Annotated in this window: 37 protein-coding genes and 3 pseudogenes; 16 read left to right on the top strand and 24 right to left on the bottom strand. The window is 69.9% G+C overall.

All coding sequences use genetic code 11. From position 1 onward, the window contains the following. Positions 1 to 210: DsrE/DsrF/DrsH-like family protein (locus ACWC09_RS43495; protein ID WP_450856716.1), on the top strand; the 210-nt coding region annotated here is incomplete at its 5' end. 210 nt (positions 211 to 420) lie between these two features. Here the strand turns inward: ACWC09_RS43495 and ACWC09_RS43500 are convergent. The 5 genes from ACWC09_RS43500 to ACWC09_RS43520 all read right to left on the bottom strand — a co-directional run bounded on the left by ACWC09_RS43500 (position 421) and on the right by ACWC09_RS43520 (position 4,398). Next, on the bottom strand, positions 421 to 1,026 hold the full coding sequence (locus ACWC09_RS43500) for a class I SAM-dependent methyltransferase (protein WP_450856776.1): 606 nt from the start codon (positions 1,024 to 1,026) through the stop codon (positions 421 to 423). Positions 1,027 to 1,036: 10 nt separating this feature from the next. Beyond that, complete coding sequence (locus ACWC09_RS43505) at positions 1,037 to 1,162, bottom strand: hypothetical protein (protein WP_450856717.1); 126 nt, start codon at positions 1,160 to 1,162, stop codon at positions 1,037 to 1,039. Positions 1,163 to 1,244: 82 nt separating this feature from the next. Next, complete coding sequence (locus tag ACWC09_RS43510) at positions 1,245 to 2,630, bottom strand: MBL fold metallo-hydrolase (RefSeq protein ID WP_450856719.1); 1,386 nt, start codon at positions 2,628 to 2,630, stop codon at positions 1,245 to 1,247. 122 nt (positions 2,631 to 2,752) lie between these two features. Further along, positions 2,753 to 3,982, bottom strand: a complete 1,230-nt coding sequence (locus ACWC09_RS43515) for an FAD-dependent oxidoreductase (RefSeq protein WP_450856721.1) — start codon at positions 3,980 to 3,982, stop codon at positions 2,753 to 2,755. Positions 3,983 to 4,071: 89 nt separating this feature from the next. Beyond that, on the bottom strand, positions 4,072 to 4,398 hold the full coding sequence (locus ACWC09_RS43520) for a rhodanese-like domain-containing protein (protein ID WP_450856723.1): 327 nt from the start codon (positions 4,396 to 4,398) through the stop codon (positions 4,072 to 4,074). Positions 4,399 to 5,064: 666 nt separating this feature from the next. Here ACWC09_RS43520 and ACWC09_RS43525 point away from each other — a divergent pair. Then, entirely contained in the window at positions 5,065 to 5,328 is a 264-nt protein-coding gene (locus ACWC09_RS43525) for a hypothetical protein (RefSeq protein ID WP_450856778.1), read from the top strand. Between the two features lie 236 nt (positions 5,329 to 5,564). Here ACWC09_RS43525 and ACWC09_RS43530 read toward each other — a convergent pair whose 3' ends face one another. Beyond that, on the bottom strand, positions 5,565 to 5,885 hold the full coding sequence (locus ACWC09_RS43530; protein WP_450856725.1) for a DUF6191 domain-containing protein: 321 nt from the start codon (positions 5,883 to 5,885) through the stop codon (positions 5,565 to 5,567). Between the two features lie 55 nt (positions 5,886 to 5,940). On the opposite strand from ACWC09_RS43530, the pseudogene ACWC09_RS43535 reads away from it, so the two are divergent. Beyond that, positions 5,941 to 6,114 (top strand): annotated as a pseudogene (locus ACWC09_RS43535) (dihydroxyacetone kinase subunit DhaK); the annotation flags it as partial. A 66-nt stretch (positions 6,115 to 6,180) separates the two neighbouring features. On the opposite strand, the gene ACWC09_RS43540 reads toward ACWC09_RS43535, so the two are convergent. Genes ACWC09_RS43540 through ACWC09_RS43560 form a run of 5 tightly spaced genes read right to left on the bottom strand, consistent with a single transcriptional unit; the run spans position 6,181 to position 11,998 of the window. Beyond that, positions 6,181 to 7,059, bottom strand: a complete 879-nt coding sequence (locus ACWC09_RS43540; RefSeq protein ID WP_450856727.1) for a dioxygenase family protein — start codon at positions 7,057 to 7,059, stop codon at positions 6,181 to 6,183. Continuing rightward, on the bottom strand, positions 7,056 to 8,159 hold the full coding sequence (locus ACWC09_RS43545) for a maleylacetate reductase (protein WP_450856728.1): 1,104 nt from the start codon (positions 8,157 to 8,159) through the stop codon (positions 7,056 to 7,058). Before ACWC09_RS43545 ends, ACWC09_RS43540 begins: the two co-directional genes overlap by 4 nt. Beyond that, entirely contained in the window at positions 8,156 to 9,448 is a 1,293-nt protein-coding gene (locus ACWC09_RS43550) for an MFS transporter (protein WP_450856730.1), read from the bottom strand. The genes ACWC09_RS43545 and ACWC09_RS43550 overlap by 4 nt, the downstream gene beginning before the upstream one ends. Continuing rightward, a complete protein-coding gene (locus tag ACWC09_RS43555; protein WP_450856732.1) occupies positions 9,445 to 10,995 on the bottom strand; it encodes a bifunctional 3-(3-hydroxy-phenyl)propionate/3-hydroxycinnamic acid hydroxylase in 1,551 nt (516 codons plus the stop codon). Before ACWC09_RS43555 ends, ACWC09_RS43550 begins: the two co-directional genes overlap by 4 nt. A 16-nt stretch (positions 10,996 to 11,011) precedes the next feature. Continuing rightward, positions 11,012 to 11,998 carry an amidohydrolase family protein gene (locus ACWC09_RS43560; protein WP_450856734.1) on the bottom strand — a complete coding sequence of 329 codons (987 nt, stop codon included), beginning with the start codon at positions 11,996 to 11,998 and terminating at the stop codon, positions 11,012 to 11,014. A gap of 327 nt (positions 11,999 to 12,325) precedes the next feature. On the opposite strand from ACWC09_RS43560, the gene ACWC09_RS43565 reads away from it, so the two are divergent. Continuing rightward, the gene (locus ACWC09_RS43565; RefSeq protein WP_450856736.1) at positions 12,326 to 13,108 is read left to right on the top strand and encodes an IclR family transcriptional regulator; all 783 of its coding nucleotides are present in this window, start codon (positions 12,326 to 12,328) and stop codon (positions 13,106 to 13,108) included. A 79-nt stretch (positions 13,109 to 13,187) separates the two neighbouring features. Here the strand turns inward: ACWC09_RS43565 and ACWC09_RS43570 are convergent. The 4 genes and pseudogenes from ACWC09_RS43570 to ACWC09_RS43585 form a co-directional block, all read right to left on the bottom strand. After that, a pseudogene (locus tag ACWC09_RS43570) lies at positions 13,188 to 13,484 on the bottom strand (transposase); the annotation flags it as partial. Between the two features lie 257 nt (positions 13,485 to 13,741). Next, positions 13,742 to 14,380 carry an NADPH-dependent F420 reductase gene (locus ACWC09_RS43575; protein WP_450856737.1) on the bottom strand — a complete coding sequence of 213 codons (639 nt, stop codon included), beginning with the start codon at positions 14,378 to 14,380 and terminating at the stop codon, positions 13,742 to 13,744. Positions 14,381 to 14,895: 515 nt separating this feature from the next. Next, entirely contained in the window at positions 14,896 to 15,612 is a 717-nt protein-coding gene (locus tag ACWC09_RS43580; protein ID WP_450856738.1) for an alpha/beta fold hydrolase, read from the bottom strand. A gap of 24 nt (positions 15,613 to 15,636) precedes the next feature. Beyond that, the gene (locus ACWC09_RS43585) at positions 15,637 to 16,599 is read right to left on the bottom strand and encodes an alpha/beta hydrolase (protein WP_450856739.1); all 963 of its coding nucleotides are present in this window, start codon (positions 16,597 to 16,599) and stop codon (positions 15,637 to 15,639) included. A 455-nt stretch (positions 16,600 to 17,054) separates the two neighbouring features. On the opposite strand from ACWC09_RS43585, the gene ACWC09_RS43590 reads away from it, so the two are divergent. The 5 genes from ACWC09_RS43590 (at position 17,055) to ACWC09_RS43610 (ending at position 22,883) form a co-directional block, all read left to right on the top strand. Beyond that, positions 17,055 to 18,944, top strand: a complete 1,890-nt coding sequence (locus ACWC09_RS43590; RefSeq protein ID WP_450856741.1) for an amidohydrolase — start codon at positions 17,055 to 17,057, stop codon at positions 18,942 to 18,944. Positions 18,945 to 19,072: 128 nt separating this feature from the next. Further along, complete coding sequence (locus tag ACWC09_RS43595) at positions 19,073 to 19,735, top strand: hydrolase (RefSeq protein ID WP_450856743.1); 663 nt, start codon at positions 19,073 to 19,075, stop codon at positions 19,733 to 19,735. A 53-nt stretch (positions 19,736 to 19,788) separates the two neighbouring features. Further along, positions 19,789 to 20,313 carry a DoxX family protein gene (locus ACWC09_RS43600; protein ID WP_450856744.1) on the top strand — a complete coding sequence of 175 codons (525 nt, stop codon included), beginning with the start codon at positions 19,789 to 19,791 and terminating at the stop codon, positions 20,311 to 20,313. Further along, positions 20,294 to 21,028 (top strand): YoaK family protein, encoded by a 735-nt coding sequence (locus ACWC09_RS43605; RefSeq protein ID WP_450856746.1) that lies wholly within the window; start codon positions 20,294 to 20,296, stop codon positions 21,026 to 21,028. Before ACWC09_RS43600 ends, ACWC09_RS43605 begins: the two co-directional genes overlap by 20 nt. Positions 21,029 to 21,209: 181 nt before the next feature. Next, on the top strand, positions 21,210 to 22,883 hold the full coding sequence (locus ACWC09_RS43610) for an MFS transporter (protein ID WP_450856748.1): 1,674 nt from the start codon (positions 21,210 to 21,212) through the stop codon (positions 22,881 to 22,883). A 295-nt stretch (positions 22,884 to 23,178) separates the two neighbouring features. On the opposite strand, the gene ACWC09_RS43615 is transcribed toward ACWC09_RS43610, so the two are convergent. Further along, a complete protein-coding gene (locus ACWC09_RS43615; protein WP_450856750.1) occupies positions 23,179 to 23,457 on the bottom strand; it encodes a hypothetical protein in 279 nt (92 codons plus the stop codon). Between the two features lie 107 nt (positions 23,458 to 23,564). On the opposite strand from ACWC09_RS43615, the gene ACWC09_RS43620 reads away from it, so the two are divergent. Further along, entirely contained in the window at positions 23,565 to 23,789 is a 225-nt protein-coding gene (locus ACWC09_RS43620) for a hypothetical protein (protein ID WP_450856752.1), read from the top strand. A gap of 74 nt (positions 23,790 to 23,863) precedes the next feature. After that, positions 23,864 to 24,385 carry a MaoC family dehydratase gene (locus ACWC09_RS43625; RefSeq protein WP_450856754.1) on the top strand — a complete coding sequence of 174 codons (522 nt, stop codon included), beginning with the start codon at positions 23,864 to 23,866 and terminating at the stop codon, positions 24,383 to 24,385. Between the two features lie 288 nt (positions 24,386 to 24,673). Here the strand turns inward: ACWC09_RS43625 and ACWC09_RS43630 are convergent, their stop codons facing one another. The 6 genes from ACWC09_RS43630 to ACWC09_RS43655 all read right to left on the bottom strand — a co-directional run bounded on the left by ACWC09_RS43630 (position 24,674) and on the right by ACWC09_RS43655 (position 32,204). Next, complete coding sequence (locus tag ACWC09_RS43630) at positions 24,674 to 25,123, bottom strand: DUF5709 domain-containing protein (protein WP_450856780.1); 450 nt, start codon at positions 25,121 to 25,123, stop codon at positions 24,674 to 24,676. Between the two features lie 330 nt (positions 25,124 to 25,453). Further along, positions 25,454 to 25,894 carry an SsgA family sporulation/cell division regulator gene (locus ACWC09_RS43635; RefSeq protein ID WP_450856756.1) on the bottom strand — a complete coding sequence of 147 codons (441 nt, stop codon included), beginning with the start codon at positions 25,892 to 25,894 and terminating at the stop codon, positions 25,454 to 25,456. Between the two features lie 132 nt (positions 25,895 to 26,026). Then, positions 26,027 to 27,016, bottom strand: coding sequence for a helix-turn-helix domain-containing protein (locus ACWC09_RS43640; RefSeq protein WP_450856758.1), 990 nt, complete (start codon positions 27,014 to 27,016; stop codon positions 26,027 to 26,029). A gap of 110 nt (positions 27,017 to 27,126) precedes the next feature. Next, positions 27,127 to 29,964, bottom strand: a complete 2,838-nt coding sequence (locus ACWC09_RS43645) for an ATP-binding protein (protein WP_450856760.1) — start codon at positions 29,962 to 29,964, stop codon at positions 27,127 to 27,129. 543 nt (positions 29,965 to 30,507) lie between these two features. Continuing rightward, positions 30,508 to 31,122, bottom strand: coding sequence for an FMN reductase (locus ACWC09_RS43650; RefSeq protein WP_450856761.1), 615 nt, complete (start codon positions 31,120 to 31,122; stop codon positions 30,508 to 30,510). After that, on the bottom strand, positions 31,119 to 32,204 hold the full coding sequence (locus ACWC09_RS43655; RefSeq protein WP_450856763.1) for an LLM class flavin-dependent oxidoreductase: 1,086 nt from the start codon (positions 32,202 to 32,204) through the stop codon (positions 31,119 to 31,121). The genes ACWC09_RS43650 and ACWC09_RS43655 overlap by 4 nt, the downstream gene beginning before the upstream one ends. A 986-nt stretch (positions 32,205 to 33,190) precedes the next feature. On the opposite strand from ACWC09_RS43655, the gene ACWC09_RS43660 reads away from it, so the two are divergent. Beyond that, positions 33,191 to 33,916: an alpha/beta fold hydrolase gene (locus tag ACWC09_RS43660; RefSeq protein ID WP_450856765.1), complete on the top strand. Its 726-nt coding sequence runs from the start codon at positions 33,191 to 33,193 to the stop codon at positions 33,914 to 33,916. Between the two features lie 140 nt (positions 33,917 to 34,056). Continuing rightward, positions 34,057 to 34,893: an alpha/beta fold hydrolase gene (locus ACWC09_RS43665; RefSeq protein ID WP_450856767.1), complete on the top strand. Its 837-nt coding sequence runs from the start codon at positions 34,057 to 34,059 to the stop codon at positions 34,891 to 34,893. Positions 34,894 to 35,209: 316 nt separating this feature from the next. Here ACWC09_RS43665 and ACWC09_RS43670 read toward each other — a convergent pair whose 3' ends face one another. Beyond that, positions 35,210 to 35,776, bottom strand: coding sequence for a TetR/AcrR family transcriptional regulator (locus ACWC09_RS43670; RefSeq protein ID WP_450856768.1), 567 nt, complete (start codon positions 35,774 to 35,776; stop codon positions 35,210 to 35,212). Positions 35,777 to 35,902: 126 nt separating this feature from the next. Between ACWC09_RS43670 and ACWC09_RS43675 the strand changes: the two genes are divergently transcribed. The 3 genes and pseudogenes from ACWC09_RS43675 to ACWC09_RS43685 all read left to right on the top strand — a co-directional run bounded on the left by ACWC09_RS43675 (position 35,903) and on the right by ACWC09_RS43685 (position 39,316). Continuing rightward, a complete protein-coding gene (locus ACWC09_RS43675; protein WP_450856770.1) occupies positions 35,903 to 37,018 on the top strand; it encodes a hypothetical protein in 1,116 nt (371 codons plus the stop codon). A gap of 358 nt (positions 37,019 to 37,376) precedes the next feature. Continuing rightward, a pseudogene (locus ACWC09_RS43680) lies at positions 37,377 to 38,157 on the top strand (HARBI1 family protein); the annotation flags it as partial. A gap of 490 nt (positions 38,158 to 38,647) precedes the next feature. Continuing rightward, positions 38,648 to 39,316, top strand: coding sequence for a hypothetical protein (locus ACWC09_RS43685; protein WP_450856772.1), 669 nt, complete (start codon positions 38,648 to 38,650; stop codon positions 39,314 to 39,316). A gap of 864 nt (positions 39,317 to 40,180) precedes the next feature. Here the strand turns inward: ACWC09_RS43685 and ACWC09_RS43690 are convergent. After that, positions 40,181 to 40,939 (bottom strand): hypothetical protein, encoded by a 759-nt coding sequence (locus ACWC09_RS43690; RefSeq protein ID WP_450856774.1) that lies wholly within the window; start codon positions 40,937 to 40,939, stop codon positions 40,181 to 40,183. Positions 40,940 to 41,431 lie beyond the last annotated feature (492 nt).

The raw sequence follows: 41,431 nt of genomic DNA on the forward strand, positions 1-41,431 counted from the left end.
ATGGAACGCAAGATGGACAAGCTCGACATCCCGCCGATCCCCGAGTTCATCGAGATGATCGCCGACACCGGCGCGGGCATCTACGCCTGCAAGGCCTCGGTCGACCTGTTCGAACTCGACAAGGACGACCTCGTCGAGCAGGTCCAGGGCATCATCACGGTCGGCGAGTTCTACGAGCATGCCGCCGGCGGCCAGATCATCTACACCTGAGACGACCCGCACCGTGGCCGGCCTGCCGGAGGGTGTGCGGCGGGTGTTGGCGGTGGTCGCCCATCCCGACGACGAGTCGTTCGGGATGGGCGACCACCTCCGAACTGGACGCCCGGCTGGCCGACGAGCGCGTCAAGCTCACCCACTGGTACCTGGCGACCAAGCCCGGCACCCCGGCCTGACTGCGGCGCGTGGCCTCGCCGGACGGTGTCATCGCCGTACGGCGCGCACGAGCGCGTCGAGGGCCGTACGGCAGAAGCCATCGCCGTCGGTCACCGGCCGGGTGACGGTCTCGGCCCGCAGAATGTCGGCGTACGGCCGCCACAGACCGGCGACCTGCTCGGCGGTGTACAGCACGCGCGGATCCTGCGGGCCGCCGTGACCGTGCTCGGGATTGGCCGCGTCGTGGCCGACGAGCAGCAGGGTGCCGCCCGAGCGGACGGCAGTGGCGGCCCGGGTCAGCACCTGCGCCATGTCTGGCCACGGCAGGTGCAGATACGCGATCAGGGCCACGTCGTACGTCGCCTCGCGGGGAGTCCAGGCCGTGAGATCGGCGTGGACGGTGTGCAGCCGCACACCCCGGGCGACGGCCAGCCGCTCGGCCTTCTCCAGCGCCACAGCGGAGAAGTCGACGGCGTCCACGTCCCAGCCCCGTTCCGCGAGCCAGACCGCGTTGCGTCCCTCGCCGGCGGCGAGATCCACCGCCCGCCCGGACGGATTCAGACCGGCCAGCACCTCCTGCACAAACCGGTTGGGCTCGGCCTTCCACACCAGCTCGCTGCCCCGATACCGCTCGTCCCAGCCCGCCGCGTCCATCGTGTGCACCTCATTCCTCCGGGTGAGTGGAATCCTCGCCTGTAGCGATGCCATCGTCCGGGTCCTCCGCGCCGTCCCACGTCAGGTCGCGCAGGGCGGCAGGATCGAGCCGGGGTTTGTCGGTACTGATGGTCATCGGGGATTCCTCGCTGTCACTGGAGCGGCTGGCGGGGCCGACGGCGGCCGACGGATTCGGCCGCCGCCGGGCGTGGGGTGGATCAGATGTTGGCCGATGCGGGCAGGGCGAGCCAGGCGCCGTAGCCGCCGAGCAGGTCGGAGACGTCGGTGCGGCCCTGATGACGCAGCAGGCTGGCGGCGATGGAGGAGCGGTGACCGCCCGCGCAGTGCACGACCAGGGGCCGGCCGGTGGGGATCTCGTCGGCGCGGCGGGCGAGTTCGGCCAGCGGGATGTGCAGCGAGCCCTCGATGAAGCCCTCTTCGCGTTCGGCGGTGTTGCGCACGTCCAGCACCAGCGGCGGTTCGTCGCCGTCGAGTAGGCGGCGCAGTTCGTCGGCGGTCAGGCGGCTCGCCTGTTCCATCTCGTCGGCCAGGGCGGGGAAGGCGCCTTCGGGTTCGCGCAGGTACCCGCCGACCTTGTCGAAGCCGATCCGGGCGAGCCGGGTGACGACCTCTTCCTCGCGATCCTGCGGCGCGATGACGACGACGTCCTGCTCGGGGGTGACGACCATGCCGGCCTGTTCGGCGAAACGGCCGTCCGCGGGCACGTTGACCGAGCCGCGCAGATACCCCGGGGCGAAGTCCTGCGGCGAGCGGGCGTCGACCACGACCGCTCCGCCCGCGCGCCGTTGCATGAAGTCTTCGACCGCCAGCGGCCGGGGCGCGGCGGCCGCGTCGAACAGGCCGTGCTCCTTGCGGTTGAGGATGGCGTCGTAGACGAAGTAGGCGGGCGCGGAGGGCTGGCCTTCGGTCACCAGCTCCACGAACCTCTCCTCGCTCATCGGGCGGCAGGCGTAGTTGGTGGCGCGCTGTTCGCCGATGGTGGACTGGCGCTGGGTGGAGAGGTTCTTGCCGCAGGCGGAGCCGGCGCCGTGGGCGGGGAAGACCCGGACCGCGTCCGGGAGGTCCATCAACTTGTGCTGGATGGTGTGGTAGAGCATGCGTCCGAGTTCGTCGGCGGTCACGCCGATCGAGGCGAGCAGGTCGGGCCGGCCGACGTCGCCGATGAACAGGGCGTCGCCGGTGAGGACGCCGTAGGGGACGGTGTCCTGGGCGTTTTCGTACACCAGGACGCTGATCGACTCCGGGGTGTGGCCCGGGGTTTCGAGGATCCGGAGCTGGACGTCGCCGAGGGTGATGCGCTCGCCGTCCACCAGTTTGTGGATGGGGTACTCGGCCTCGGCGCGCTGTCCGTAGCCGATCCAGGCGCCGGTGCGGTCGGCGAGTTCCAGGTGGCCGGCGAGGAAGTCGGCGTGGAAGTGGGTGTTGATGACCGCCTCGATGGTGAAACCGTGCTCGGCGGCGTCGGTGAGGTATTCGGAGACGTCGCGGCGCGGGTCGACGACGACGGCCTTGCCGGTGGTCTCGTCGGCGATCATGTAGGACGCCTGGGAGAGGCAGTCGAGGTAGTACTGGGCGAAGAACATGTCGGTCGACCTCCATAAGGGAAGGGTTTTATTACCCCGGGGGGTATATGGAAGGGTCTGGTCCGCCGGTGTCGAAGGGCGGTGGTGGTCGGCCCGGGTCGGGGGATGCCCGGGCCGACCGGTCAGAGGCGGCCGGTGAGCATGCCGTGCCAGTACACCGGCGGCAGGCCGTACCGCTTGAACAGCCACATCGTGCGCCGCTCCTTGAAGGGGTCGAGCAGCGGGAAGGTGGGCGTGGGCTTGAGGTCGTAGTCGAACTCGGCCAGCAGCATCCGGTCGCGGGCGGTCACCAGCGGGCAGGACGTGTAGCCGTCGTAGCGGTGCGAGGGGGAGCGGCCGTTCATCACCTCCAGCAGGTTCGCCGCGACCACCGGGGCCTGCTTGCGTACGGCCGCGCCGGTCTTCGAGGTGGGCAGGTTCGCCACGTCGCCGAGGGCGAAGACGTTCTCGTGGTACGGGTGTTGGAGGGTGTGCTTGTCGGCGGCGACGAACCCCTGCGGGCTCGCCGGGTCGGCGAGCGGGCTCGCCTTGACCCACTCGGGGGCGCTCTGCGGCGGGACGGCGTGCAGGAGGTCGTAGCCGATGGTCTCCTTGGTGCCGTTCGCGTGGTCGGTGACGACGAGTTCGCGGCGGTCGCCGTCGACGGCGGTCATCTCCGAGCGCAGCCGCACCTCGATGCCGTACCGGGCGGCCACCTTCTCCAGCACCCGTGACCAGGCGGGCACCTTGAACATCGCCGGGTCGGGGATCACCAGGATGATGCGGATGTCGTCCAGGACCTTCTGTTTGCGCCAGTGATCGGCGGCCAGGTAGGCGATCTTCTGCGGGGCGCCGCCGCACTTCAGCGGGGTGGCCGGGTGGGTGAAGACGGCCGTGCCGGACCGCATCTGCTTGATCAGGTCCCAGGTGCGCGGGGCGTACTCGGGTGCGTAGTTGCTGCTCACCCGGTCGTGGCCGACGGCCTCGGCCAGGCCCGGCACACCGTTCCAGTCGAGTTGGAGACCGGGTGCCATGACCAGGTACTCGTAGGTGAGTTCGTCGCCGCCGGACAGGGTCACCGTGCGGGCCTCGGGGGCGACGGCCAGCGCGCGCCGGCGGACCCAGCGCACCCCCTCGGGTATCACGGATCCTTCGGGGCGGCGGGTCGTGCGCAGGGGTGCCTGGCCCCCGCCGACCAGGGTCCACAGCGGCTGGTACCAGTGCGTGTCGGACGGTTCGATCAGGGTGATGTCGCTGATGCCGGCGCGGCGCAGGCGGGCGGCGACGCTGATGCCGGCGCTGCCGCCGCCGATGACGGCGACGCGGTGGCGGCCGGCGATCGGTGCGTCGGAGGGTGAGGGGGTGGTGGCCAAGGCGGTGCTCCTTCCCAACTGGCCGATGGGCGGATCGCGGGTGGTCTTCGGTGGTCGGTGGCCGCAGCGGAGGGGGACGGCCCAGTCGCTCAGACCGCGTGCTCGTGGTGTCCGGCTGCGATCGGGTGCCCGGCGCGGGCCCATGCGCCGGTGCCGCCGGTCACGGAGTAGGCGTCCATGCCGCGGGAGTTCATCCAGTCGGCTGCCTGCCTGCTGCGGTTCCCGCCGGCGCAGATCACGAACACCGGCCGGTCGGTGGGGAGTTCACCGCACCGGGCCGGCACGGAAGGCAGTGGCATCAGTTGCGCGCCCGGCACGTGCCCGGCCGCGTACTCGTCCGCCTCCCGTACGTCGATCACGAGCCCGCCGTCGGCCCAGGCCGCGGCGAACGCCTCCTGCGTTGTCTCACGAGCCACTTCGTTGCCTCCTCAAATACCCCTGGGGGTGTCTTGTCGGCGAGAGTACGGCGGCTCGAAGGGGGGCGTCAAATACCCCAGGGGGTATTTGCCTGTCAGGCAACTCGCGGCTCCGCGCCCGGCTCGGGAATGAGCCGTGATCCTTGTGACTCGGCCCTGGGCAGCCGGAGGGTCATCCGCGTCCGGCCGCCCCGTCCGGAGTCGGCGAAGACCGTTCCGCCGTGGGCGGTGATCAGCTTTTGACGACGGTGGGGCGGTCACGCATGCGTGACCGGCATCGGGTTCGCCGCCTGATCCCCGTGGGGGTGCGGGGTCTCGCCTTCGGCTGCGTGGCTGAGGCGGGGCGGGGCGGGGCGGGATGGTGTGGTCGGGGTCGAGGGGCTGGGCGCGGGCCTGGGTGGTCTCGTGGTGGGTGTGCACGGCCTGCGCCCGGCGGTCCGCCTGGCCGGGCGCAGGCTGGGGGTGGTGGCGGAATCCATGGTCTGTGATGTTCCGTGGCGGGGAATCGGTCGGGGGTGCCGGCGCGGGTTCAGTGGCGGTCGTTGGAAAGTCGTCGGATTCTTGCCTGCGGCCCCTTTTCGCTGTTGTGGCGTCTGATCTCTTTGACGGATGGCTCGCGAATGACCGGGAGGGCTTGTGGCGGGGCAGGAGGACCGCGGGAAGTGGATGGCGCGTTTCCAGGTCCGGCTGGCCGTGCAGCCGGGCGTGGATCGGGCGGTCGTGCTGCAGGCGGTCGAGGAGGTCACGGCGCGCTGCGCGGAGGGCGGAGAGCATCCGCGGACGGTCTTCGGTGATCCGGACGCCTGTGCCGTGCGGGCTGCCGCGCGGCTGGTGCCGACGGACCGGGCGGCGCGCGCCAGGCGGCAGGACGCCGTGGTGGAGGTGCTCGACTCGCTGGGTAGGAACGCTGGGGACATCGCTGGTCTGTGACCGGTCGCTCAAGATCGCCGGGCGTCCCGACCCGCTGTTCACGAAGACGCCCTCACGCTGATCCACACCACCTCGCGCGGCTACCCGAGGGCGGTCAACAACCTGTCCCTGCAGGCTGTTCGCCGCGTTCGCCACTGGCAAGAACCTCGTCGACGAGGCCGCCGCCCGCGCCTCCGTGAGCGAGGTCGTCGGCGACTGACCTTGTTCTCCAGGGTCTGGCTGTGACGGGTCGTCTCCTATCGACCGGCCCCCGGCATACGGACGACCGCGACCCCTCCCTCCAGATCTACCGTTGTCCGGTTCGGCGGTGCCCCGTCTTCCTCGTCGTCCCGCATCACCAGTGCCGACTGCCGCTCCTTGAGTTCGTTCTGCTTCCCAGGCGAAAAGCTCGCATGGAGCTGCTCAAACCCCGTCGCCGATATCTGGCCCTGCCGGACGCTGTTCCGCCATGGCAGCAGTCCGGCCCGCCCGGCACGGAGCAGCAGCTGATCCACGAAGGCCACGGCGGTCAGCAGGATGACCAGCCCGGGCAAGGTCATGAAGACGGCGAATTCCATGCCCCCAGTATCCGGACCGGAGGGCCACGCCTACAGGGCAGACGGCAGAGCCAATGTGACGGCGGGCTCTGCTTGGTGTACGGACGGTCCACGAACAGTTGACCGGGGGAGAGGCATCGAGGTCGGGCGTAGCTGCGTGGGCGGGTACTGCGCCTCGCTCGACATGGTCGGTGTCTCCGTCACACTGGTCCGGCTGGACGACGAGATCTCCGATGTGCTCGCCGACCCGGCCGAGATCCCGATCCGCGTGTTCCGGGCGCCCGACGACACAACCGGGCGTCTGAGAGGCGTTTGCTCACTCCTTGCTGAGGACGATGTCGAAGGTCGTCGAGGTCCACGGGCCCGCCGGTTGTCGGCTGTCAGGCGTCGGTGTTCCGGGCTCGTGACGGGCGAAGGGGCGGATGAGCGACTCCTTCACGCCGAAGACCGAGTCGGCGTCCAGACAGGCGTCGCCCGCCACGAAGATGTGAGTGATGAGACGCCGGAAGCCGGGTGCCGTCACCATGAAGTGCAGATGCGGTGCGCGCATCGGTGAGCGGCCGGCGTGATCGAGGAGCCGGCCGACGGGGCCGTCGTCCGGGATGGGGTACGGCGTGGGGGTGAGTCCCCAGAACCGGTAGCGACCCTCGGCGTCGGTGAACAGGTGCGCGCGCCCCGCGAGGGGTGCGTCGTCGTACTGGACGTCGTACATGCCGCCGTCGTCGGCCTCCCACACCTCGACGCGGGCGCCGGGGACGGGGTTGCCGTCGGTGTCCGTGACCTGGCCGTCGATCCACGCCGGCTCACCGGTCGCGCCGCCCGCGATGTCCCCGCCGAGCTCGATCTCGGGCGAGTCCTGCACGAAGAACGGGCCGAGGACCGTGGACTCCGTCGATGCGGCGAGGCCCGGTTCGTTCACCGCGACGGTGAGCATGGAGATGCCGAGGACGTCCGAGAGGAGGACGAACTCCTGGCGGGTGTCGGTCGAGATGTGACCGGCCGCGGTGAGGAACTCGACGGCCGCGCCCCACTCGTCCCCGGTGAGGCGGGTCTCGCGCACGAACGCGTGGGCGTGCCGTACCAGGGCCTGCATGACCTCGCGGAACCGCTCGTCCTTCGCGGTGTCGAAGCTCGCGACGACCTTGTCGGTGAGTTCCTGTTCAGTTGTCTCAGTTGTCTCGGTGGTGTCGGTCAACGGGGTTGCTCTTCCGTGCGAAGGGCGGTGAGAGGGACCGGCACCGGGGTGGCCCCGCGGCACGCGCGCCCCAGCAGCTCGCGCATCTCGTTGCGCGTCACACGCCGCGGGTTGGTGTCCGGTACCTGTGCCATGACCAGGTCACAGGCCCGGTCGAGTTCCTCCTCTGCGAGGCCCAACTCGCCCAGCGAGCGCGGAGGTTCGAGCTGGGCGTAGAGGGTGAGCAGCGCGCCGAACGGGTCGGTGCCGGCGTCGAGCGCGGCTCCGAGGTGCAGCGCCGCCTCGGGTGACGCGGCCAGGTTGAGGCCGACCACGTGCGGCAGGACCACCGAGTGCAGGGCGGCGTGTTCGAGGTCGTACGCGCCGCCGAGGACGTGGCACACCTTGTGGTGCAGTCCGGAGCCCGCCCCCGCGAAGGCGACCGCCCCGAGGTAGGTGCCGAAGAGGATCTCCCGGCGGGCCGCGACGTCCTGGCCGTCGGCGACGATGCGCGGCAGCGCGGATGCCAGCGAGCGGACGCCCTCGACGGCCAGGGCGGAGCTGATCGGGTTGTGCCGGGGGGCCCACCACGCGTCGACGCAGTGGGCGAGTGCGTTGAGCCCCGACGTCACCGACAGGCGGGCCGGCAGCGACAGCATGAGTGTCGCGTCGTAGACGACGACCCGGGGGAGCACCTTCGGGTCGACGCCGGTGCGCTTGTGGCCGTCCTCGGTGAGGCCCCAGACGGGGGTCGCCTCGGAGCCGGCGTATGTCGTCGGGACGGCGAGGACCGGCAGGCCGGTGGTGAGCGCGGCTGCCTTGGCGGTGCCCGTCGTGGAGCCGCCGCCGACGCTCAGCAGCAGGTCGGCCGCGTGTTCGCGGGCCGCTGCCCGCACGGCCCCCGCCACCTCGGCCGGCACATGCGGCCTGACGGCGCCGAACGTCGCCACGACGGGAACGTCCGTGCAGAGGGCCTCGGCCAGGGCGCGCTCCCCCTCGGCCGCGATCACCAGGACCCGGCTCGCGCCGAGTCCCGCCACCTCGGCCGTCACGTCGTCCCGTGCGGTGCCCGAGCCGAAGACGACCCGCTGGCCCCAGGACTCGTAGACGACTCGCGTCATGCCGTCACCGCTCGCACCCGGGGTACCGCGCCCGCCGCGAACGCCCCGATCAGCGCCGGTACGGCGAAGGCGTAGAAGGCCCACTCGACACCGGCGCCCGAGCTGAGGACGAACGCGCCCAGGGACGGGCCGGCGATCGCGCCGAAGCGGCCGATCGACAAGGCCCACGCGAGGCCGTTGCCGCGCAGGGCGTCCGGGTAGCGCGTCACGATGAACGCGTTGCCGAGGATCTGCGAGCCGATGAACCCGAACCCGCTGATGAACATGAGCACGAACATGACCGGCGTCGGCGGGCGGGTGCTCATCGCGACCAGGCTCAGGGTGCCGACCAGGAACGCCACGACCACCACACGCTTGGCGCCCAGCGCGTCCGCGACACGGCCGCCGACGACGGCCCCGACGCCGACGCCCAGCCACATGGCGGCCGTCTGCAGCAGCGCCGAGCCGAGGGAGAAGCCCGCGGCCTGCATGATGCTGGGCAGCCAGGTGCTGATGCCGAAGACCAGAAGCAGTCCGCAGAAGGACATCGCCCAGAACAGCACGGTCGAGACCGCGAGCCCGCCGGTCAGCAGCGAGCCGATACCGAGCCAGCGGCCCGGGTCCGACGTCGGGGAGGCGTCCGAGGGGGCGAGACCGAGCTGCTCCTCCACCATCCTCGCCTCGGCGGTACGGCCCGTACGGCTGAGGTGGAACGGGCTCTCCGGGAGCCGGAGCACCAGCGGTACGGCCAGGAACACCGGGATCACGCCGATCACGTACAGCCAGCGGTAGGAGACGTCGGGCAGCAGGGCGGTGCCGAGCAGCGGGGAGAGCAGGGCGCCGGCCGCGTAGCCACTCATGATCAGGGCGACGTTGCGGCTGCGGCGGCCCGGTTCGCTGAGGTCGGCGACGTATGCGTTGATCGTCGGCAGTACGACGCCGAGGCCGAGGCCGACGACCAGGCGTCCGGCCCCGAAGGACGGGACGCCGCCGGCGAACGTGCAGAGCGCCATGCCGAGCGAGAACACGGTGGTGCCCAGCAGCAGGAGCCGGCGTGGGCCGGTGCGGTGGACGAGGGCCCCGGCGAGGGCCGCGCCGATCAGCATCCCGATGCCGACGAACGAGCCGACGGTGCCGGCTTCGGCCTTGTCGATGCCGAGCGAGGGGTCGCCCAGGATCGCGGGCACGCTGACGCCGTACACGGCGAGGTCGTAGCCCTCGAGGGACGCGACGACCCAGGCCGCGACCAGGATGAACGTGGTCGCGGGCACTCTTTGGACGGCTGGGCGTATGACGGACGGTGCGGTCATGGCCGGATCCCTTCTCCGACGGTGGCAGGAGCCTGTACCGGCTGGACTGCCGCGGCAAGTGTCTTCAGGAGCGCCGGGACGTCGGACAGCGAGTCCACGGTGCCGAGGATGTAGAAGTCGGGCCGCCACAGAACGGCGGCGGAGCGGGTTTCGTCGAACCAGCGCCCGTAGACGCCGCCGACATCGGTGATCCCTTCAGTGGTGAGGCGGCGGTCGGTGAGGTGGTGGACTGCCACGCCCAGCCCGGCGGCCGGCTCGATGGCCGAGGCGTCGAGCGAGGCGCCCTCGCGGCCGTCGACGAGGAGGACGAATCCGCGGCCGAGGACCTCGTCGAAGAGTCCGACGGTGCCGTGCGATTCCACCCGGCCGTGCGGCATCAGGTGGCCTGCCTGCGGGGACGCGTCGTGCAGGCCCGGGCCGAGGCCCGGGAAGCGCATCTTCTCGGGGCGGCCGTTCGCCTCGCGCTGGGCGATCAGGCGGGCGTCGCGCTCGGCGGCGGCCACCGGGTCGCGCATGGTCTGGACGCGGCCGAGCTCGATGCCCTTGGCGATGATGGCCCGCACATGCGGCTCGCGTTCGCTCTGGTAGGTGTCGAGGAGGGCGTCGTCGGCGCCGCGCATTACGGCGTCGAGCTTGAAGGCGAGGTTTTGGGCGTCGCGGATGCCCGAGCACATGCCCTGCCCGAGGAAGGGCGGCATCTGGTGGGCCGCGTCCCCGGCGAGCAGGATCCGGCCGTCGCGCCAGCGTTCCGCGACGAGCGAGCGGAACGTGTACGTGGCGACGCGGACGAGGTCGGCCCGCGAGCGGTCGAGGTGGGCGGCGACCCGGGCCCACACCCGGTCGGGCTCCCGCTCGACGGGGAAGGAGTCCGCCGAGTCGAGCATGAAGCTGAACCGGTGGTGCTCGGGGCCCAGCGAGATGATCGATGTCGGCTGCTCGGGGTCGCAGACCTGGCGGGCCTTGGGGACGTCCGAGGGACCGGTCAGACGGAAGTCACAGACCATCCACGGCTCGGAGAACCCGTAGTCGTCCTGCTCGACACCGAGCCGGCCGCGGGTGAAGCTGTTGCCGCCGTCGCAGGCCACGACGTACCGGGCCGAGACGGCCGGGCCGCTTCCCTCGACCTCGATGTCCACGCCGTGGTGCGTGCTCTGCAGGCCGGTGACCCGGGAGGCCATCCGGATCTCGACGTTCCCGAGACCGCGGACCAGGCCGTCGAGGGCGTCCTCGAGGTAGGGCTGGTACATCATGTACCACTCCGCCCAGCCCTGGGCGCCGACGGCGGCGAAGTCGTGCTCGATGAGCAGCTCGCCGGCGCCGTTGCGCCACTCGTAGTTCCGTTGGACGTGGAGCGTGGGCAGCAGATCGCGGGCGATGCCGAGGCGGTCGAAGGTCCGCATCGTCTCGTCGTCGAAGATCGCGGCGCGCGGAAGGTTGTAGAGGGTCGGGTAGCGCTCCAGCACCACCACGTCGTGGCCTGCCTGCCCGAGGAGCGCCGCGGTGACCATGCCCACGGGCCCGTACCCGATGACGGCGACGTCGTACACGTGCGTTCCCTTCCGCTCAGACACCCGCGAACGCGGGTGCGGTGGTGAGGCCGAGCAGCTTCTCGGCGTTCTGGTGGCCGATCTTGAGCCGGTCGGCGTCGCTGATCGGGGCGTCCCGCAGGAACTTCGTGGCCGTCCCCATGTCCTCGAAGGGGTAGTCGGTGCCGAAGAGGATGTGGTCGGCGCCCATCGAGAGCAGTGCGGTGAGCAGCGGGGCGGAGGAGCAGACGCCGCTGGTCGTGATGTAGAGGTTGTTGCGGATGTACGCCGAGGGACGGCCCCGCTTGAGCTCGATTCCGTGGTGCGCGTGGAAGTCCCAGCGGGAGTCCATGCGCCACAGCACGAAGGGCAGTCCCTCTCCCATGTGGCCGAGCAGCAGCTTGGCGTTCGGGAAGTCGTCGAACACGCCGCCGAAGATGAGCCGCAGGACGTGGGTGGCGGTGTCGATGCCCCAGCTCCACATCGGTCCGACGAGTTCGGGGTGCCCGGACAGCACGTGCGCGGTGTCGACGCCGTTGGCCGGGTGCAGGTAGAGCGGTACGTCGAGGTGTTCGGCGCGCTCCCAGACGACGCGCAGGGCGGGGTCGTCCAGGTACCTGCCGTGTGTGTGCGCGTTGACGAGGGCGCCGCGCAGTCCGAGCTGCGTGACCGCGCGCTCCAGCTCGTCGGCCGCGGCCTCCGGATCCTGCAGGGGCAGGGCGCCGAAGCCCGAGAAGCGGTCGGGGTGCTCGGCGATGACACCGGCGAGGAAGTCGTTGACCGTGGTCGCCTGGCGTACGGCGGCGGCCGGGTCCTTCTCCGCCTGGAGGCCGGGGGAGTTGAGCGACAGAACCTGCATGTCCAGGCCGGCCGCGTCCATGTCGTCGAGGCGTTCCTCGGTGAGGTCGAGGAGGCGGCGGGAGGCTTCGGCCCACGCGCCGGGCTGGGCGATGGACGCGGTCGACGCGCCATGGCCCACCAGGTCGGGGGTCACGAAGTGCTCTTCGAGGCCGATCAACTTCATTACGGAGTTCTCCTCGGAGGATTTGTGCGTGTTCGCAGTGGTTGTCTCGTGTGTGGGGGTGCGGCGATGCCCGGCTCGGTGTGAGTGGCCGGGAGACAGGAGATGCGCGGGTGTGTGCGCCGAAGGGTGAGCGGCTCCGGGCGGCTGCGAAACGAGCCGGCGGTGCGACCGGGGTAGTCGGGGAGGGAGTGCCACCGCTCCCGCAGTTCACCAGAACGTAATGCGTTCCGCAATAGTGAATGTCAGATCTGTTCGTGATCGACGGCCGGCGCTCCTCGCGTCGATAGGCTGAGCACCGTCATTCACCTGCGGGAAGAGAGCTGCGCTGTGACCGAGACCGACCCCAGGGAGAACGCGGAGCGTCAGGGCATCCAGTCCGTCGAGACCGCGATGCGGGTCCTGCTCGCGCTGGAGAACGGCGGCGGAGCGCTGAGCCTGTCCGCGATCGCGCAGGCCAGCGGTATGCAGCCCAGCAAGGTGCACCGCTATCTCGTCAGCCTCGGCCGCATCGGCCTGACCTCACAGGACTCCGCCTCGGGCCTCTACGACTTCGGCGCCGCGATGCGCCGCATGGGCGCCGAATCACTGCGCCGCACCAACGAGGTGGCGGTGGCGAGCGGCCACGCGATCCGGCTTCGCGACCGCACGGGCCACTCCGTGAACCTCGCGGTGTGGGGAGATCGCGGCCCGATCGTGGTGAGCTGGGCGTACGGCACGCGGCCGCTGCCCCTGACAGTGCGCGTCGGCGCCACGCTTCCCCTGCTCACGTCGTCCGTGGGCCAGATCTTCCTGGCCCACCTGCCGGAGAGCCTCACAAACGAGGTGCTGGACGGAGAGCTACGCGGCAGAGAGGCGGAGTGGACGGACGAACGCCTGGCGGCCCTGCGGGCCCAGATCCGCGAGCAGGGGCATGTCGTGACGCACAGTGGCGTCATCCCGGGCATCATCTCCGTCGCCGCGCCCGTCTTCGCGGCCGGCGACCCGCTGCCGCTCGCCGTCTCCGTCGTCCTGCCCGAGACCCTCGGCACACCGGACCACCTGGCCGAGGTGACCCGCGACCTGCGCGACACAGTGGTGGCGGCGTCGCACGAACTGGGGCACCTGTCCTAGACAGCTGCCAGTGCCGGGCAGGCAACGTCTGCCCGTCAAGAAGCGGCCGGCGCGGCGAGTGGGGGCACCTCCCACCCCTTCAACTGATCATTTCAGAATGAGATCTTGATCTGACCTCTCGGCTGAGACGGCGCTCAGTGGCGCGACGGAACCCGGTTGCTCTGCTTGCGCGTTGGCTTGACAGGGCCGCGCCGCGTCGGGCGATCACGGGCTTGATGCCGCGCTTCCACATCAGGCGGCGGTACTTGTCGAAGTCGTAGCCCCGGTCGGCATACAGGTGCCGCGGCTTGCGGCGAGGCCGTCCCCGCCGCCCCCGGATCGGCGGGATCGCGTCGATGAGCGGGAGCAGCTGGGTGACATCGTGACGGTTGCCACCGGCGGTTCGCCCTCCTGCAGGGGCCGGACGAGATTCTGCTGCGGTTCCTGGCTGAGATGCTCCAGCGGCCGTTCGCACGGACGCCGACGATTCCAGGTGATCCAGGCTGCTTCCGGTTTCTTGGCGGGAGGCGCGCGGGGACTTTCGGCGCCCCGGCCATGCGGGGAGGCCGACCAAACGCGGCTCTTCCCGACCTGAGAAGGATGGCCAGCCGATGGGGAAGAGGTCGTGACCCGAGCTCACATGCCTGGGATCGGTCAAGGAAGGATCTTGATCGAGCTGTGCCAGTTCAGCTGGAGTGGCTCCTGGATGGCGATGTGCAGGAACCCCATCGCTTCCAGCTCCCGAGCTCGGCGCAGCGGTCCTACGTCCAATGGGCGCATCGCGCCGGAACGTACAAGCTCCGCGATCTTCTCCTTGGCCGCGGAGTCGTCTCCGGCGATCAGGACATCGAGCGGGAGGCCATGGCCCTCGCCCGGTGTCAGCAGGCCGGCGAAGGTGGTGTTGAACGCTTTGACGACCTTCACGTCGGTGCCGACGATCCGCTGGATCTCCTCGGCCGCCGAGCTGTCGGGGGGTGTCACCCTCGAGTCCATGGTGGAGACGTCGATGGGGTTGCAGATGTCCACGAGGACCTGCCCGGTGAGGGCGGCACCGGCGGATCTCGCGGCCTGCAGTGCCGCGTCGTACCACAGTGCGAGCACGGTGACATCAGCTGCCCCCGCCGCAGCGGCCCAGTCGCACTCGCCAGCCGGGAACCGCTGCTTGAGCTCCTCTGCAAGAGCTCGGGCAGAGTCGGTGTTGGGGTGGACCACGCACACGCCATGGCCGCCGGCCAGGGCACGGGTGGCGATGGCGCGGCCCATGTTGCCGGGGCCTACAATGTTGATCTTCACTGCTGCTGCCTTCCGGTCTGACGGAGCGTACGACGCCGTCGGGTCCGGCCGCCTGACAGCGGGCAGGACGGGCCTGGAGCGTAGGCCCGCGTCAGAGTCCGGGACGCTCAAGGGCGCCGATGTATCCCTTTCCCAGGCGCGACGAGCTGTGCGCGGAGGAAGGCCACGGTCACCCGCATGCCGGACATTGGGCGGACGACTGCTCAGGCGCAGGGGACTGTGGTCGTTGCCTGGCTGCCTCATGCCGCGCGAGCCGACAACCACGATTTCCGCAGCACGCGAACGGCTCTCTGCTCGCCTACCCGCACCCGGTCCCCGGCATCCCGTTCCCGCTGTCGCGGTCGCTGTCCCGGCGGCCGCTCATTCCCGGGCGCCGGCCCTGATCGCCGGGCTCCTGGCGGCGGCCCTGGTCGTCGTGGTCACGGTGGCGGACCGGACCGAGCGTGCGCGGCATTGAGGTGGAAACACAGCTGCGCGGACGAAGCCAGTTCGTCCGCGCAGCTGACAGCCCGTCGTCAGCTCGTGGCGCGTACCGCGTCGCGGATCAGGTCGGCGACGTCCTTCGGCCGTGAGACGGCGACCGCGTGCGATGCGCCCTCGATCTCGACGACGGTCGCCGCCGCGCGCTCAGCGCCGAACCGCTCGACCTCGGGGTTGATCGCCTCGTCCGCACAGGCCACCAGGGCCCAGGACGGCTTGGTCTTCCACGCGGCCGCGGAGGCCGCCTCCTCGAAAGCCCCGACGGCCAGCGGCCGTTGGGCAACTGCCAGGACCTTCGTGACGTCGGCAGGCACATCGGCGGCGAACACCGACGGGAAGGCGTCGGCGGCGATGGTGACCTCGACCGCGGGATCACCGCCCTCGACGGGGTACGTCCACTCCTTGAGGTTGCTGACGAGCGGAGAGAGCGGGAATCGTCCCTGCAACTCGCCGAGGCTCTCGCCCTCTTCGAGGACATAGGCGGCGACATAGACCAGGCCGACCACGTTCTCCGTGGTGCCGGCCACGGTGATGAGCGCGCCGCCGTAGGAGTGTCCGACCAGGATGACGGGGCCGTTGATCTGGGCCGCCACGGAGGCGATGTACGCGGCGTCGGACGCGAGACCGCGCAGCGGGTTGGGGGGCGCGAGCACGGGGATGCCGTGGTTCTGTAGTTCCGCGATGACCCCGGACCAGCTGCCGGCGTCGGCGAAGGCGCCGTGCACGAGAAGGGCGGTGGGGGTGGTGGTCATTGTCGAGGTCTCCTTCGTGGTGTCTCAGTGGCCGTGCAGCGCGGTGCGCAGGGTGCCGACGGCGAGCGTGATCGCGGCCTCGGCGGCGTGGGTCTCCCGCAGGGCGTTGAGCATCACGAAGTCGTGGATGATGCCCTGGAAGCGGATGGCGGTCACTGGAACCCCGGCCTCGCGAAGCTTGCCCGCGTACGCCTCGCCCTCGTCGCGCAGCACGTCGGCCTCGCCGGTGATGACCAGCGCCGGCGGCAGGCCCGCCAACTGCTCGGTGGTGGCGCGCAGCGGGGACGCGGTGATCTGGGCGCGTTCGGCCTCGTCGGTCGTGTACTGGTCCCAGAACCATTGCATGCCGTCGCGGCGCAGGAAGTAGCCTGCTGCGAACTGGTGATACGAACCGGTGTCGAAGCTCGCGTCGGTGACCGGGTAGAACAGCACCTGCTGCACCAGGGGGACATCACCGCGCTGCTTGGCCATCAGGGTCAGCGCGGCGGTCATGTTGCCCCCCACCGAGTCGCCCGCCACGGCCAGCCGGGAGCCGTCCAGGTCCTTGGACGCGCCCTGCTCGACGACCCACTGGGCGACCGCGTAGTTCTGCTCGATGGCGACCGGGTAGCGAGCCTCGGGGGAGAGGTCGTACTCGGGGAAGACCACGGCGGCGTTCGCGCCGACGGCGAGTTCGCGTACCAGGCGGTCGTGGGTGTGGGCGTTGCCGAACACCCAGCCGGCGCCGTGGATGTAGAAGATCACCGGCAGGGTTCCCTCGGTGCCGGCGGGCCTGACGATGCGGGCCCGGACGCTGCCCGTCGGACCGCCCGAGACGGTGACCCACTCCTCATCGACGTTCGGCTTGTCGATCTCGGCGGACTGCACCTCGTCGACAGCCTTGCGGCCCTCTGCGGGGGTGAGTTCGAACAGGTACGGCGGGTTGGCGGTCGCCTCGGCGAAGGCGGCTGCAGCAGGTTCCAGTACCGGCTGGACGACATCGGACATGCGAATCTCCTGGAATGTTCAAGGGGATGCCGGTCCTTCCGGCCATTCGGCCCGGATCCGCGAACAGCGTCCCCGAGCCGCTGTTCGCCACGCTAAAGCCGCCGGCCGCCTGGAATTGTCCATGGGTGCACCGCTGCTGTCCTCGCAGTGCACAGCTTCCTTCCGGCCTCTCGAATGACGCGCAGAACATGGATGAGCGAGTGCGCTGTGAGGCAAAGTCCTGTGCACTGGCTGGACATGATGGGCACATCGATCGTGTCTATGGTGATGGCCATGCGACCGCGGCCGTTCACCCATAGGGCCTGTCCTTGTTCTCAGGGCACGACGAGTGTCGGTGGAATTCACTTGCTTCGATTCGAGCAAACAGGCATTCGGGCAGGACGGAATCGGCCAAAGTCCGCCGCTACCGGCCATGAGATGAATCGAAGTCGTTTTCCCGGAGGGGGTTTCAAGAGATGTCAACCATGCCCGTCGGCGGACTGGTTCCGCATGCCATCGACAATGCCGCGGACCTCATCGTCCGCAACGCGAAGATCCACACCGGCGACGCGGGCCGCCCGCATGCGGAGGCGCTCGCCATCCACGACGGCGTCATCACGGTCATCGGTGACGACAAGAACGTAGCTCCCCACGTCGGCACGCGCACGAAGGTGGTCGACGCCCTCGGGCGACGGATGATCCCGGGCCTCAACGACGCGCACCTGCACGTGATCCGCGGGGGTCTGAACTACGTACTGGAACTGCGCTGGGACGGTGTCCGCAGCCTGCGTCAGGGGCTGGCGATGCTGCGTGAGCAGGCCGCTCGTACCCCGAAGGGCCAGTGGGTGCGGGTGGTGGGCGGCTGGTCGGCCGAGCAGTTCGCCGAACGTCGGCTGCCGACCGTGGCCGAACTGAACGCCGCCGCCCCGGACATCCCGGTGTTCGTCCTGCACCTGTACCAGTCGGCGGTGCTGAACCGGGCGGCCCTCAAGGCCGCCGGATACACCCGGGACACACCCGACCCCAAGGGCGGCCAGATCGTCCGGGGCCGGGACGGGGAACCGACCGGCATGCTGCTGGCCGCTCCCAGCGCCCTCATCCTCTATTCGACCCTGGCCAAGGCGCCGGTGCTGGAGGGCGAGGACAGGAAGACCTCGACCCGTCATTTCCTGCGCGAGTTGAACAGATTCGGGCTGACGTCGGCGATCGACGCCGCCGGTGGCTTCCAGAACTTCCCCGACAACTACAGCACCGTCATCGAACTGGCCAAGGCCGGACAGTTGTCGCTGCGCATCGCCTATCACCTCTTCCCGCAGACCGCGGGTCAGGAGATCGACGATCTCGCCCGCTGGATCGAAATGGCCCGCCCCGAGGACGGGGACGAATGGCTGCGCCTCAACGGCGCGGGCGAGAACCTCACCTGGGCGGCGGCGGATTTCGAGAACTTCGCCCAGCCGCGCCCGGAACACACGCCTGACTACGAGGCGGAGTTCGAGAAGGCCGTGCGCCTGCTCATGGAGAACGGGTGGGGATTCCGGCTGCACGCCACGTATGACGAGACCATCCGGCGCGATCTCACCGTATTCGAGAAGCTCGCCGCGGAAGGGCTCTTCCCGGCCGGTAACCGATGGCTGTTCGATCACGCGGAGACCGCCTCCCCGGACAGCCTCGACCGCGTCGCCGCCCTCGGTGGCGCGATGTCCGTGCAGAACCGCCTGTCCTTCCAGGGCGATGCGTTCGTGCGCCGTTACGGCCCCGGCGCCGCCGCGGACGCCCCGCCCATCCGGGCCATGCTGGACCGCGGCCTGACCGTGGGCGCAGGCACCGACGCCACCCGGGTCTCCACGTACAACCCTTGGATCGCCCTGCACTGGCTCGTCAGCGGCCGAACGGTCGGCGATCTGACGCTCCGCCCGCCGACGAACCGCGTCGACCGGCAGACGGCGCTGGCGATGTTCACCCGCGCCGGCGCCGCGCTGACCGGCGAGGACGAGGTCAAGGGCGTGCTCCGGCCGGGGTGTTACGCGGACCTGGCAGTGCTGTCCGAGGACTACTTCGCCGTACCCGAGCCGGACATCGCGCACATCGAGTCCCTGCTGACGGTGACCGGCGGCCGGATCGTCTACGCCGCCGCCGAGTACGAGGGGCTCGACGAGGACCTTCCCCCCGTCAGCCCGGCCTGGAGCCCTGTGGCGCACTTCGGCGGCTACCAGGTGTCCCGCCGGGCGTACCTTCCCGGCGCCCGCCAGGCGGAGTCGCTCGGCCAGGCCATCGCCGAGTCGGAGCAGCACCGCCAGTGGCGCATCGCGCGCGGCCTCGTCCCGGACGCCGCGAGCACGCCTTTCGATCCCTGCTTCGCCCTCTGAACCTCCGGAAGGGGCCTGGTCTTTGTGCCGCCCCTTCCGGGACACCCACCTGATCCGTCCACCGGACGGCCCTTCCCACGGCACGGACAGCAGTCCGTGCCACCGCTCACCGAGAAAGGCTCACGCTCATGGTCGACATCGCCGAGGTCACCGCAGCCCCCAGCCCCGCCCTGCTGACCCCCGACAACTGCGCGGTGCTCTTCGTGGACCACCAGCCACAGATGTTCTTCGGCACCGGCAGCGGCGACCGCACCGCCATCATCAACTCCACCGTGGGCCTGGCCAAGACCGCCAAGGCGTTCGACGTCCCCGTCGTCCTGAGCACCGTGGCCGCCGAGTCCTTCTCCGGCCCGATCATGCCGCAGCTGGCAGCGGTCTTCCCCGACCAGAAGATCATCGACCGCAGCACGATGAACGCCTGGGAGGACCTCGCCTTCGTCGAGGCGGTCAAGGCCACCGGGCGCCAGAAGCTCGTCATCGCCGGTCTGTGGACCGAGGTCTGCGTCGTCCTGCCCGCGCTCTCCGCCATCGCCCAGGGCTACGAGGTCTACGTGGTCACCGACGCGTCCGGCGGTGTCAGCCCGCAGGCCCACGAGCACGCGATCCAGCGCATGGTGCAGGGCGGCGCGATCCCGGTCACCTGGGTGCAGGTACTCCTGGAGCTCCAGCGCGACTGGGCCCGCACCGAGACGTACGCCGCCGTGGGCGACGTGGTCAAGGAGCACGGCGGCACCTACGGCCTCGGGATGGTCTACGCGCAGGCCGTCATCGGCGCCCACGCCGCCGGCTGATCCGCGCGCCGGAACAAGAACGCCAGGAACAGGCAGGAACAGGCAGGAACACTATGGACGCTGGACTGTTGATCCTCCGGCTGGTGGTGGGGTTGCTCATCGCCGGGCACGGGGTGCAGAAGGTGAGCTTCCGGCTCGGAGGCAACGGGTTGGCGGGCGGAACCGAGGAGTTCCGCCGTGACGGGTTCCGCGGCGGCCGGCTGACCGCCCTCGCCGCGGGAGCCGGTCAGATCGGTTCCGGCCTGTTCCTGACGGCCGGACTGCTCACGCCTCTGGCGGCGATGGTCGCGATGGGCGTGATGACGGTCGCGGGCACCGTGAAGTGGACCAAGGGTCTGTGGGTGCAGAACGACGGCTACGAATACCCCCTCGTCCTTGTCGTCGTCTCCGCCGTCCTGGCCCTGACCGGGCCGGGACGGCGGTCCATTGACCACGCGCTGGGCGTCACCGCCTGGCCGACGTGGGTCGCCGTCGCCGCGATCGTGATCGGGCCGACGAGCGCGCTGCTCACCCGCGCGGTGCTGCACCGGCCGGCCACCACAAAAGGAGAGACGCGGTATGCGCACACTGCTGAGTGACGTGGTCCGCACGCTGATACCGCGCGGAGAGGAACGTCACGGTCCGCTGCCTCCCCTGCTGCTGACCCTGACGGTGGCCACCGGCCTGGTCGACGCCGTGAGCTATCTGGCCCTCGGGCACGTCTTCGTCGCCAACATGACCGGCAACGTGGTCTTCCTCGGGTTCGCCCTGGCCGGCGCCGAGAGCCTGTCCGCTCTCGCGTCCGTCGTCTCGATGGCCGCCTTCCTCCTCGGCGCGCTCGCAGGGGGCAGGCTCGGCACACGGTTCGCCACACACCGGGGGCACCTGCTGAGGTCGGCGACGGCTGTGCAGACGGTCCTGGTCGCGGTCACCGTCACGGTCGCCGCCGCATCGGACGGACGAGTCACCACCAGCGTCCAGTACACGCTGATCGTGTTCCTGGGGCTCGGCATGGGCCTGCAGAACGCGGTCGCCCGGCGCCTCGCCGTCCCGGACCTCACCACCACCGTGCTGACCCTGACCCTGACAGGACTGGCCGCGGACTCCACCCCGGCCGGCGGCCCAGCCCCGCGGCCCGGCCGCCGGATCCTTTCCGTACTGGCCATGTTCCTCGGAGCCCTCGTCGGCGCCGAACTCCTCCTGCACGGTCATCTCGTCCTCACCCTGGGCCTCGCGCTGCTGCTCCTCGCGGCCACCTCCGCGATCACCCACCGCCTGTCGACCGCCGACGCCGCGTGGGCGCGGCCGGCCTAGGAGCGAGGGGGGAGAAAACCATCCCGGGCCACTGCGCTACCGGACCACAACCGATGCGCTCTCAGTCAACGACCTTTGCCCAGCGGTTCTTACGCTCAAAGGCCGACCGCAAGCGCCGGGCCCACTCGACCTCGCCCGAGCGCTTGATCCGCATCCGCATCCTGTACAGGCATGGATCAGCATGAGCGTCGCACCCGCACCATCAAAGCCCTCAAAGCCGGATTCGCCCTGGGCACCGCTCGCGGCGCGCGTCTTCCGCGCGCTGTGGATAGCCCAGCTGGTCTCCAACATCGGCAGCTGGATGCAGACCGTGGGAGCCCAGTGGCTGCTGATCGGGGACAACGCGGCTCTGGTGACACTCGTTCAGACCGCCTCCAGTCTTCCCATCGTGCTGCTGGCCCTGCCCTCCGGAGTGATCGCCGACCGCTTCGACCGTCGTACGGTGCTGCTGGCCGCGCAGTTCGCCATGCTCGCGGTCTCCTGTGCGCTGACGGCGCTGGCCTTCATGGACGCCCTCACTCCTGTTCCGCTGCTCGCGCTCACCTTCCTTCTGGGCTGCGGCACCGCGCTGATGGGCCCGGCCTGGCAGGCGATCCAGCCGGAGCTGGTGGAACGCCGCCGACTCCCTGAGGCGGCCGCGCTCGGCGCCGTGAACATGAACCTGGCCCGCGCTCTCGGGCCCGCGCTCGGTGGGGTGGTGGTCGCGGCGGCGGGCGCGGGCTGGGTCTTCGCCTTCAACGCCGCCTCCTACTTGGGCATCGCGGCCGTCCTCCTGCTGTGGCGGCGACCCGCGACGGCGTCTCCGGCGGCCGGGGACGAGAAGCTGCTGGCCGCCCTGTACGCCGGTCGCCGGTATGTGTGGCACGCGCCGGGCGTCCGCAGAGTCCTCCTGCGCACGGTCCTGTTCATCCCCGGCGGTGCCGCTCTGTGGTCACTTCTCCCACTGATCGCGAGCCGCTCGCTGGGCCTCGGCTCGGACGGATACGGGCTGCTGCTGGGCGCGGTCGGTGTGGGCGCCGTGGCGGGCGCCGTCGTGTTGCCGCGGCTGCGTCGCGTCCTCGGTGCCAACGGCATGCTCGGCGCCGGCGCCCTGGTCTTCGCCTGCGTCCTGGCAGTCCTTGCCACGGTCCGGATTCCATGGCTGGTGGCGGTGGTGCTGCTGCCCGCCGGTCTTGCCTGGATCGGCGTCCTGTCCACCCTCAACGCGGCCGTGCAGACACGGCTTCCGGGCTGGGTCAGAGCCCGCGGACTCGGCGTCTATCTCCTGGTCTTCCAGGGCGGCCAGGCCCTGACGGCACCACTGTGGGGTGCCCTGGCCGACTGGCTGGGGCTTGCCGCCTCCCTGCTGGTCGGCAGCGTCCTGATGCTGGCCAGCGCGGCCAGCGTGCGCCGGTGGCCGCTGCACGACGCCGCCCACATCGACCCGTCGCCGTCCGACCACTGGCCCGTTCCCCCTCTGGTGTTCGAGCCCGGACCGGCCGACGGCCCGGTGCTGGTCTCCGTCACCTACCGGGTCGCTCCCGAGAACCACGCCGCTTTCACCCAGCGCATGGACCAGGTCGCCGGTTCACGACGGCGCACCGGTGCCTTGACCTGGGGCCTCTATCAGGACGGCAACGATCCGGAACGGTTCATCGAGAACTACCTGGTCGCGTCCTGGTCGGAGCATCTCGCCCAGCACCACAGCCGGCTCACCACCACCGACCGCCGCTACGAGGAGCAGGCTCGCCGACTCCTCGTCCCGGGCACCGTGCCGGAGGTGACCCATGCCTTCGACGCCGCTTCGGGCCCCGTCGTACAGGATTCGGGCGACGCGGTCTCGGCTCGAGCGTTCGCCCGCTTGCCGGACGAATAGCCGGCAACAGCCGTGCGCTACCGGACAGCGCCGCCTGCGCTCCTGGGCAACGGCCTGGCCAGGACCACGCCTAGCGTCGTTTGTGCGCCGCCGCACACCACGGACGCGGAACACCGGCGTAGCGCCCCGCGCCTGCGGCAGTTGGATATGGCCACATCCGGCCGGCGGCTGAACAGGGCCTTGGCCGACACCAGACCGGCACTCCGTGGCCCACGCCTGACAGCCGCCGACGCCGGGGGCCGCCGGGTCACGGAACCCCAAGACCGGCCCTGTCACGCGCGGCATCGACGAACACTCAGCGGAACAGCGCACAGGCGCCGAAAGGTTGGGAAAACGAAATGCCCCGGACAACGCCCGAAGCCCCACTGGAAGTCCTGACGGACCTCGTCCTGTCCAACTCGTCGTACAGCCACACCATCCAGGCACCCATCGACAAGATCGACATCGCGAGTTGGCTCTTCTCCCTTCCCGAAGCCGAATACCAGCGGTGCGCCCCACCGGACCACATCGCGGCCGGCTCCACGACCACCGACGACGGACGGCGGATGTCGATCAACGTGGAGATGATCGGCACCGCTCTCATGATTCAGCACTACGTGGGTGAGATCATCGAGCGGCACCACTGCCGCATGGTGTCCGTCTCGGACGTCTTCACCCCCCACCGGACGCACCAAAGTCCAGGTGACCTGGGATCTCAGCGTGCGCCCCGTCGACAGCGAACACTGCGAGTACACGAACTCGGTCACAGCGCACCCCACGAACCAGTTCCTCACCTTCATCGAGGAACAGGGCACGTCCTTCGAGCAGGCGGCGAAGGCTCGCCAGGCCGCATCCGGTGACCACAACAGGCGCGAGACACCGCTGTTCGCGGCGAGCATCGAACACGCCGCGCTGGCCGACCAATGACCCGGCCGGCTCGTTCGCACCACCTCCGAGCCGTCGGCACCCCGGCCGCCGGAGCGTCACGAAGGGAACACACGATGGCGAAGAACGACAAGAACGGCGCAGCGGCCCTGACCGGCTCCGGCGATTTCGACCCCGAATCGTTCCTGATGGTCCCGGCCAAGACCTTCGACGACCTCAAAGTCGGAGAGGTGTTCCGCGCCCCCAGCCGTACGTTGACCGAAGCGCATGCGGCAGCTTTCCAGACGGTCTCGGCGGACAACCACCCGGTGCACTACGACGCCGTCTGGGCGGGCAGGCACGGCCATACGGCTCCGGTGGTGCACGGGCTGCAGGTGCTGGCCTTCACCGCGCCGGGTGCCACACTGTTCCCGCACTTCATCGGCGAGGTCTTCATCAGCTTCCTGGAGCTGTCGGCCAGCTTCCTCGGTGAGGTCCACACCGGCGACACGCTGTACCCGGCGCTGACCATCACGGACCTCATTCCACAGGACGGCAGCGGCGTGGTGGTCACGGCGGCCACCATCCACAACCAGCGCGGAGAGCTCGTCCTTTCCGGACAGCACAAGTATCTGCTGCGCCACACAAGTTCAACCTGAACACCCGGCGACTCCCAGGTCATGACCAAGTCGTCTCCCTGGCGATCGGTTCGCTCGGCTTGACCACGACGTCAGGCCGCCCGTCCGCATCGGCCCGCCGCTCGACACCATCACCGGACCTCCTGCACCCGGTCCGACGGGTGCCTGAACCAAGGGGCACACCCGGAACATGCGGGTGTGCCCCTTCCCCGGTGCGGTCATGTCTGCCGGGAGGAACGCCCCTACGACGTCAACGGAGAACTCCTCGGCCTTCCTGGCGGGCTGGAACGGCTGACCCGACAGGTCCCCTCAGTAGGACTCGGCGTCGGAGATCACATGCATCGCGGCCTCTTCGGCCGAGGCCCCGGCGCCGTCCAGGCCGACGTCGTATGCGACCAGGTCGTATTCGGTGTTCTCATGGCTGCCCTCGTCCGGCGAGATCAGCCGTCCGGCGCGCTCGTCTCCGACCTCGTCGTCGATGAGCTCACCGTCCGTGTCCCAGGTGTCCCCGATACCGTCGCCCTCCGCGACACCGACGTCCGGCAATTCCTCGGAAAGACGTTCGTCCAGGCTCTCGCCCCGCCGCTGCTCCGACGCCGTGACGCCGGTGTGCTCCACGGCCCAGGGCTTCTCCGGGGGCGAGTAGCCCTCGTCCAGGGCCTGGTCGCCGCTTCGGTAGTCCAGGGTGTCCGATGCGTCGAGCAGTCCGACGTCGTCCTGCACCTCGGAACCGTCCGGCTGGTAGACATCGTCACCCATCGCTTCGTCGACCACTTGCGCTCCCTCGTTGTTCGGGGGCCGGAGGGCTGCAGTAGCCACCCTCACGAGGCCCGTCCACCGCGCCGTCCCGGCGAAGACGGTGAGGGCCACAAGTGTCCCGCCCTCGCTCCCCCGTCACCTCCCCGAAGGGGGAAGCGTGCGCTCCTGAGCAAGAAGTGGGCGCGCGGAGAACGGCGCGCCGAGGATTCCGACCTGTGCTTGAGCCGGAGCAACGCCGGAGATCGCCATCCGCTGCCGACGCGCCGGCGGCGCGTCGGCATCCGTCAGGTTGGCGACAGCGCGGGGCGGCGTGCTTTCCGAGCCGATCTGTCACTCGCTTCCCGCCATGAGGTCGGCCACGACGCGGTCCAGGTCGATGTGGCATCCCTCCGTACCCGGTGGCACGACCCTCTCGGTCTCCTTCAAGAACGCGATGACCGCCGTCGTCGCGATGTCCAGCGCGGCTGCCCCGACCCTGGACCTGACGACTATGCGCACCGAGAGGGGATGGCAGCGGTGCCTGGGTATCACCAGGACGTCTCCGACACCCGCCGGTCGGCTCAATCCCTCCGACAGGAGGTCGCGCGCGAACACCCAGTCGACGGTGCCGGTGGACGTCGCTCCGAGAGAGAGGCACACGGCATAGGGATCTGCCCTGTCATAGCGCAGTTCGGCGGGCAGTGATACCGGCGGTTCGTCCGCGACGACGACGTGCGTCACCACCTCATGGGCGACCGAGGTCCCGTCGGCGCTGGAAAACGGCTGTGTCATGTCTTACCCCGATCAGCAGCTTCTTTGGGGGGCAGCGTCTACGCAAATGACCCTAAAACCGCCAGTGGAAGCAGCTTGCCGAGGAATGTACGAAGTGTTGTCCGTGAGAGCACCGAGCCCGGAGGGGCACGACTACGGCCGGTGGGCGTTCCGCCACTCGCTGGGGGACATGCCATAGGCGGCCCGGAACACCCGGCTGAAGTGGGCGGCGCTGGTGAAGCCCCACCGGTGTGCCACCGCGACGATGGTGCGATGCGCAGCCTGGGGACGCAGCAGATCCCGTCGGCACGCTTCCAGGCGGCGGCCTTGGATCCAGCGGCTGACCGTGGTGTCCTCGCCCTCGAAGATCTTGTGCAGGTAGCGCACGGAGATGTGGTGGGCCTTGGCGATGACCTCCGGGGTCAGGTCGGGATCGGCCAGGTGCCGGCCGATGAACGTCCGGATCCGTAGCAGCAGCACCGCATCGCCGCTCGGTGTCCCCTCGGAGTCCCTGCCGAGTTGTTCGTCGGCCAGGACGGTCAGCAGGTCCACGACATTGCGGGCGAGCAACTCGCCTGTGCGCGGTGGAAACGTTTCGGCAGTGTCCGTGAGCCGGGACAGCATGATCGACAGCATCCCGCCGAGGGCCATGCCGGAGCGAACGGGAGATGCCGTTATCTGCCGCAGTTCCGACTCGCTCAGGCCCAGGACATGCCGTGGCAGGACGAGGGACTTCGTCTGGTACGGATTGGGGAACTCCATGTGTATCGGACGTGCCATGTCGCAGAAGGCGAACTGGCCGGGACGCAGGTAGACCTCACGGGCCTCCTGCTCGATTCTGGCGACGCCCCTTCCCAAGAGGTTGATGACCACGTACTCGGTTTCGTTCCGTGCGATCAGCTGCGGAGTCCGCCACGCCCGCATGGGACTGCCATCCGCTGTCGTGAGCTGCAGATGACTCAGAGGGGACGTTCGGATGGTTCCCGAACAGACCTCGTCGGGGACCGCTACGTCCGCTGCGGCGAATGTCTGGGACAGAGCTTCGCGCCAGTATGCCCGCCTTTGATGGGTGGGCACCGAAGCCGTGGTGAGGAGGCTGCCAACGGGGCGATCCATGTCAGGACGAGATGCGACTGGCGTCATAACGCCGCCTTTCAACGTTCAAGCACCTATCACCATCGTGGCCGCCCGCCCACATCTCCACATCACGCGGTTCGTCAAGTCAAGGAAAACCATCGTGTGATACGACGCGGTTACTCTCCGCTGTCGCGGGCGGCCACCAGCTGGGTCAGCTCCACGCGCGAGGTGATGTCGAGCTTGGTGAAGGCGCGTCGCAGGTGCGAGTTCACCGTGTGCGGTGAGAGGGAGAGGCGCTCCGCGACCTGCCGGTTCGTCAGTCCCTGCGCAACGAGTCGCACCACACCGACTTCCGAGACGGTCAGCTCCGGCCACCCCTTCACGGATCCCGCGGACGTGGTACGCCGGACGCCCACGGCCCGCAGGCGGCGGCGGACCCGTGCGGTGTCCCACTCGGCGCCCGCCTCCGTGTAGAGGGCGTGGGCCGAATCGAGGTAGGGCACGCCTTCGGGCGCACGGGTGGCGGCCAGCTTGCGTCCGGCGTCCTCCAGCGCTGACGCCCGGGCCAGGAGCCGGGGACAGTCGTCGTACAGGCGGACCGCGTCCAGGAGGTGAGCGAGGTCGTTGTCGAGCAGCCCCCGGGCGTGCGCGGCCGCGGCCGCCAGGATCGGGAATCCGGGGTTGAGCGCGGCCCGTCGCTCCGCCACGGAGACCGCCAGCTCGGCACGCTCGCGGGCTCCGGCGCGCAACGCCATACGGACGAAGACGGGCGCGTCAGCGGGATCGTCCGGGCTGGCAAGAGAGGGCCTCTGCTCGGCAAGCGCCCCCGCCGCCTCGTCGAGCACCGCCATGGCCCGGTCGGGGCGGCCCTCGAAGTCCGCCAGCAGTGCGGCCATCCACGAGCCCACGTTCCGGACGAGCGGCGCCTCGTCGCTCAGCATCCGCCTCCCCTGCTCGACATAGGTGCGGGCCGCGTCCAGGTCGTTCGTGTGGAGGGCGACGCGCACCAGCGTGTACAGCAGCGTGGCGTCGGCGAAGTTACCCATGCCCAGCTCGTCGACCATGGCCGACGCGCCTTCCGCCTCGGCTCGGGCATCGGCCAGCCTCCCCGCGTCCAGGAGTGTGCGCGAGCGGTTCATGAGCCACAGGAGCATGGCGGCGGCCTGGCCCTGCTGGCGGGTCTCGCGGACGCCGGCCGCGGACGCCGCGAGCGCTTCGGCGGATCGCCCCGCCGCGTTGAGCAGGAATGTCGTCCAGAGTGCCTCCGGCACCCACAGGGAGTGCGCGATCCCGAGATCGGCGGCCAGGGCGGCGGCCCGGTCCGCCAGCCGGAACGACTCGCTCCAGTCCATCCGGTAGAAGAGCACGACCGAGTCGACGGCGAGCGCGGTGGCCTCGGCCCCCTGGTCCCCCGCCTGCGCGGCGGCCTCCCGCGCCTCGGTCACGGCGAGGGCGGTCGCCTCCATGTCGCCCACCATGGACAGGTTGAGGCACAGCAGCGCCAGCAGCTGGGCCCGCAGCGTTGCCGGGATGCCGGGCAGCGCCGCGCCGGCACGGGCCTGCCGGACGGCTTCCGTGAAGTCGTACTGGCTGGACATGCGGGCCAGATTGAGCCGCACCTGTGCTTCGTCCTCCGGCCGCATGCTGCCGGGCAGCGTCGCGGCACCCAGCGCCCGGGCTCGTGCGGCCTGCCCCGTCTGCCAGAGAAGGAGGATGGTCTCGGCGACGATCGCCGACCGTTCCGGGGCCCGGTCGGCGGTGAGGGCCAGGGCCCGGCCGCTGAGTTCCGCCGCCGACGAGGGCGCGGTGGCCGCGAGTTCCGCCGCGGCGCCTCGGAGCAGTTCGACGGCCGAGCGGTCGCCGGCGTCCGCGCTGTCGGCCAGCAGCGTGGCGGTTTCGAGCACCGGGGCACCGCGCGCCAGCAACACGTCGGCGGCATGGCGCCGTAGCGCCCGGCGTACGGAAGCGGGGAGGCTGCCGTCGACGGCCTCGCGGATCAGGTCGTGGCGGAACCGCAGGTGACCGTCCTGCTCGACGAGCAGGTCGGAGTCGAGGGACTCCCGCACGGGCGCGATCAGGGTGGCCGCCGGTCTGCCCACCAGCTCGGCCAGCAGATCGATGGGGACGATGCGGCCCACCGCCGAGGCGGCCTGCACGACCTCGCGGGCCGGTTCGGAGAGGTGGTCGAGACGCCGCTGGACGGAGGAGCGCAGGCGATCGGGGATCATGCCACGCGACAACCGTGCCACCTGGTTCTCGATGATCACCGAATCCTCGTCACGGAGCCCACCGAGCAGTTCCACCAGAAGCAACGGCATGCCCTCCGCCCGGCGGGCGGCACTCAGGACCCCCGGATCAGGCGCTGCGCCCAGGACGTCCTCGGCGATCTGCGCGACCGCCTCGTCGGTGAGCGGCCCGAGGCGCAACTCGTGGGCGCCGGCCTGCTCAAGCCGGTCCAGTGCCACGCGTACCGACGGGGTCCCGGTCCCGCTGCGAACGGCCACCACCCACAGGATCGCGTGCGACGAGAGCCTGGCCGAGAGGGTTCGCAGGGCAAGAAGTGTCAGGTCGTCGCACCATTGCATGTCGTCGAGGACGATCAGCAGCGGCGTGTCGAGGGCCGTCTGCTCCAGCCGGTCCTGCAGCTCCTGAAGCAGCCAGAACCGCTGGTCGGGCGTCGCGGAGAGCGCTCGCACCGTCGCCGCGTCGAGCAGAGGTTCGGCTCCCGACAGCAGACCGTCCAGCAGCGGACCGAGCGGCACGAACTGTTCGTCGGGATCCGCGCCTCCCCGGAACGCCCGGATCCCCCGCCGCACCGCGGCGGCGTACCCGTCCGCCAGGAGCCGGGTCTTTCCACAGCCCGGCGCACCCTCGACACACACGATCCCGCCGTGCCCGCGGGAAAGGACGTCGAGCCGTGCCTCGAGGAATGCCAGTTCGTCGTCCCGGCCGCGCACCGGCGCCTGCACGACACTCGTTCTGCCGACAGAGGGGTTCTCGGTAAACCGGTCCACGTGCCATCCCCCAAAGCCGTGGCCGCACGGAAGTGGGATTGTCGTGGGTGCGCGGCGCGGTGTGCACGAAGCATGCCACATGCCAGTCGAGCGGCCGCGGGTGCCTTCCGGCAGCGGTGTTCGCCTGCGGGGAGCCGGGATGGTGCGGTTCGGCGTCAGGGTGGCCGGACCCGTCGCGGCGCAGCCGCCCTCTCGGCGTGCCGAGACCCCATACAGGAGTGCCAGGAGAGACAGGGCGCGCAGGGCGGTGCTGGAAGATGGCGATGAAGCGCTGTTGAGGCGGGCAGGCGAGGTCGAGCCGGTGGGCCGGCAGCAGCATGGTCACGGTGATCAGGCGGCACATGTCCCACCGGTCGCCGAGCGGGACCAGGAAGAACATGCCGACCACCCAGCCCACGGGGCGAGGGTGATCAGCCAACCTGCGCCCGCCCTGCTGGTCCGGCACCGGGCGGCCCGGCCGCAGAGGCAGGCCAGGGCAGAACCCGCAGTGGTGGGCCCGCACCGGGACCCGACCGGATCACTGGCGGCCCGCCGGGCTCGGGTTCAGTCGAAGCGCAGGTCGGAGAGCTGCCGTTCGAGCGCGGTGATGTCGTCGTCGGGCGTCTCCTCGGCCGGGCGGGCGGCCACGAGGGCGCCCAGCTCGCCGCCCGCCCGCCGGATGCGTGCGGGCAGGCCCTCGGTGTACTCGTCGCCGCCGGATCCCCAGTCCTCGGACGCCGCGTACACCGCGGTGGGTACGACGGTGGCGCGCAGGTAGGCGAAGAGCGGGCGCAGGGCGTGCTCCAGAACCAGGGAGTGGCGGGCTGTGCCTCCCGTTGCCGCGACCAGGACCGGCTTCCCGGTGAGGGCGTCCGGGTCGATCAGGTCGAAGAAGGACTTGAACAGCCCGCTGTAGGAGGCGGTGAACACGGGGGTCACGGCGATCAGGCCGTGGGCGCCCGTCACCGCGTCGATCGCGGCGGCCAGTGGGGGCGACGGGAAGCCCGTCAGGAGGTTGTTGGCGACGGCGACGGCGAGCTCCCGCAGCTCGATGACGTCCACGTGCACGTCGTGGCCCCGGTCGGCGAGTTCACCGCGGGCCGACTCGGCGAGACGGTCGGCGAGCAGGCGGGTGGAGGACGGGGTGCTCAGACCCGCGGACACGGCGACGAGTTTCATGCGGCGGACACCTCCTGAACGGTCCGCAGGGACGCGTGGGTGGGCGCGTCCGGCACGCGGGCCGAGCGGCCGATCGCGAACTCCTTGCGCAGCACCGGCACCACCTCCTCGCCGAGGATGTCGAGCTGCTCCAACACGGTCTTCAGAGGCAGACCCGCGTGATCCATCAGGAACAGCTGCCGCTGGTAGTCGCCGACGGTCGCACGGAAGGACAGCGTCCGGTCGATGACCTCCTGGGGAGAGCCCACCGTCAGCGGAGTCTGCTCGGTGAACTCCTCCAGCGAGGGCCCGTGCCCGTAGACGGGCGCGTTGTCGAAGTAGGGACGGAACTCCCGTACGGCGTCCTGCGACTTCTTCCGCATGAAGACCTGCCCGCCGAGGCCGACGATGGCCTCCTCGGGCCGGCCGTGACCGTGGTGGGCGTACCGCCGCCGGTACAGCTGGACCATCTGCCTCGTGTGGTCGGCGGGCCAGAAGATGTTGTTGTGGAAGAAACCGTCGCCGTGGAAGGCCGCCAGCTCGGCGATCTCGGGCGAGCGGATCGAGCCGTGCCAGACGAACGGCGGTACGCCGTCCAGCGGCCGGGGCGTGGACGTGAACGCCTGCAGGGGCGTACGGAACTTCCCCTCCCAGTCCACGATGTCCTCGCGCCACAGCCGGCGCAGCAGCGCGTAGTTCTCCTTGGCGAGGTTGAGGCCCTGGCGGATGTCCTGGCCGAACCACGGATACACCGGGCCGGTGTTGCCGCGCCCCATCATCAGGTCGACCCGGCCGTCGGCCAGGTGCTGGAGCATCGCGTAGTCCTCGGCGATCTTCACCGGGTCGTTGGTGGTGATCAGCGTCGTGGCGGTGGAAAGGATCAACTTCTCAGTACGGGCGGCGATGTAGCCGAGCATCGTGGTCGGGGAGGACGGCACGAACGGCGGGTTGTGGTGTTCACCGGTCGCGAAGACGTCCAGGCCGACCTCCTCGGCCTTCAGCGCGATGGCGACCATCGCTTTGATGCGTTCGCGCTCGGACGGGGTACGGCCGTTGGTCGGGTCGGGGGTCACGTCCCCCACCGAGAAAATTCCGAACTGCATGGGGGCCTCTTCGTTCCGGCAACGGTGTGGATCCCGGAAATGTAGGTGCCGGCCGGACGGCCGTGATGCCTGTGCGTGCAGAGGAGCTTGCCCGTCAGCGCCCTCTCCCGACCCGTGTGGCGGGCCGCTGCCTGTGCGACCGCACGTGTGCAGCGTCGGGCAAGTGCAAGGGCGCTCGGGGGCAATCGCCGTACCCGGTCAGCCACTTGGCGTGTCAGTGCCACAGGGTGGCGAACGCGTCCCTCCCACTGGCCGGCTCGGCCTCCGCGACGGACCCGGCACCGGACAGCGACCCCAGCCAAGGCTTGCTCATCAGGGCAGCCGGTGCGTGACGCCTCGCCCCGCGGGGCCGTGAACACGCGCGAGCCCCGTCAACAACCGCTACTGTCGTCGAGCTGTCCCGATGGCGGGGGTGGCCGGCATGCGTGAGCACCACCGCCGTGCTCCTGGACGAACTCGCCGCGGACCGGGCCGCGGGCCCGGTGCTCGCCCGGTTGAAGGCAATGGGCGGCCGTCGGCCGGCGGGAGCTGCGCCGCGCGGGCCTGCTGCGGGGTGCGGCCCAGCTGGGCACGGTCATCTGGGCGGGCGGCCTCCCCTGGCGCGCCCAGCGCGGGCTGTCCGCACTCCACGGCGACCCGTACCCCGTGGCGCCGTACTGTTTCCCGCCGTGCTCACCGCAGCCGGCGTGGCCCGCGTACGCGGCGCGGAACACCGTTCACGCGAGGGCCGGCGTCCTTCCCCCTGCTGTCGCGCAGTGAACCCCTCCTTGCCCGACGGCGCAGAGTCCGGAGGCGCTGCCAGACAAGGGCTCGGACACTCACAGGCAAGCGCCCTCACCGTTTGTCCTTACGGTTTGGTTCGTGCCCGCAGTTCGTGGCCCGGCGGGGCCTCGCGCGCCGCTCCCGCCTGCTGAAGTTCCTCGTACGAGGCAGCCGCTGCCGGGCCGTCCACCAGCCGATCATCACCCTGCACAAGGAGTTGTGCCATGTCCCGATCCGGCAGCCCGACCGTCGTCCTGGTCCACGGTGCTTTCGCCGACGCTTCCAGCTACTCCCGTGTCATCCCCGAACTGATCGCCCGCGGTCTGGACGTGGTGGCCCCGGCGGTGCCCAACCGCAGCCTGCTCGGTGACGCCGCCTATGTCGCGTCGCTCGTCCGCCAGATACCCGGCCCGGTCGTCCTGGTGGGACACTCCTACGGCGGTGCCGTCATCACCGTCGCCGGTGCCGAGGACAACGTCACAGCACTGGTCTACCTGGCCGGTTACGCTCTGGAGAAGGGCGAGAGCCTGGGCGAACTGCAGGGCCGTTTCCCCGACTCCGACCTCGCCGGCGCACTCGTCTACACCCCCTTCCCGATCGAAGGCTCGGCCACTCCTGGTACCGATGTGTCGGTCCAGATCGACAAGTTCCCGTCCATCTTCGCCGCCGGCGTCGAATCCCGCCTCGCCTCCGTTCTCGCCGTCTCCCAACGGCCGCTCGCCGCACAGGCGTTCGCCGAGCAGGCCCCCGTCGCGGCCTGGAAGACCAAGCCCTCCTGGGGCCTGGTCGCCTCGGCCGACCACACGATCAACCCGGATGTGGAGCGCTACGGCTACCAGCGGGCCGGAATGACCACGATCGAGGTCGACTCCTCACACCTGGTGATGCTCACCCACCCCAAGCGTGTCGCCGAACTGATCCACGAGGCAGTCCAGGCAACGGCCCCGTGACCCGCCCCGGGCCCGCGACGCCGGACCCTCCGACGCCGAAACCGATGCCGGACTGCCTCGGACCCTGACAGGCGCCTCGCTCACCTGCTTATCCGCCCCCTCAGACGCAGCCCCATGGACACCACCGTAGGAAGCGAACGATGAACTCACCGATCTCACGCCGCACCGTCACCATGTCGCTTCTGGCCGGTGCCGCCGCCCTGGGCACCCCCGGCGCCGCGCTCGCCGCTCCGTCACCTGCGGAGGACGAGCAGAGCCACGGGCATGAGCGGCCCACCATCGTCCTGATCCACGGCGCGTTCGCCGACGCCTCCAGCTGGAGTGCCGTCGTCGAACGGCTTCAGCGGCAAGGCCACCGTGCCGTGGCGCCGGCCCTGCCCCTGCGCGGGCTGACCAGCGATGCCGCCTACATCCGCAGCGTCCTGGACAGTATTCCGGGCCCGATCGTGCTCGTGGGCCACTCCTACGGCGGCGCCGTGATCAGCGTCGCCGCAGCGGACGCTCCTCGGGTCAAAGCCCTCGTCTACATAGCCGCGTTCGTTCCGGACATCGGCGAAAGCGCCTTGGAACTCACCGGCAAGTACCCCGGCAGCACCCTGGCTCAGGCCACCTCCACCCAGTACTTCCCGCTGACCGGCGGCGGCCAGGGCGAGGAGCTGGTCATCAAGAAGGAACTGTTCCGGGAGCAGTTCGCGGCCGGAGTGCCGACCGCCACCGCTCAGGTGATGGCCGTGGGGCAGCGGCCCGTCACTCTGGCCGCGCTCCAGGAGAAGTCCACCGCTGCGGCATGGAAGCAGATCCCCAGTTGGTACCTCGTGGCCACCGAGGACCGCAACATCCCTCCGGCTGCCGAGCAGTGGATGGCCGAACGCGCCCACGCCCACACAGTCAGGGTCCGCGCACCCCACGCGGTCGCCGTGAGCGACCCGGGCCCCGTCACCGAACTGATCCTGCGCGCCACCCGCTCGGCCCGCTGAACGTGCCACCCTCCCCGGCGATCGCTGGTCCAGGGGGTCTGTCCAGCAGAAGATCGCATCCGAGGTTCGACGCACAAGCCTACTGAGGCGTACGGCACGTCCTTCGTGCACACGCTGTCGTCGTGCACGAAGCAGGCACAGACTGAGCTATTGACAGCAACGAGCGGTGACGCTCTGCGAGGTCGTAACTGAGTGCGGCAGTTGGCCACTCTGGTGCCTTTCAGGCGTTCGGTGGCAGCGGTCAAGAAGTTGGGCAGGTGGAGGCGTCGGTCTCGCCCTGAAGCGATCAGTTACGGCAGTGGGCGGACGTTACTCCTCACGTTTCGGCGAGGGTGGCTCGCAGTTCGTCGGTCACCGTGTGCAGGCAGCTGCCGAAACTCGCATGCCCTTTGCCCTCGATCCAGTGCCGGAAGGCGTTCTGGAAGACCATCGTGGCGAGCTGCGCGACCAATTCGGCTGTCTCGGCCTTCACCTGACGTTGCTTCAGAGCATCACGGATCGCCTCGGTAATCGCGACCGCCTTGGTCCGTTCGCGCTCCTGCAGCTCCGGGCTGGCGTCGATCACCGCCCGGCGCTCCGTCGCGCCGTCCACTTGCTCGACGAGTTGGGCACCAACTTGCGCCAGCGCGTCGAGGACAGCAGCGAGCGGAGCCGCGTCCGGGTCTGCCGCCAGGACCGCCTTCGCAATTGCCGGGGGCAGGCGTTCCGAGCCGGCGAACAGGACCTCGCGCTTGTCCGGGAAGTAGCGGAAGTAGGAGCGCCGGGTGAGTCCGGCCCGCTCGGCGATATGGGTCACCGTCACGTTGTCGTAGCCGCGCTCCAAATACAGCTCCAGAGCCGCCTGCTTCAGGCGCTCCTCGGCACCCGGATCCCACCTCGCCACAGGTCGACGGTAACAGGTGATATCCCACTGTGTCGTCAGTGCTAGCCTGCACTGACGACACACTGTGTCATCACTAGGGGGCACCCGTCCCCGGTGCGGCCCGGAGCAGGCAGGGGTGACGTTCACATGACGGAGACCAGCAAGACCGACGGGACGACAGGCGAGGGCAGGGCGAACGACGAGGTGTGGATAGTCGGGGCGACCGGCCGTGTGGGCCGGGGCGTGACCGCGCGACTGGTCGCGCGGGGGCTGACGGTCGTGCCGGTCGGGCGCAGCCGGGATCGGATGGTCGCCGTCGGGGCCGAAGCCGGTCTGCCTGGGGACGCGAAGGTGGTCGTCGCCGACTCGGCTGAGCGGATCGCGGACGAGATCGCCCGGGAGCGCCCGCGGGTGGTGGTGAACACGATGGGAGCCTTCGCCGCCACAGCACCAGTGATCGCCCGTGCCTGCATGCCCGGCGGCCACTACGTCGACCAGGCCAACGACGTGGTCGCCGTGGAGGGGCTGCTCGCCTTGCACGACGAAGCGGTGCGGGCGGGCAGCGCCCTGGTCACCGGCGCCGGATTCGGCGTGCTGGCGACGGAGGCGGTGGTAGCGAAGCTGTGCGAAGGCCGGCCCACGCCGCACCGGGTTCGGGTCGACGCGGTGGGCTCGGTGGCCGTCGAGGCGGGTGTGCTCGGTGCCGCCTTGGCGGCCAGCATCGTGGACGTGCTCACCGCCGGCGGGCGGCGGTACGAGAACGGGCGGCTCGTGACGTCGCGCCTCGGCGCGGACCCGCGGCAGCTCATCTTCCCGGACGGGGAGTCGGCGAAGTCGGCAGGTGTCGCGTCCGGCGAGCTCATCGCGGCGCATGCGGTGAGTGGAGCACCGTTCGTCACCGCGACTTCGGCTCTCGTGCCGACCGCTCCGCTGATACGTGCCCTGCTCCCGCTGCTCGGCCGCCTGTTGTCCGTTCCGGCGCTGCGGCGCCTCGCCGTCGACCGGCTCGGCCGCGTCCCGGTGAAGGCCGCACCCCGTCCGCGCAAGCACTCCTGGGGGCACGCCGTCGTCGAGTGGGCGGACGGCACCTGGCACGAGGGATGGCTCCGCGCCGGCGACGGCATGGACTTCACGGCCGACGTCACCGCCACCGTCACCGAACTGCTGGCCCGTGGCGTCGGCAGGCCCGGGGCCTGGACACCGGCAGCCGCCCTCGGGACCGACCTTGCGACGACCGCAGGCGGCACCTTCGTACTGGACTGAGGAGCTCCGATACCCGCCGTCCGGCGGCTGCCGGGGCCTCGGTGAGTGGCGCGGGCCTTGACCGGGCCGACGCCCAGGTGATCGGGACCGCACGCGCCGGACAAGCACGCCTCCTTCGCGAGATGTGTGCTGTTCCAGCAAGGTGATCCAGGACGGCGTGTACGTGGTCCTGCACCGATTACGGTCCCCGCTCGCTCACCCTTCTGCCGCCAGATGGGATCGACATCGAGGCGAGCTGCTGCAGCCGCTGGTCGATGCCGCTGCGGCCAACTGTGATGCTCAGCATGGCCGACCAGCGTGCTCAGTCACAGAGGTAGCCGCGTCTGCACGCGTGTCCACCAGTGTCACCTATACAGCCGTGCTCGACTTCAGCCGCGAGACCGTCCTGTACCTCGCCCGGCTGCTGGAAGCCGAGCGGCGGGCACGGGGAACCCGGCGCGCAACGCGGCGCCTGGGATCGTTCCGGCAGGCCGTGCTCGTGCTGCGCTGGCTGCTGGACAACACCCGCATCGCGCAACTCGCCGCCGACAACATCATCTCGGGCCGGACCTGCCACCGCTACGTCCTGGAGGGGATCGCCGTACTCAACGCCCAGGCCCCGACGCTGGAGCAGGCCATCGAGCGCGAAGGCGGCCGGCCACACGCACGTAATGCTCGACGGCACCCTCATCGAGACCGACCGCTGCCGTGTACCCGGCCCCAGCGTCGGAGTGGACCTGTGGTGGTCCGGCAAGCACAAACGGCACGGCGGCAACATCCAGGTTCTCTCCGCCCCGGACGGCTTCCCGCTGTGGACCTCCCCGGTTCGCCCCGGCCGCGAACACGACATGACCTGCGCCCGCACGCACGGCCTGCTCACCGCCCTGGACGCCGCAGCGGCCGACGGCCTGGTCCCGATCGCCGACACCGGCTACGAGGGCGCACCGTCCTCCTTCCGCCTGCCCCACAAGAAGCCCACCGGCGGCGAACTCACCCCCAGACAGCGGCAGTTCAACAAGGTCATCGGAGCCATCCGCGCCCTGGCCGAGAAAGCCAACGCCGACCTGAAGACCCGCTTCAAGGCGCTGCGGCACGTCAGCCTGTCCCCGCAGCGTATCGGCGACATCACCGCAGCAGCCCTCGCGATCTTCCACTTCGAAGGGCCGCACCGCCTGATGACCACCCAGAGCGACGAACTGTTGCTGTCAACAGCTCACTGCTCGGAGCGAGGCCAGGGTGTCCCGGACGGGCAGGACGACGGAGTTGCCGGGGCCGGCGGCGTGCGCGGTGGTGGGGGTTAGGAGGGCGGCGAGCGCGGACAGCGCGGCGGCCGCGGTCCCTAGGGCGCGGGTGGAACGCACGAAGCTCCCTTTCGAAGATCACAAGCAGTCGTGGTCCTCGTAGCGGGGATGGCCCGCCCGGCCGCCGATCTGCCATGGTGCGGAAAGTCGCACCAGGCCGGATTCCCCCGAATCAGCCGGGTCCCCTCGGCGTACTTCGCGAATGGGGCCGACACGGATTTGTCACCGGCCGTACACGGGATCCGTGGCGGCGGGACGGTGCGCGCTGCTCACGTGGACCCCGAGCGATGCGGCGGCAGGCGGGTGGGGCAGCATCTGCTCAGTCACCATCTGCCCGTGAGGGGTCGTCATGCGCTCTACTCGTCTTTCGTCCGTCCTGCTCGCCGCCCTGTTCGTGGCGGGCTGCTCGCCCGACTCGCTCGGCGGCTTGTCCCCATCTGCGAGCGGGTCCCGGGCAGCGGACCCATCGGGGACCGCCGCCTCCGGTGGGACATCGGGGCGGGCGATCGCGGTGGGGGCCGGCCCGCAGAAGCACTACACGGTGCAGCAGCAGGCTGCCGCGGGCTCCTGCCACTACCGCTACGGGCACGGCGAGCCGCTGGAGGACCCGAAGTGCACGCCGGGCGCGATCTCCCCGGCGGTCACGCAGTCGAACCTGGCCTCGACGATCTGCCGCAAGGGCGGCTACACCTCCGGGGTGCGTCCCTCCGCGTACGTGACGGGCAAGGAGAAGAGGCTCAACGCCGTTTCTTATGGCTTCACCGGCCGCATGGGGGATGCCGAGTACGATCACTTGATAAGTCTGCAGCTCGGCGGGGACCCCAACGACCCCCGCAATCTGTGGGTGGAGCCCGCCGACCCCGGCCACCGCAGGGGCTCCGGGGTCAACAACAAGAAGGACCCGGTGGAGACGAAGCTGCACACCGCGGTCTGCAAAGGGCAAGTCACCCTCGCTGCCGCGCAGAAAGCCATCGTCACCGACTGGACCACCGCCCTCGCCACCCTCCACCTCGCATGAGAGGGCAGCCGTTGGGGAGGAGACCCACACGCCGAGTGGCTGAGGCATCTCCGACGGGCCCGCACGAGTCGTCAGCGCACAAGCCACCCCTCGTACTGCGCAGCTACCCGTCCAAGTCGCTGCCAACGACACCGGCAACAACGTCATGACGCGCAACATCTAGGCGCGGTCGGCTCCGTGGATACGGCGTTGGGCCACTCATGGTGGCAACCGCCGCCGCCTCCACAGGACGGATTCGAGTCCTGCCCTGATGAGCCGTCAGTAGGGTCTGCCACGGTTGGACCACGCTCCGGTAGTCGGGTGCCGAGGATCGCCGGTCTTGAGCCAGTTGGCCACCGTCCTGATGGGATCCGCGTCCGGGCCGTCCGGGCCGTCCGGGCGCCGGCTGTGGGGTGAGGGCGGTATGGATCGTTACGTGCGCTGTCGGCGGGTGTCGGCGTGATGTCTGGTGAGGAGTTGGTAGCGCGGTTCGCGGGGTGTGCAGGTTGCTTGGCGGGATAGCGGGGGAGTGAAGGAGCGGTGCCGCCCGTCGTGTGATGGTCCGGGCGGCGGGCGCGTGGGGTTACTTCATCCGCCGCAGGACGCGGCGGAGGAGGTGTGTGCATGCATCGCCGAGTTTCCGAAGGAGCGGCCCTCCCAGGGTGCGTTGGGCGGCTTCCCTGCGGGCGTGTGCGAAGTAGTCGGCGCTGGCCACGTCGCCTTCCACCCAGCCGGTGCCGAAACGGACCGTAGTATTCCTGACGTGGTTCATGTGACCCCCGAGTGTGGTGCAATTGCGGCCGGTCCAGTTCTACTCAGAGTAGGTGTGTCCGTTGCCGCGTAGTGGCAAACTCGCCCGGGCTGTGCCCGGGCGGGAGTAGCATCTCATGTTTGCACGACGGGATCCCCGCTCTGGCCTGGAACATCCCTTCGACGAGCAGCCGGGATCTGAAGCTGCCGCATGAATCCAATCAGATTGACAACGGAATTGAGGCGTTCGTCGTCCTCGAGGCCCGCGGGAATGTGCCCGGCCTTTTGAGCCTGAAGCACCAAGAGGCCGTGCGATGTTGATCCGGTGCGTACGGGCTTGAACAGTGCTGTCTTGCAGTCGTCGGTCATGTAGATCCGCTTGGAATCGGGGTCCTTGGCGTAGTCCTGTACATAACGGCCGCTGGCCGAGTCGCCGGCCGCCTCTCCGGTGGATCGGGCAATGGCCAGCAGGAAGCGGCCCTTGTTGGTGTCCGCGAACGTCTCCGGCATGCCGGCTTCCTTGGCCGACTGGTTGACGATCGCCAGGTCCAGGCTGCCGCCGTCGGGGGCGAGCCAGTACAGGGCGCTCAGTGCGCGCGGATGTGCGATCTCGCCTGCCACCTCGACCAGGCGTGCCAGCACACCGTCCCTCTCCTGTTCGAATTCCTGGGGCTTTTCCAGAATCTTGCCGATACGCTTCGACAACGGCCCCATGGCGGCCTCGAAAACTGCAGACCTTTCAATCTCCGTTTTCGACTTGCTGGTGCGCAGTGTAAGGAACGAGGCCGCGCCCGCACAGGCGGCGCACGTCGTGATATAGATGGGGCCGACGGCACTCTCGGCGAAAGCTGGCACGCTCGGGAGGCCGACTGAAATGGCGCTGAGGGCGGCCACCCCCCATGGTTTCACTCGCTTTTTCCTTGCAGACGGATCTTGCTCTGGCACGGTGAATGCATCCTTTCTCCTGTGTGAGCAATGGATGCAGACCCACACCTTACGGTTCCTGTTCACCCCCGTAATCACTGAAGAGAGTGGCATCGAAGCGCCGGAAGCACGTCTGGCGCAGATGCATAAATGCATCTGCGCCCCGAATGATTGTTCCCCCAGGAAGCGCCCGCTGTTCAGGTGGCAGCCGAGGGGGTTCGTCAGGCCAGGGTATGGCCCTGCGGTGTATGGCCCAGGCCTCGGGCGCGCGTCGTATTGGTTTCGCCCAGTCGTCTGTGCTCTCGGCCACGATCGAGTCCCAAAGGGCTGCTGGACGCGGGCGAGAACGTTCAGGCCCGCGGGAGGGCAGGGCTTGGGCGAGTTCCGGGGTCGGGCGGTTGGTCGGGCCGTGACCGGTTGGGGTGCATAGCAGAGCAGGCACGGGCTTCGTGATCATTGGGG

The organism is Streptomyces sp. NPDC001617 (assembly GCF_053596855.1).

Excerpts from the sequence above, each read along its gene's own strand:
- ACWC09_RS43635 (WP_450856756.1), bottom strand. The coding sequence starts at position 25,894 with ATGACACAGCCGTTTTCCAGCGCCGACGGGACCTCGGTCGCCCATGAG.
- ACWC09_RS43500 (WP_450856776.1), bottom strand. The coding sequence starts at position 1,026 with ATGGACGCGGCGGGCTGGGACGAGCGGTATCGGGGCAGCGAGCTGGTG.
- ACWC09_RS43625 (WP_450856754.1), top strand. The coding sequence starts at position 23,864 with ATGGCGAAGAACGACAAGAACGGCGCAGCGGCCCTGACCGGCTCCGGC.
- ACWC09_RS43580 (WP_450856738.1), bottom strand. The coding sequence starts at position 15,612 with ATGACCACCACCCCCACCGCCCTTCTCGTGCACGGCGCCTTCGCCGAC.
- ACWC09_RS43585 (WP_450856739.1), bottom strand. The coding sequence starts at position 16,599 with ATGTCCGATGTCGTCCAGCCGGTACTGGAACCTGCTGCAGCCGCCTTC.
- ACWC09_RS43545 (WP_450856728.1), bottom strand. The coding sequence starts at position 8,159 with ATGACGCGAGTCGTCTACGAGTCCTGGGGCCAGCGGGTCGTCTTCGGC.
- ACWC09_RS43505 (WP_450856717.1), bottom strand. The coding sequence starts at position 1,162 with ATGACCATCAGTACCGACAAACCCCGGCTCGATCCTGCCGCCCTGCGC.
- ACWC09_RS43530 (WP_450856725.1), bottom strand. The coding sequence starts at position 5,885 with ATGGAATTCGCCGTCTTCATGACCTTGCCCGGGCTGGTCATCCTGCTG.
- ACWC09_RS43665 (WP_450856767.1), top strand. The coding sequence starts at position 34,057 with ATGAACTCACCGATCTCACGCCGCACCGTCACCATGTCGCTTCTGGCC.
- ACWC09_RS43640 (WP_450856758.1), bottom strand. The coding sequence starts at position 27,016 with ATGACGCCAGTCGCATCTCGTCCTGACATGGATCGCCCCGTTGGCAGC.
- ACWC09_RS43590 (WP_450856741.1), top strand. The coding sequence starts at position 17,055 with ATGTCAACCATGCCCGTCGGCGGACTGGTTCCGCATGCCATCGACAAT.
- ACWC09_RS43525 (WP_450856778.1), top strand. The coding sequence starts at position 5,065 with ATGGCGCGTTTCCAGGTCCGGCTGGCCGTGCAGCCGGGCGTGGATCGG.
- ACWC09_RS43660 (WP_450856765.1), top strand. The coding sequence starts at position 33,191 with ATGTCCCGATCCGGCAGCCCGACCGTCGTCCTGGTCCACGGTGCTTTC.
- ACWC09_RS43655 (WP_450856763.1), bottom strand. The coding sequence starts at position 32,204 with ATGCAGTTCGGAATTTTCTCGGTGGGGGACGTGACCCCCGACCCGACC.
- ACWC09_RS43650 (WP_450856761.1), bottom strand. The coding sequence starts at position 31,122 with ATGAAACTCGTCGCCGTGTCCGCGGGTCTGAGCACCCCGTCCTCCACC.
- ACWC09_RS43610 (WP_450856748.1), top strand. The coding sequence starts at position 21,210 with ATGAGCGTCGCACCCGCACCATCAAAGCCCTCAAAGCCGGATTCGCCC.
- ACWC09_RS43685 (WP_450856772.1), top strand. The coding sequence starts at position 38,648 with ATGCGCTCTACTCGTCTTTCGTCCGTCCTGCTCGCCGCCCTGTTCGTG.
- ACWC09_RS43560 (WP_450856734.1), bottom strand. The coding sequence starts at position 11,998 with ATGAAGTTGATCGGCCTCGAAGAGCACTTCGTGACCCCCGACCTGGTG.
- ACWC09_RS43600 (WP_450856744.1), top strand. The coding sequence starts at position 19,789 with ATGGACGCTGGACTGTTGATCCTCCGGCTGGTGGTGGGGTTGCTCATC.
- ACWC09_RS43550 (WP_450856730.1), bottom strand. The coding sequence starts at position 9,448 with ATGACCGCACCGTCCGTCATACGCCCAGCCGTCCAAAGAGTGCCCGCG.
- ACWC09_RS43605 (WP_450856746.1), top strand. The coding sequence starts at position 20,294 with ATGCGCACACTGCTGAGTGACGTGGTCCGCACGCTGATACCGCGCGGA.
- ACWC09_RS43675 (WP_450856770.1), top strand. The coding sequence starts at position 35,903 with ATGACGGAGACCAGCAAGACCGACGGGACGACAGGCGAGGGCAGGGCG.
- ACWC09_RS43630 (WP_450856780.1), bottom strand. The coding sequence starts at position 25,123 with ATGGGTGACGATGTCTACCAGCCGGACGGTTCCGAGGTGCAGGACGAC.
- ACWC09_RS43595 (WP_450856743.1), top strand. The coding sequence starts at position 19,073 with ATGGTCGACATCGCCGAGGTCACCGCAGCCCCCAGCCCCGCCCTGCTG.
- ACWC09_RS43510 (WP_450856719.1), bottom strand. The coding sequence starts at position 2,630 with ATGTTCTTCGCCCAGTACTACCTCGACTGCCTCTCCCAGGCGTCCTAC.